The sequence below is a fragment of the Streptomyces sp. NPDC093018 genome (assembly GCF_040684035.1).
Lineage (GTDB): Bacteria > Actinomycetota > Actinomycetes > Streptomycetales > Streptomycetaceae > Streptomyces > Streptomyces murinus.
Window position 1 is genome coordinate 111,992 of the sequence record NZ_JBFBFF010000003.1, and the last position, 57,256, is coordinate 169,247.

The 57,256-nt window shown below is 71.0% G+C and carries 50 protein-coding genes (2 of these 50 cut by a window edge); 30 read left to right on the top strand and 20 right to left on the bottom strand.

Features of this window, described 5'->3' with window-relative positions:
- The 7 genes from AB0N90_RS07785 to AB0N90_RS07815 form a co-directional block, all read left to right on the top strand.
- Positions 1 to 579: the final stretch of an RNase A-like domain-containing protein gene (locus AB0N90_RS07785; protein WP_365193806.1), read on the top strand. It extends 1,101 nt beyond the left edge of the window; the window shows 579 of its 1,680 coding nt (coding positions 1,102–1,680); its start codon lies beyond the left edge, outside the window; it ends in the stop codon at positions 577 to 579.
- Positions 580 to 646: 67 nt separating this feature from the next.
- A complete protein-coding gene (locus tag AB0N90_RS07790) occupies positions 647 to 1,174 on the top strand; it encodes a hypothetical protein (protein WP_365193808.1) in 528 nt (175 codons plus the stop codon).
- Between the two features lie 8 nt (positions 1,175 to 1,182).
- Positions 1,183 to 1,482 (top strand): RNase A-like domain-containing protein, encoded by a 300-nt coding sequence (locus AB0N90_RS07795; RefSeq protein ID WP_093676766.1) that lies wholly within the window; start codon positions 1,183 to 1,185, stop codon positions 1,480 to 1,482.
- Between the two features lie 52 nt (positions 1,483 to 1,534).
- Positions 1,535 to 2,203, top strand: a complete 669-nt coding sequence (locus AB0N90_RS07800; RefSeq protein WP_365193811.1) for a contact-dependent growth inhibition system immunity protein — start codon at positions 1,535 to 1,537, stop codon at positions 2,201 to 2,203.
- Positions 2,204 to 2,402: 199 nt separating this feature from the next.
- Positions 2,403 to 3,134 (top strand): hypothetical protein, encoded by a 732-nt coding sequence (locus AB0N90_RS07805; RefSeq protein WP_365193813.1) that lies wholly within the window; start codon positions 2,403 to 2,405, stop codon positions 3,132 to 3,134.
- Positions 3,124 to 3,780, top strand: a complete 657-nt coding sequence (locus tag AB0N90_RS07810; RefSeq protein ID WP_365193816.1) for a Fic family protein — start codon at positions 3,124 to 3,126, stop codon at positions 3,778 to 3,780. The genes AB0N90_RS07805 and AB0N90_RS07810 overlap by 11 nt, the downstream gene beginning before the upstream one ends.
- Positions 3,777 to 4,265 (top strand): hypothetical protein, encoded by a 489-nt coding sequence (locus AB0N90_RS07815; RefSeq protein WP_365193817.1) that lies wholly within the window; start codon positions 3,777 to 3,779, stop codon positions 4,263 to 4,265. Before AB0N90_RS07810 ends, AB0N90_RS07815 begins: the two co-directional genes overlap by 4 nt.
- A gap of 14 nt (positions 4,266 to 4,279) precedes the next feature.
- Here AB0N90_RS07815 and AB0N90_RS07820 read toward each other — a convergent pair whose 3' ends face one another.
- On the bottom strand, positions 4,280 to 4,624 hold the full coding sequence (locus tag AB0N90_RS07820) for a MazG-like family protein (RefSeq protein ID WP_365193819.1): 345 nt from the start codon (positions 4,622 to 4,624) through the stop codon (positions 4,280 to 4,282).
- A 52-nt stretch (positions 4,625 to 4,676) separates the two neighbouring features.
- Positions 4,677 to 5,225: a DoxX family protein gene (locus AB0N90_RS07825; protein WP_365193821.1), complete on the bottom strand. Its 549-nt coding sequence runs from the start codon at positions 5,223 to 5,225 to the stop codon at positions 4,677 to 4,679.
- A gap of 126 nt (positions 5,226 to 5,351) precedes the next feature.
- Here AB0N90_RS07825 and AB0N90_RS07830 point away from each other — a divergent pair, with 126 nt between their 5' ends.
- Positions 5,352 to 5,678 (top strand): nuclear transport factor 2 family protein, encoded by a 327-nt coding sequence (locus tag AB0N90_RS07830; protein ID WP_365193824.1) that lies wholly within the window; start codon positions 5,352 to 5,354, stop codon positions 5,676 to 5,678.
- A gap of 119 nt (positions 5,679 to 5,797) precedes the next feature.
- On the top strand, positions 5,798 to 7,081 hold the full coding sequence (locus AB0N90_RS07835; RefSeq protein WP_365193825.1) for a serine hydrolase: 1,284 nt from the start codon (positions 5,798 to 5,800) through the stop codon (positions 7,079 to 7,081).
- A 210-nt stretch (positions 7,082 to 7,291) separates the two neighbouring features.
- Here AB0N90_RS07835 and AB0N90_RS07840 read toward each other — a convergent pair whose 3' ends face one another.
- Positions 7,292 to 8,050, bottom strand: coding sequence for an SDR family oxidoreductase (locus AB0N90_RS07840; protein ID WP_361671408.1), 759 nt, complete (start codon positions 8,048 to 8,050; stop codon positions 7,292 to 7,294).
- Between the two features lie 139 nt (positions 8,051 to 8,189).
- On the opposite strand from AB0N90_RS07840, the gene AB0N90_RS07845 reads away from it, so the two are divergent.
- The 4 genes from AB0N90_RS07845 (at position 8,190) to AB0N90_RS07860 (ending at position 12,867) form a co-directional block, all read left to right on the top strand.
- Positions 8,190 to 9,506, top strand: a complete 1,317-nt coding sequence (locus AB0N90_RS07845) for a multidrug effflux MFS transporter (RefSeq protein WP_365193826.1) — start codon at positions 8,190 to 8,192, stop codon at positions 9,504 to 9,506.
- On the top strand, positions 9,446 to 10,627 hold the full coding sequence (locus AB0N90_RS07850) for a serine hydrolase domain-containing protein (protein ID WP_365193829.1): 1,182 nt from the start codon (positions 9,446 to 9,448) through the stop codon (positions 10,625 to 10,627). Before AB0N90_RS07845 ends, AB0N90_RS07850 begins: the two co-directional genes overlap by 61 nt.
- Before the next feature lie 394 nt (positions 10,628 to 11,021).
- The gene (locus AB0N90_RS07855) at positions 11,022 to 12,014 is read left to right on the top strand and encodes a small ribosomal subunit Rsm22 family protein (RefSeq protein ID WP_365193831.1); all 993 of its coding nucleotides are present in this window, start codon (positions 11,022 to 11,024) and stop codon (positions 12,012 to 12,014) included.
- A 106-nt stretch (positions 12,015 to 12,120) separates the two neighbouring features.
- Positions 12,121 to 12,867 (top strand): bifunctional DNA primase/polymerase, encoded by a 747-nt coding sequence (locus AB0N90_RS07860; protein ID WP_361671400.1) that lies wholly within the window; start codon positions 12,121 to 12,123, stop codon positions 12,865 to 12,867.
- 39 nt (positions 12,868 to 12,906) lie between these two features.
- On the opposite strand, the gene AB0N90_RS07865 is transcribed toward AB0N90_RS07860, so the two are convergent.
- The 7 genes from AB0N90_RS07865 to AB0N90_RS07895 all read right to left on the bottom strand — a co-directional run bounded on the left by AB0N90_RS07865 (position 12,907) and on the right by AB0N90_RS07895 (position 20,125).
- Positions 12,907 to 13,899 carry a hypothetical protein gene (locus tag AB0N90_RS07865; protein ID WP_365193834.1) on the bottom strand — a complete coding sequence of 331 codons (993 nt, stop codon included), beginning with the start codon at positions 13,897 to 13,899 and terminating at the stop codon, positions 12,907 to 12,909.
- Positions 13,859 to 14,731 carry an iron uptake transporter permease EfeU gene (gene efeU, locus AB0N90_RS07870; protein ID WP_086808340.1) on the bottom strand — a complete coding sequence of 291 codons (873 nt, stop codon included), beginning with the start codon at positions 14,729 to 14,731 and terminating at the stop codon, positions 13,859 to 13,861. The genes AB0N90_RS07865 and efeU overlap by 41 nt, the downstream gene beginning before the upstream one ends.
- A gap of 2 nt (positions 14,732 to 14,733) precedes the next feature.
- A complete protein-coding gene (gene efeB / locus AB0N90_RS07875) occupies positions 14,734 to 15,984 on the bottom strand; it encodes an iron uptake transporter deferrochelatase/peroxidase subunit (protein WP_365193838.1) in 1,251 nt (416 codons plus the stop codon).
- A gap of 15 nt (positions 15,985 to 15,999) precedes the next feature.
- Entirely contained in the window at positions 16,000 to 17,136 is a 1,137-nt protein-coding gene (gene efeO, locus AB0N90_RS07880) for an iron uptake system protein EfeO (RefSeq protein WP_365193840.1), read from the bottom strand.
- A gap of 90 nt (positions 17,137 to 17,226) precedes the next feature.
- A complete protein-coding gene (locus tag AB0N90_RS07885; RefSeq protein ID WP_365193842.1) occupies positions 17,227 to 18,069 on the bottom strand; it encodes a heme ABC transporter ATP-binding protein in 843 nt (280 codons plus the stop codon).
- Positions 18,066 to 19,151, bottom strand: coding sequence for an iron ABC transporter permease (locus AB0N90_RS07890; protein ID WP_365193844.1), 1,086 nt, complete (start codon positions 19,149 to 19,151; stop codon positions 18,066 to 18,068). Before AB0N90_RS07890 ends, AB0N90_RS07885 begins: the two co-directional genes overlap by 4 nt.
- A complete protein-coding gene (locus AB0N90_RS07895) occupies positions 19,148 to 20,125 on the bottom strand; it encodes an ABC transporter substrate-binding protein (protein ID WP_361671384.1) in 978 nt (325 codons plus the stop codon). Before AB0N90_RS07895 ends, AB0N90_RS07890 begins: the two co-directional genes overlap by 4 nt.
- A 138-nt stretch (positions 20,126 to 20,263) precedes the next feature.
- On the opposite strand from AB0N90_RS07895, the gene AB0N90_RS07900 reads away from it, so the two are divergent.
- The 4 genes from AB0N90_RS07900 (at position 20,264) to AB0N90_RS07915 (ending at position 24,902) form a co-directional block, all read left to right on the top strand.
- Positions 20,264 to 21,652 (top strand): HtaA domain-containing protein, encoded by a 1,389-nt coding sequence (locus AB0N90_RS07900; RefSeq protein ID WP_365193847.1) that lies wholly within the window; start codon positions 20,264 to 20,266, stop codon positions 21,650 to 21,652.
- A gap of 57 nt (positions 21,653 to 21,709) precedes the next feature.
- The gene (locus AB0N90_RS07905; protein ID WP_365193849.1) at positions 21,710 to 23,221 is read left to right on the top strand and encodes an HtaA domain-containing protein; all 1,512 of its coding nucleotides are present in this window, start codon (positions 21,710 to 21,712) and stop codon (positions 23,219 to 23,221) included.
- Positions 23,222 to 23,386: 165 nt separating this feature from the next.
- The gene (locus tag AB0N90_RS07910; protein WP_365193850.1) at positions 23,387 to 24,265 is read left to right on the top strand and encodes a hypothetical protein; all 879 of its coding nucleotides are present in this window, start codon (positions 23,387 to 23,389) and stop codon (positions 24,263 to 24,265) included.
- A complete protein-coding gene (locus AB0N90_RS07915) occupies positions 24,258 to 24,902 on the top strand; it encodes a PhzF family phenazine biosynthesis protein (protein WP_365193852.1) in 645 nt (214 codons plus the stop codon). The genes AB0N90_RS07910 and AB0N90_RS07915 overlap by 8 nt, the downstream gene beginning before the upstream one ends.
- A gap of 27 nt (positions 24,903 to 24,929) precedes the next feature.
- On the opposite strand, the gene AB0N90_RS07920 is transcribed toward AB0N90_RS07915, so the two are convergent.
- Together AB0N90_RS07920 and map are read right to left on the bottom strand one after the other, a co-directional pair.
- Positions 24,930 to 25,577, bottom strand: a complete 648-nt coding sequence (locus tag AB0N90_RS07920) for a biliverdin-producing heme oxygenase (protein WP_361671372.1) — start codon at positions 25,575 to 25,577, stop codon at positions 24,930 to 24,932.
- 154 nt (positions 25,578 to 25,731) lie between these two features.
- Positions 25,732 to 26,589: a type I methionyl aminopeptidase gene (gene map, locus AB0N90_RS07925; RefSeq protein WP_361671369.1), complete on the bottom strand. Its 858-nt coding sequence runs from the start codon at positions 26,587 to 26,589 to the stop codon at positions 25,732 to 25,734.
- Between the two features lie 62 nt (positions 26,590 to 26,651).
- Between map and AB0N90_RS07930 the strand changes: the two genes are divergently transcribed.
- Complete coding sequence (locus AB0N90_RS07930) at positions 26,652 to 26,891, top strand: hypothetical protein (RefSeq protein ID WP_136101526.1); 240 nt, start codon at positions 26,652 to 26,654, stop codon at positions 26,889 to 26,891.
- Here AB0N90_RS07930 and AB0N90_RS07935 read toward each other — a convergent pair whose 3' ends face one another.
- Positions 26,892 to 28,169 carry an MFS transporter gene (locus AB0N90_RS07935; protein WP_365193855.1) on the bottom strand — a complete coding sequence of 426 codons (1,278 nt, stop codon included), beginning with the start codon at positions 28,167 to 28,169 and terminating at the stop codon, positions 26,892 to 26,894.
- Between the two features lie 760 nt (positions 28,170 to 28,929).
- Between AB0N90_RS07935 and AB0N90_RS07940 the strand changes: the two genes are divergently transcribed.
- From AB0N90_RS07940 to AB0N90_RS07960, 5 genes are all read left to right on the top strand, one after another.
- On the top strand, positions 28,930 to 32,709 hold the full coding sequence (locus tag AB0N90_RS07940) for a LamG-like jellyroll fold domain-containing protein (RefSeq protein ID WP_365193857.1): 3,780 nt from the start codon (positions 28,930 to 28,932) through the stop codon (positions 32,707 to 32,709).
- A 197-nt stretch (positions 32,710 to 32,906) separates the two neighbouring features.
- A complete protein-coding gene (locus AB0N90_RS07945; RefSeq protein ID WP_365193860.1) occupies positions 32,907 to 39,239 on the top strand; it encodes an RHS repeat-associated core domain-containing protein in 6,333 nt (2,110 codons plus the stop codon).
- Positions 39,240 to 39,366: 127 nt separating this feature from the next.
- On the top strand, positions 39,367 to 39,822 hold the full coding sequence (locus AB0N90_RS07950; RefSeq protein ID WP_162134252.1) for a hypothetical protein: 456 nt from the start codon (positions 39,367 to 39,369) through the stop codon (positions 39,820 to 39,822).
- A 128-nt stretch (positions 39,823 to 39,950) separates the two neighbouring features.
- Positions 39,951 to 40,655: an NADPH-dependent F420 reductase gene (npdG, locus tag AB0N90_RS07955; protein ID WP_365193863.1), complete on the top strand. Its 705-nt coding sequence runs from the start codon at positions 39,951 to 39,953 to the stop codon at positions 40,653 to 40,655.
- A 101-nt stretch (positions 40,656 to 40,756) separates the two neighbouring features.
- Positions 40,757 to 40,963: a hypothetical protein gene (locus AB0N90_RS07960; protein WP_365193866.1), complete on the top strand. Its 207-nt coding sequence runs from the start codon at positions 40,757 to 40,759 to the stop codon at positions 40,961 to 40,963.
- Here the strand turns inward: AB0N90_RS07960 and AB0N90_RS07965 are convergent.
- Positions 40,953 to 41,759, bottom strand: coding sequence for a site-2 protease family protein (locus AB0N90_RS07965; RefSeq protein WP_365193868.1), 807 nt, complete (start codon positions 41,757 to 41,759; stop codon positions 40,953 to 40,955). The two genes, AB0N90_RS07960 and AB0N90_RS07965, sit on opposite strands and share 11 nt — an antisense overlap.
- 320 nt (positions 41,760 to 42,079) lie before the next feature.
- On the opposite strand from AB0N90_RS07965, the gene AB0N90_RS07970 reads away from it, so the two are divergent.
- Entirely contained in the window at positions 42,080 to 42,214 is a 135-nt protein-coding gene (locus tag AB0N90_RS07970) for a hypothetical protein (protein ID WP_365193869.1), read from the top strand.
- 35 nt (positions 42,215 to 42,249) lie between these two features.
- Positions 42,250 to 45,759: a BTAD domain-containing putative transcriptional regulator gene (locus AB0N90_RS07975; protein ID WP_365193871.1), complete on the top strand. Its 3,510-nt coding sequence runs from the start codon at positions 42,250 to 42,252 to the stop codon at positions 45,757 to 45,759.
- Between the two features lie 15 nt (positions 45,760 to 45,774).
- Here AB0N90_RS07975 and AB0N90_RS07980 read toward each other — a convergent pair whose 3' ends face one another.
- On the bottom strand, positions 45,775 to 46,596 hold the full coding sequence (locus AB0N90_RS07980) for an ABC transporter permease (protein WP_085564437.1): 822 nt from the start codon (positions 46,594 to 46,596) through the stop codon (positions 45,775 to 45,777).
- Complete coding sequence (locus tag AB0N90_RS07985) at positions 46,593 to 47,618, bottom strand: ATP-binding cassette domain-containing protein (RefSeq protein ID WP_365193873.1); 1,026 nt, start codon at positions 47,616 to 47,618, stop codon at positions 46,593 to 46,595. Before AB0N90_RS07985 ends, AB0N90_RS07980 begins: the two co-directional genes overlap by 4 nt.
- 103 nt (positions 47,619 to 47,721) lie before the next feature.
- On the opposite strand from AB0N90_RS07985, the gene AB0N90_RS07990 reads away from it, so the two are divergent.
- A complete protein-coding gene (locus AB0N90_RS07990; protein WP_365193874.1) occupies positions 47,722 to 48,600 on the top strand; it encodes a class I SAM-dependent methyltransferase in 879 nt (292 codons plus the stop codon).
- Positions 48,601 to 48,703: 103 nt separating this feature from the next.
- Here AB0N90_RS07990 and panB read toward each other — a convergent pair whose 3' ends face one another.
- Positions 48,704 to 49,570 (bottom strand): 3-methyl-2-oxobutanoate hydroxymethyltransferase, encoded by an 867-nt coding sequence (gene panB / locus AB0N90_RS07995; protein WP_365193877.1) that lies wholly within the window; start codon positions 49,568 to 49,570, stop codon positions 48,704 to 48,706.
- Between the two features lie 227 nt (positions 49,571 to 49,797).
- On the opposite strand from panB, the gene AB0N90_RS08000 reads away from it, so the two are divergent.
- The 4 genes from AB0N90_RS08000 (at position 49,798) to AB0N90_RS08015 (ending at position 54,859) form a co-directional block, all read left to right on the top strand.
- Positions 49,798 to 51,384 (top strand): MFS transporter, encoded by a 1,587-nt coding sequence (locus tag AB0N90_RS08000; protein ID WP_361671348.1) that lies wholly within the window; start codon positions 49,798 to 49,800, stop codon positions 51,382 to 51,384.
- 227 nt (positions 51,385 to 51,611) lie between these two features.
- Positions 51,612 to 52,241: a TetR/AcrR family transcriptional regulator gene (locus AB0N90_RS08005; protein WP_365193880.1), complete on the top strand. Its 630-nt coding sequence runs from the start codon at positions 51,612 to 51,614 to the stop codon at positions 52,239 to 52,241.
- A 183-nt stretch (positions 52,242 to 52,424) separates the two neighbouring features.
- On the top strand, positions 52,425 to 53,474 hold the full coding sequence (locus AB0N90_RS08010; protein WP_361671342.1) for an endonuclease/exonuclease/phosphatase family protein: 1,050 nt from the start codon (positions 52,425 to 52,427) through the stop codon (positions 53,472 to 53,474).
- Positions 53,475 to 53,644: 170 nt separating this feature from the next.
- On the top strand, positions 53,645 to 54,859 hold the full coding sequence (locus AB0N90_RS08015; RefSeq protein ID WP_365193882.1) for an MFS transporter: 1,215 nt from the start codon (positions 53,645 to 53,647) through the stop codon (positions 54,857 to 54,859).
- Positions 54,860 to 55,111: 252 nt separating this feature from the next.
- Here the strand turns inward: AB0N90_RS08015 and AB0N90_RS08020 are convergent, their stop codons facing one another.
- From AB0N90_RS08020 to AB0N90_RS08030, 3 genes are all read right to left on the bottom strand, one after another.
- The gene (locus tag AB0N90_RS08020) at positions 55,112 to 55,576 is read right to left on the bottom strand and encodes a hypothetical protein (protein ID WP_365193883.1); all 465 of its coding nucleotides are present in this window, start codon (positions 55,574 to 55,576) and stop codon (positions 55,112 to 55,114) included.
- A 111-nt stretch (positions 55,577 to 55,687) separates the two neighbouring features.
- Complete coding sequence (locus AB0N90_RS08025; RefSeq protein ID WP_365193886.1) at positions 55,688 to 56,692, bottom strand: helix-turn-helix domain-containing protein; 1,005 nt, start codon at positions 56,690 to 56,692, stop codon at positions 55,688 to 55,690.
- 229 nt (positions 56,693 to 56,921) lie between these two features.
- Positions 56,922 to 57,256, bottom strand: the 3' portion of a protein-coding gene (locus tag AB0N90_RS08030) for an ATP-binding protein (protein WP_365193889.1). The gene runs 139 nt beyond the window's last position; the window shows 335 of its 474 coding nt (coding positions 140–474); its start codon lies off the right edge, out of view — the gene reads right to left on this strand; it ends in the stop codon at positions 56,922 to 56,924.

Genomic DNA, 57,256 nt, shown 5'->3' on the forward strand with positions numbered 1-57,256 from the left:
GCGGCGCTGGACGAGGCGTACACCAGTGCGCCGACCTTCAATGCTGAAACGGCGAGGGCCGAGGCATTCGGCGCGCGCGCCCTGACGGAATTCAAGGGGGATCCGCTCTACACAGTTCCCGGCGACGACGAGTCCCACCACCGCTTCCCCGTCGATCTCGCGAACCAGGAAGGCGTCTCGGGCTCGCACGTCATCGACAAACACGTGGGCAAGACGGACGCCCAGCTGGAACAGCGGCTTCGCGATCAGGCGCGCCTCTATCCGGATGGAGTGGTGAGGCCGATCGCCGTATCGACATTCACGGATCTGAACAACGCGCAGCGGTTCACCCAGGCCGTACTCGATGACCCGGACAACCAGAAGAAGATTGAGAAATGGCTCAACAACAATAAGCCGAACAAGGGCAACAGGACCGTCGGCCTCGATTTCGGTCAGACTACAGGGCGAACCTGGTCCCGGGGAGATTCCCAGCCCCATGACTCCGATAAGGTGCAGGTGACGTTGCGGTATCGCGCTGGAGGTCACCCGCCCTATGTTGTGCTCACCTCGACACCTAGCGACGATCTCCCGAACTCATGAACGAATGTGCGAATGTATAGTGGAACGGTGAATTATCGTGGTTGATGCTGCGTCGTGGGATTCCGCCGTGTTCGACCTGTACGGGGGCGGCTGGACCTTCGCATGGGTAGGGCCGAGGCAGCACGAGGACTGGCGACGGGATGTGGCGGCGGTGATGGCCCTCAAGGTCACCGACCCGCGTCGCTGGAAGTCGGTCAACTACGCGCCGGAGATCAACGAGAACCGAAGCGGCACCGGGTCCCCCTTCATGCCGTGGTCCCCCGAGCAACTGGGGGAAAGCCTCTACGAAATCGGCAGGAGGTCGGCCGCCCAGCTCTTGGTGGCACTCAAGGGGGAATTCTTCCAAGCGGCCGGTATTCGCGATTTCGAAAGCCGCAAGGAAAGCTTGTTCAAGAGTTCCGAGGAGATCCTCTCCAGGTTCGACCCGGACTCGCTCTTCTTCACCAACGCGTCAGAAGCCTACGGAAATCGAGATGCCGACCTGCTGAACCCGGACACCGAGTGGTCCTGTCTCTCCGTGTACGCCACAGACTGCGGCCTCGTCGTCGTTTCCGACGCTGAGGTCGGAGTCTTCTGGGCCTTCTTCGAGGACTGAAATCCATCATGCGCACCCGATCCGCCACCTACCCCGACCGCGAGACCGCCCAATGGGCCACCCAGCAGGTCGTCACCGCCAATGAGCAGCTCATCCACCGCTGGCTCGCGCAGTCCACGCGGGCGCGGTTGAGCATCGAGGCGGCCTGGCCCGCGCGGGAGGAGCCGGTCGGGCGGGTGCTGTTGCAGGCGATGATGCTGGCCGGCCGGGAGCCCGTCGAGGTGCGGGCCGCCCGGGTGGTCCTCCGGCGGGACCCCGCCCGCCCGCACGGCTTCACCGTGCACTCCACGTTCCCGATCTATCTGTAGCCCCATATCCCCATAGACCCATAGCCCCGTAGACCCGTAGAGGCTGACCACCGTGCCCCTGAGCCCCCTCGAACACGACCGCCGCTACGGCGAGCTCGACCAGGTCATGCGCGCCTACCTCGGGCAACCCGCGGACGACACCTCGGAACAGCCCGGCCCGGCCCTGACCGCCTACCTCCGGCACACCTGGCACACCCGGCCGTGGGCCCTCGCCGTCGCCGAACGGCAGCTGAGGGAGTACGCCGACAATCCGCCGGGACGACTCCGGCTGCGGCTCGGCGAGTTCTACGCCATCCCTGATGTCGGCCTGCCCCAGGGCGAGATCCAGTCCTGGATGCGCTGCCTCGCCGACCACATCAAGCACAGCATCGAGACGGGGGAGGTGCCGCCGCCCACGGTCCCGGCCACCCACTGGGAGTGGCACGCCCGCTTCCCGGAGCTCGGGCAGTTCCTCGGGGGATGGTTCTCCCAGGACATGCCGGACGAGTTCGACGACCATCACGCCGCCGTCGAGGACTACCGCGACTCCACCGACCGCCAACTCGTGGCCCGCCTGGTCGGGGAGTTGCAGGAACTGCTCGCGCTGGACTTGGACGAGCCCGACTGTGCCCTCGCCGTCGCCGAACTCGGCATGGAGGTCGACCCTCCCGCGCCCTACTCGCCCAGCGGCTGGCTGGCGGTCGTCGCCGGACAGCTCGCCGTACCGACCGGTGAGGGCTGAGCCGGGCAGGCCCCGCACCTTGCGGGGCCTGAATTCAGGGTGAGCACATGACGGCGGCCGCAATCTGCGGGAGATCGCCGGGCAACTGGAGAACGGGAGTTGGTGGTGCTCCGAAGACGTTCCGCTGGGAACGGGTGAGCTGCTTCTGCGCTTCCCGCAGTTCTCCCAGATCCTTCCGATCTACTGCGGCCAGGACGGGGTGACGATCAGCGACGACATGCAGGACTCCACAGTGGAGGACGGAATCCGCCTTTTCAGTCGACCACTCGAAGGAAGCCCACTCACCGCTCTGGACCCCGAGCCGATGACGTGGGCGGACATGGATCCGGCCACGCACCCGTTCGATCCCGGGCGAGCGCTCGCCGTCGTACGCGAAGTGGTGTCCTCGTCGGATCCGGCGACAGGCAGGCCACGAGGGCTGGTGTCGTCCCATTCGGTGGCCCGTGGCTTGGCCGAACGCTACGGCTCCTGGGCTTTCGGCTGGTACGGGAATGTGGATCAGAACCCCCACTCGGGCGCCCTCATCAGGAAACCTCTCGGTGACACCGGCGGTGACCTGGATGCTCAAGTGCATTGGCATACAGCGGTTTTGCTGGAGTGGCGCTCATGGCTGGAGGAGCTGGCCGCGCTCTTCGCCGAGTCCGCTCCCCACGATGACGCCGACGTCGGCGAGGAAGAAAAGCGCCGCTCCCGCGAGCGCGGAGTGGCCCCAGTGGTGGCCCTCGTGGTGGAGCGCACCGGTGCGGGTGAGCTCTGGCGTGCCGCGTGCGCGCGGACACTGACCTGGTACCTCGAATCGACAGGTATGTCCTCCGAGGACGCGGAGGAACTGGCGGACGACGTCGTCGACGGGGAGTTCGAGAGCTGGGTCGCGCCGGACGCCGAGACAGTGGAAAAGGCGCGCGACATCATCGGGGAACATGGTGCGTGACGATCTGCGGACCTGGCTTCGCGTTCGTCAGGAGGTGGACTGGGGTGACGTCCGGGACGTGACCGGTCCGATCCGCGGGCACCGCGACGGAATCATGGCCGCGGCCGCGTTGCGGGACAAGCCGGGGGAGACCACGAGAGGTGACGGCCTGCGGGCCGCCTGGCAGCGGGCGCGCACCGACGCGACGGCCGGAGAGGCCCTCGGATTCCGTCTGCTCCAGGAGTGGCAGAAGCTCGTACTGGGCCTGCCCGAGGCCCCTTTCCGCACGTTGCCCGCCTTTGCCAAGGAGGGACGAGAACGGTACGGCCTCAGCGCCGAGACACCCCTGCTCTTCGAAGCTTGTCTGGCCGAGAGCGGGGACCCGGACGTCCCCCTGACCGCACGCGCCGCCCGCCTGTATCTCGACGTCTGCTTCTTCCACCCGTTCCACGACGGCAATGGCCGCGCCGCCCTGCTGGCACTGGGCTTCGTGCTGGCACAAGAGGACATCCTGCTGGACGAAGTAGGCCCCATCCAGATCCGCAGGTACACGGACGACCCCGTTGGCGCGGCCTCGCTGGCCGGGATCATTCACACCTTGGCCATGGCGACCGAGCGGCGGGGGCAGCTCTCGGTCTGCGGCCCAGGAGAACGGAAGGAGCTGTGACGGAAAGCAGGACAGACCTGCCCGCCCGCGCGCGAGCGCGCTTCGACGAGCGTCAGTCCTTTGTCGCGCTCACCGCCCGCGGGGAACCGGACTGGCACGACACGGTGATGGACACGATCCGTGGACATCCCGTACTCCGGCATGTCGATTCCGGGGAATTGCGGGACAGCCTCCTGGGGATCTCCGATGCCCAGGCCCTGGAGCTGGCCGGGCTGATCTCGGTCGGATCTCTTCTGTACGGCCCTCATCCGTCCCTTCGCGTGCCGAACGCGGAACGCGACATCGGTCTGCGGGAAGTCCTCGGGGGCGTCGGGGACAGCGCGCGCTTCTTCACCAACCACGGGCACGCGGAGGACGGTGCGGAGGCCGATTTTCTGGCCTCGTCGTACCACGCCAACGTCCTCGCGGGCCTCACCATCGACATCTGCCTCATCGGGGTGTCGGACGAGAAGGTCCTGGTGCTCTGGCGTTTCGAGGACGACTGAAACAAGAGGCCCCCCTACACCGACGGCCTCAGCGGACGCTCCCGTACCCCCTGCAGATGCCGTTCGAACACAACCCTTGGCTCCGGGGTCAGGGTGCGCAGGGCGACCAGGGCCGTGATGACGACGTCGCACAGTTCGGCCTGGACGTCGTCCCAGGTGTGGGTGACGCCCTTGCGGGGGTTCTGGCCGGTCGCGCCGATCACCGCCTCCGCGACCTCGCCGGCCTCCTCCGACAACTTGAGGATGCGCAACAGCAGGGCCTCCCGGCCGGGTTGGGCCGTCTGAGTGGCCTCCAGACGGGAGAAGAGTTCGTCGATGGCGGGCCAGAGGGCGAGGGGAGCGGGGTGCTGGTCGGTCATGCGGGGCAGCCTGCCACGGGCGGGCGTCCGGCACGCCGTACGACCGCGCGGCTCACTCCTCCTCGAACAGTGCCTCCTGCTTGCCCTCCCGCTTCGCCCGGACCCGGCACGTCCGCGCCCCCACCACCGCCGCCGTGCCCGCCGCCGTCGCCGCGAGGGCGGCGGGGACCATCCAGCCGCGGTTGAAGACGTGGCCGAGGGCATGGTCCAGGGAGAGGCGGCCGGGGCCGGTGATCGCGAGGCCGGCCGCGGTGAGGCCCAGGGTCGCCGCGTACTCGTAGCCGCCCGCCTGGGCGAAGAAGCCGTTCGGGGCGTGGACCGCCGCCGCTCCCGCCATCGCGCCCGCGGCCGCCGCGCCCGCCGCCGGGGTGGCCAGGCCCAGGGCGAGCAGGATGCCGCCGCCGGTCTCCGCGAGCCCCGCGGCCGTGGCGCTCGCCTTGCCGGGGGCGTAGCCGACGGACTCCATGAACTGGCCGGTGCCCTCCAGGCCATGGCCGCCGAACCAGCCGAACAGCTTCTGCGCGCCGTGCGCCGCCAGTACCCCGCCCGTCCCCAGCCGGAGCAGCAGCAGGCCCAGATCACGTCGGTCGTAACAGGTCATGGTGACTCCCAAGCCCAGGTGACAAAGCCCCTCCTGTGTTACCACCGTCACACCGGTCACACCATCGGATGCATCCCACCGCGCGCTCCGGTGGCGGTGCCGGTGACCCGGTGTGAGCCTGGCGCCATGACGATTCAGCCAGCCAAACTCAGCGATCCGGCCGTCCGGGCCTTCGTCAGTGCCGTCAACGCCCATGATCGCGAGGGCTTTCTGGCGCTGCTCACACCTGACGCGACCATGTCGGACGACGGCTCCGACCGCGATCTCACCGACTGGATCGACCGGGAGATCTTCTCGTCCCACGGTCATATGGACGTCGACAACGAGTCCCGCGGCGGCCGTGCCCTGGTCGCCCGCTACAGCAACGACACCTGGGGCGAGATGAACACCAGGTGGAGCTTCACCGTCGACGAGGACGGACGGATCTCGCGCTTCGAGACCGGTCAGGCGTGAGGCTGCTCACGTCGGCCACGTCACGTTATCCGGTCAGATTTTCATAACGTGGCAAATTCCCTGGCCGTCACCACCCTTCGGTGCCGAATCCGCTGCTCGGCGCGGTGTACCGTCCCGGGGTGCGCGAATCCACCCGGCTCAGCCGGCGTGCCGTCCTCGGGCTGACGGCCGCCGCCCTTCCCACGTCCGCTGTCCTTCCACTGGCCACGGCCGCCCCGGCCCTCGCCGCGTCCCCGGCCACCGCCATCGGCGGCGAACGGCTGGCCCGCGGCGGGCTCCAGGTGGACGGCGCGGCGGCGGTGCCCACGAAGCTGCTCACCGCGCGCGCCTGGCTGGTCGCCGACGCCACGACCGGTGAGGTGCTCGCCTCCTTCAACGCCCATCAGCGCCTCGCGCCCGCGTCCACGCTGAAGATGCTCTTCGCGGACACCGTGCTGAAGAAGTTCGACCGCACCGAGAAGTACACGGTCAAGGACTCCGACATCTCCGACGTCCCGGCCGGCTCCAGCCTCGTCGGGATCAAGGCGGGCATCACCTACACCGTCGAGCAGCTGTGGCAGGGCGTGTTCCTGCGCTCCGGCAACGACGCCGTGCACGTCCTCGCGCACATGAACGGCGGCATCGCCAAGACCGTCGCCGAGATGCAGGCCAGGGCGCAGGACCTCCAGGCCCTCGACACCCATGTGGTCAGCCCCGACGGCTTCGACCATCCCGGCCAGCTGTCCTCGGCGTACGACCTCACGCTCTTCGCCCGGCACGGGCTCGCGGACCCCGACTTCCGGGGCTACTGCGGCACCCGCATCGCGAACTTCCCCGCGGGCGGCAAGAAGACCTTCCAGATCCAGAACACCGACCGCCTGCTCACCGGGGCATGGGGTCTGAAGACGTACGACGGCCTGATCGGTGTGAAGAACGGTTACACCAGCCATGCCGGCAACACCTTCACCGGCGCCGCCACCCGCGACGGCCGCACCCTGCTGGTCACGGTCATGCACCCGGCCACCGGCAGCAACGCCGTCTACGAGCAGACCGCCGCCCTCCTCGACTGGGGCTTCACCCACGGTCGTACGGCCCGGCCGGTGGGCGCGCTGGTCAAGCCGCTCAGCGAGGGCGGCGCGGCCGCGTCCCCCGCGCCGGCGCACGCGGGCGGCCAGGCGGCGGCCGGCGCGGCGGGCGCACCGGCCAAGGGTCCCTCCGCGGCCCGCCTCGTGGAGGGCGCGGCGGGCACCGCGGCCCTGCTCGCGGCGGCCGGCGGCTTTCTGCTGCGGCGCCGCCGTCGGGCCGTCGAGGCCCGGGAGGCGCCCGGCGCTCACCGACCTCCCGCGCCCCGCGCGGCGGAGCCGGACCCCCAGGAGCCCCCCGCCCCCACCGACCCGTCGGGCGGCGGCCGGCACCGGCGCTGACGTCGTACGGCGGTCGTCCCGCCGCCGGTGAGATGGCCGGTGCGGTGGGACGACCGCCGTATCCCCCCTCGCGATGGTCTCGGAATACGTCTGCCCAAGTGTGAAGCTCTTGTGGAGAAGAGTTGACCACGGGGGATCAACTTGCCGCAATACCCGGGCTGTTGGAATTCCGGTTGAACGTATGTGCGTACGGGCGGCGGGAGTTGGGGATCAGCCGCGCCCGACGTACGGCATCGCCGTCGCCAGCACCGTCGCGAACTGCACGTTCGCCTCCAGCGGTAGTTCCGCCATGTGCCGTACGGTGCGCGCCACTTCGGCCACGTCCATCATCGGCTCGGGCGCCGTCTCGCCGTTCGCCTGGAGCACGCCGGTGCTCATCCGCCGGGTCATCTCCGTCGCCGCGTTGCCGATGTCGATCTGCCCGACCGCGATCCGGTACGGACGCCCGTCCAGGGAGAGGGACTTGGTGAGGCCGGTCAGTGCGTGCTTGGTGGCGGTGTAGGCGACCGAGTGCGGGCGGGGCGCGTGCGCGGAGATCGAGCCGTTGTTGATGATCCGGCCGCCCTGCGGGCTCTGCTCCTTCATCGTCCGGTACGCCGTCTGCGCGCACAGGAACGCCCCGTTGAGGTTGGTGTCCACCACATGCCGCCAGGCGTCGTAGGGGAGTTCCTCGACCGGGACCCCGCCGGGCCCGAAGGTGCCCGCGTTGTTGAACAGCAGATCCAGCCGCCCGAACCGGTCCACGGTCGCCCCGAACAGCGCCGCCACGTCCTCGGGCCGCGCCACATCGGTGCGTACGGCGATCGAGGGCGCCCCGGGCGCGAGCGCCGCCGTCTCCTCCAGCGTCTCGACGTGCCGTCCGGCCAGCGCCACCGACCAGCCGGTGCGCAGCAGCTCCACCGCGACCGCCCGGCCGATCCCGGAACCGGCGCCGGTCACCACCGCGATCTTCGCTTGCGTGTCAGTCATGGCACGGAGCGTAGGCGGACCGATCGTCGCTCGTATGTTCCTCGGCAGTTTGTCCGAGCTGCGAACATGGGAGTCGCGTTTCAGTGGAAGTTTCAAGCAAGGCGTCCGGCCGGGACGCCTCGACCCAGGGAGGGGACCCATGCCCGAGCACGCGGCGGCACCGACACCGCGGACGGACAACGGCAGCGACGACAATACGGAGACCATCACCGCGTCCCCCGCCGCCCGCCGCACCGGCCTCCTCGTCACCTTCGTCCTCGGCGGCCTCACCGCGACGCCCCCGCTCGCCATGGACATGTACCTCCCGTCGCTGCCGGAGGTCACCCGGTCCCTGCACGCGCCCGCCGCCACCGTCCAGCTCACCCTCACCGCGTGCCTGCTGGGCATGGCCCTCGGGCAGCTGGTCGTCGGGCCGATGAGCGACCGCTGGGGCCGGCGCCGGCCGCTGCTGATCGGCCTCGCCGTGAACCTCGTCGCGACCGCCCTGTGCGCCCTCGCCCCGAACGTCGAGACGCTGGTCGCCTTCCGGCTCATCCAGGGCCTCGCGGGCGCGGCCGGCATCGTCATCGCGCGAGCCGTCGTACGCGACCTCTACGACGGTGTCGCCATGGCCCGCTTCTTCTCCACCCTGATGCTGATCTCCGGGGTCGCGCCGGTCGTGGCGCCGCTGATCGGCGGGCAGATCCTGCGGGTGACCGACTGGCGCGGGGTGTTCCTGGTGCTCACTGTGATCGGGGCGCTGCTCGGCGCGCTGGTCTGGCTGCGGCTGCCCGAGACGCTGCCGCCCACCGAACGCCACGGCGGGGGAGTGCGGCACGCGCTGTCCTCGATGCGGGCGCTCCTCGCCGATCTGCCCTTCACCGGCTACATGCTGGCCGGCGGCTTCGCCTTCGCCGCGCTGTTCGCCTACATATCCGCCTCGCCCTTCGTCATCCAGGAGATCTACGGCGCCTCCCCGCAGACCTTCAGCCTGCTGTTCGGCCTCAACTCGGTCGGCCTGGTGGTCGCCGGGCAGATCAACGGCAAGGTGCTGGTCGGCCGGGTCAGCCTGGACAAGGTGCTGGCCGCCGGGCTCGCGGTGATCACCCTCGCCGCGACCGCGCTGCTGCTGATGTCCACCGGCGTCTTCGGCGAGGTGGGGCTCGCGCCCATCGCCGCCGCGCTGTTCGTCCTGATGTCCGCGATGGGCCTGGCCATGCCCAACGCCCAGACCCTCGCCCTGCTGCGCACCAAGCACGCCGCCGGATCCGCGTCCGCGCTGCTCGGCACCTCCTCCTTCCTCGTCGGCGCGGTCGCCTCGCCGCTCGTCGGGATCGCCGGTGAGCACACCGCCGTCCCGATGGCCGTCGTCCAACTGGCGGCCGCACTGGTCGCGGGGGCCTGCTTCGTGGGAATGTGCCGTCCCTGGAACACGCGGGAGAACGCCCGTGCGGGGTCGGAAGGAGACGAGAGCTGAGCGCACCGAGACTGCGCGCCGACACACCACAGCGGGCCGGGCTGGCCCCGGGCGCGCTCGGGCACCTGGTCGCCGAGGTGCGCGCCCGCACCGCCGGGCCGCGGCCCTGGGCGCCCGGCGCGGTCGTGCTGGCCGGGCGCGGACCCGTGATCGCCGTGGCCGAGGCGGCGGGCTGGGCCGTCCGCTACTCCTCCTACGACCCGCGCACCGACACCGGCGTCGAACTGCGGCCCGAGGACCGGGTGCCGGTCACCGTCGACACCCCCTTCGACCTGGCCTCCCTGACCAAGCTGTTCACCTCGGTCGCGGCCGTGCAGCAGATCGAGCGCGGCACGCTGGGCATGGACGCCCCAGTGGGCCACTATCTGCCGGAGTTCCGGACCCTGTCCGAACATCGGGTCACGGTACGGCAGTTGCTCACTCACACCTCCGGGCTGCGCCCCGAACTCCCTTTGTACGACTGCCCGGACCGCGCCGCCCGGCTGACGATGCTGCGTGCCGAGGCGCCGTCCGGGCCGCCCGGCACCTACCGCTACTCGGACCTGAACATGCTGCTCCTCCAGTTCGTCCTGGAGCGCGTCACCGGCCGGACCCTCGATGTCCTCGTGCGCAACGGCATCACCCGGCCGCTCGGCATGACCGCGACCGGGTTCGGGCCCTGTCCGGGGGCGGCGGCGACAGAGGACCAGTGGCGGCCGTGGGCCAAGGCCGACCGGGGGATGCTGCGGGGGGTCGTGCACGACGAGAACGCCTGGGCCCTCGGCGGCGTCGCGGGGCACGCGGGCCTCTTCTCCACCGCCCGCGACCTCGCCGTCTTCTGCCGCACCCTGCTCGCCGGCGGCTCCTACGGCCCCGCCCGCATCCTCGCCCCCGACTTCACCGACCTCCTCCTCACCCGGCCCGGCCTCGGCTTCGCCCTCGACCAGCCCTGGTTCATGGGCGCCCTCTCCGGCCGCGGCGCCGCGGGCCACACCGGCTTCACCGGCACGTCCCTGGTCCTCGACCGGGCGACGGACACGTTCGTGGTCCTGCTGGCGAACACGGTCCACCCACGCCGCCGCCCGGCGGACAGCGCCCCGAGGGCGGCGATCGCGACATGGCTGGCGCGGGCGGTGGTGTGAGGGAGCGGCCGCTACCGGCGGATGCCGTGCGGTACCGGCCCGGATGCCGTGCGGTACCGGTTCGGATGGCGGGCGACAGCGGCCCGGAAGCCGGGCGGCAGCGGTCCGGGCGCCGAACGCTACCGATTCGGGTGCCGGGTGCCGAGCGGTACCGGTCCAGGGGACGAGCGACGGCGGTTTGGGCGCCGGGCGATGCCGGATCGGGTGCCGGGCGACAGCGGTCCGGGTGCCGAGGGTCGGCCGGTTCGGGTGTCGGGGGGCGGTCGCTCCTGGAGTCCGGGGTCGGCCGGTTCGGGTGTCGGGGGGCGGCGGGTTCTGGAGCCCGGGGGCGGCCGGTTCTGGAGACCGGCGTCGGCCGGTCCGTCGTTCCCGGTGCGCGCCATAGAATCTCCAGGTGACCGCCCCCGTACCACCGGCCGAAGTTCTCCGCCGGAGCCTCGCCGAGATGCTCGACGGAGTTCCGCCCAGTCAGGCCGCCGGCGCCGTCGAGCGGCTCATCGCCGCCTATCGCGGCGACACCCCGACCCACGCGCCGATCCTCCGCGACCGCGCCGATGTCGCCGCCTACGCCGCCTACCGGATGCCGGCCACCTTCGAGGCCGTGCGCTCGGCCCTCGGGGCGTTCGCCGATGCCGTGCCCGGGTGGGTTCCCGGCAGCCATGTGGACATCGGCGGCGGCACCGGCGCCGCGACCTGGGCGGTCACCGACACCTGGGCCGGTACCCGCCCGGTGACCGTCCTCGACTGGGCCGAGCCCGCGCTCGCCCTCGGCCGGGAGCTGGCCGCCGCCAACCCGGCCCTGGCCGGCGCCCGCTGGCAGCGCGCCCGCATCGGCTCCGGGCTCGACCTGGAACCCGCCGACCTGCTCACGGTGTCGTACGTCCTCAACGAGCTGACCGAGTCCGACCGCACCGCGCTCGTCGACGCCGCCGCGGCCGCCGCGCGGAGCGTGGTGATCGTGGAGGCCGGCACGCCCGCCGGGTACGCCCGGGTCATCGAGGCCCGCGACCGGCTGATCCGCGCCGGGTTCGAGATCGCCGCGCCCTGCCCGCACAGCGCCGCCTGCCCGATCGCCCCCGGCACCGACTGGTGCCACTTCTCCGCCCGCGTCCCCCGCTCCTCCCTGCACCGCAGGGTCAAGGGCGGCTCCCTGGCCTACGAGGACGAGAAGTTCTCCTACGTCGCCGCCACCCGCGTGCCCGCCGAGCCCGCCCCCGCCCGCGTCGTACGCCGCCCCCAGATCCGCAAGGGCCAGGTCCTCCTCGACCTGTGCGAAGCGGACGAGGAACTGCGCCGTACGACGATCACCAAACGCCACGGCGACCTGTACAAGGCGGCCCGCGACACGGACTGGGGCTCCGCCTGGCCCCCGGAATCCGCGCTGTGAGGTACGTCTCGTCCGATTCCCCCCGTATCCACCTGCCGCCCCCCGAAGCGCACGAAGGTGGGACCATGAGGCATGCTGTCCGCACACCAGCGAGGCAAGGGGATAGATGAGCGGCACGTTCGGCGGCCGGAGCGACCGGCAGGGCAAACTCTCCCGATGGCTGCGCGGACGCCGCCCGAAGGAAGCCGCCGCCGTCGACGACGGCGGGCGTGAGGCCCTGCTGCTCGCCGCCGCCGAGGCCGGGCTTCCGCTCGCGCCGGCCGCGTACCCCGCGCCCGGCTACCGATGTTCCTGCGACCGCGTGGGCTGCCCCACCCCGGCCCGGCACCCCGTGTCGTTCGCCTGGCAGACGCAGTCCACGATCGACCGCCCCCAGATCGAGCGCTGGGCCCGGCACCAGCCGCAGGCCAACTTCATCACCGCGACCGGCATGGTCCACGACGTCCTGGACGTGCCCGCGCAGGCCGGCCGGGAGGCGCTGGACCGGCTGCTCGGCCAGGGCGTCGAGGTGGGGCCGGTCGCCGAGAGCGACGACGGCCGGATGCTGTTCTTCACCCTCACCCGGGGCACCCCCGAGGACGAGGACGAATGGTGGCCCTGCGAGCTGGACTGCCACCCCGAGACGATGGCCGAGCACCCCGGTCTGCGCTGGCACTGCCGGGGCTCCTACGTCCTCGTCCCCCCGGCCCGGCTGCCCGGCGACGACGACCGGCAGGTCCGCTGGCTGCGCGGCCCGGAGCATCCGCTGCCCGAGCCGCTGACCCTGCTGGAATCCCTCACCGACGCCTGCGCCCGGCACGCCGCCGGGGAATCCGCCCCCGACCTGGGCCGGCCCTGGCCGCTGCACAACTGAGGTCCCGGGCCAAGGGCCTCCTGATCCGGGAGAAAGGCCCTACTCGCCCTTCGCCCCCGTCACCCCGTTCACCTTCGCCACGATCGACACCGCCCCCTTGCCCGCCGGGTCGAGGGCGGCCTGCCCGGCCACCGACTCCAGCGTGAGGGACTGGTGGATCTCGCCCGTCGTGAGGGCCTGTACGGCCTTGCTGGGCGTCGGCACCGAGGTGTTCGCGGCGGCGGTCTCCTTCTCGTAGTGGTGCGTGCTGAAGAAGACCAGCGCACCGCCGTCCGCCGTGCGCAGCGCCAGCGGGGCGTAGTCGCCACGGATCAGCGGCTGGTCGATGTACTGGCGCACCAGCCCCGGCTTACGGGTCTGGCCCTGGCGGTAGGCGCGCAGCTCACTGGTGTTCGGCCCGTCGGCGAACGCCGTGCCGCCCTTTTTCAGGTAGTTGACGTACGAGCGGCTCAAGTCGTCCGGTGCCACGGCCAGTTGGGCCGAGGAGGCGGGCACCGCCTCGCCCCACCCGTCCTTGTCCTTCTTGAACTGCGGTACGGCGCCCGGCGCCGCCAGCGTCAGATACGCCACCCGCCACCGCTCACCCAGGTCCGCCCGGGTGAACACCAGCAACCAGCGGTAGTTACCGGCCTTGTTGCCCCGCGCGTCCGCGAGGAACCAGCGGGGCCAGCCCGCCTTCTTCGGGATCGTGATCTTCACGTCCGACAGCTTCAGCGGTACGTGACTCGCGTTGCCGGACGGGCTGTTGACGTGCCCCGCCTTCAGCCGGGCGGCGTCGATGTCGGCGAGCGGCCCGGTGACATAGGGCGCGTCGAGCGAACTGTCGTACGCCTTGTCGGCCTTGTTGTACGCGTCGGTGAAAGCGGCCACCGCCTTCGCGGCCTCCGCCCGGGTGGCGCCGGGCAGCACCGTACGCTCCCCGTGCACCACCACGCACCCGCTCGCCGTGCAGGACAAGGCGGTCAGTGCGGCCGCTATCAGTGCGTTCCGCTCACGCCGGCGAAGCCGTCGAGGGCTGCGTTCCCTGGTCATCGGGCTCCTTCACCTTCCCCTTCCCGGAGGCGAACCCTACCGGGGCGAGGAACACCGTGAGCACCGGGACCAAGTACAGGGCCCAGACCGTGACCTGGACGACCGTCGGGTCCGGCTGGAAGTTGAACACGCCCTTCAGGAGCGTGCCGTACCAGCTGTCCGGCTCGACGGTGTCGCTGATGTCGAAGGCCAGGTGGGTGAGGCCGGGGACCCAGCCGGCCTCCTGGAGGTCGTGGAAGCCGTACGCCAGCACGCCCGCCGCGACCACGACCAGCATGCCGCCGGTCCAGGTGAAGAACTTCGCCAGGTTGATGCGCAGCGCGCCCCGGTAGAACAGCCAGCCCAGTACCACCGCCGTGGCGAGACCGAGGGCGACGCCGATCAGCGGGCGCGGGGTGCCGTCCCCGGCCGCGTGCACCGAGGCCCACACGAACAGCGCGGTCTCCAGGCCCTCCCGGCCGACCGCGAGGAACGCCGTGGCGACCAGCGCGCCGGTGCCCATCGCGAGCGCCGCGTCCAGCTTGCCGTGCAGCTCGGACTTCAGATGCCGGGCGGTGCGCCGCATCCAGAACACCATCCAGGTCACCAGGCCCACCGCGAGGATCGACAGCGAGCCGCCGAGCGCCTCCTGCGCCTGGAACGTCATCTCCTGGGAGCCGAATTCGAGCGCGCAGCCGAAGCCGAGGGCCAGCGCGATCGCGACGGCGATGCCGGTCCAGATGGGCCGCAGGGCGTCCCGGCGGCCGGTCTTGACCAGATACGCGATCAGGATGCAGACGACGAGCGACGCCTCAAGACCTTCCCGCAGGCCGATCAGGTAGTTGGAGAACACGGCTACGCCTCCTTCGAGAACAGTGAACGGCCCCACCAGTCGGCGGCGTCCCGGACGCCCGGCGGGACGGCGAAGACCGCGGAACCCACATGCTGGATGTACTCGCCCAGCGCGTCGTGCGCGGACAGCTTGCGCTGGAGCGGGATGAAGCCGTGGCGCACATCGCGCTGGTAGGCCAGGAAGAACAGGCCCGCGTCCAGCCGGCCGAGGCCGTCGGTGCCGTCGGTGAAGGAGTAGCCGCGGCGCAGGATGGTGATCCCGGAGTTGGCGTCCGGGTGCGCGAGCCGTACGTGCGCGGTGGGCTTCATCGCCTTCAGGAACGGCGCGTCGTGCTCACCCGCCCTGCCGACCGGCGCGCCCTCGCGCTTGTCCCGCCCGAACACGTCCTCCTGCTCCTGGAGCGAGGTGCGGTCCCAGGTCTCGATGTTCATCCGGATGCGCCGGGCGACCAGGTACGAGCCGCCGCTCATCCAGTCCGGGCCGTCGCCGTCGCCGACCCACACATGCTTCGTCAGCCGGTCGGTCTCGGTGCCCGCGATGTTGCGGGTGCCGTCCTTGAAGCCGAACAGGTTGCGCGGGGTCTGCGCGTCCGGGGTGGTCGAGGAGGTCTTGCCGAAGCCGAGCTGGGACCAGCGCACGGCGACCTTGCCGAAGCCGATCCGGGCGAGGTTGCGGATGGCGTGCACGGCGACCTGGGGGTCGTCCGCACAGGCCTGGACGCACAGATCGCCGCCGGTGCGGGTCTTCTCCAGGTTGTCGCCGGGGAACTCGGGCAGGTCGACGAGGGCTTCGGGCCGCTTGCCGCGCAGCCCGAACCGGTCGAAGAGGGAGGGGCCGAAGCCGATGGTCAGGGTCAGCCGGCAGGGGGTGAGGCCCAGCGCCTCGCCGGTGTCGTCCGGCGGGGCCTCGGGGAGCCCGCCGTAGGCGCCCTCGCCGACCGGCCTGCCCGCGGTCATCCGGCGGGCCGCGGCCGTCCAGTCCTTCAGCAGCTGGACGAACTCCTCGCGGTCGTCCGTCTTCACATCGAACGCGGCGAAGTGCAGCCGGTCCTGGACGGGTGTCGCGATGCCCGCCTGGTGGGCGCCGTGGAACTCCACCGCGCCCCCGGACCCGGCCGCGTCCGCCGTGCCGGACCCCGCGTCGGTCAGCGCCACCGCGCCCCCGGCCGCCACGGCCCCGAGCGCGATCCCGGCGCCGCCCCAGCCGATCAGCGCACGGCGCGAGGGGCGGCGGCTCTCCTCAACCTCCGTCATCTGCCCGGCCCTTGCTTACTTCACGACCGCGGCGGCGAGCTTCGACAGCGGCTCGGCGAGCGCGTTCACCGCGTCCGACAGCTCCTTGCGCTGGGTCTCGGTGACCTTGTCGTAGGAGACGAAGTCGTACGACGCCTGGTCCGAGCGGTAGCCGTCCAGCACCTTGTCCAGCGCGGTGAACTGCTTGTCCAGCTCCTTGGTGAGCGCCGGGTCGTTCTTGACGGCGACCGGCTTCAGCAGCTCGTACGACTTCTGCGCGCCCTCGACGTTGCCCTTGAAGTCGGCCAGGTCGGTGTGCGAGTAGCGGTCCTCCTCACCGGTGACCTTGCCGGTGGCGACCTCGTCCAGCAGCTCCTTGGCGCCGTTGGCCATGGACGTCGGGGTGATCTCGGCCTTGCCGACCCGCCGCTGCCAGTCCTTGAGGTCGCTCACCAGCTGGTCGGCGAGGGTCTTCTCCTCGGCGCCGATCTTCTTGTCGGCCCACAGGGCCTTCTCAAGGCGGTGCCAGCCGGTCCACTTCTGGCCCTTCTCCAGGCCGTCGGCGCGGGTGTCGGTCTTCGGGTCGATGTCACCGAAGGACTCCGCGACCGGCTCGGTGCGCTCCCAGCCCAGACGCGAGGGGGCGTACGCCTTCTTGGCGGCGTCGAGGTCGCCGGCCTTGATCGCGTCGGCGAACTTCTGGGCGAGCGGCACCGTGGCGTCGGCCTGGTCCTGCGCGTACTGCCGGTACTCGGCGACCGCCTGGTCCAGCTTCGGGTCCCGCTTCGCCGCCGCCGAGCCGCCGGTGACGGTGAGCTTCTGCCGGACGCCGTGGCCCTTCATGCCGGGGCGGCAGGCTATCTCGTACGACCCCGCCTTCACCTCGGCGGTCAGCGTGTACTTGGTGCCCGGGCCGATGTTCTCCTTCTCGGAGACGATCCGGTCGTCCGGGAAGAGGATCTCCACCTCGGTGGCCTTGGCGCCCTTGTTCTCTATCTTCAGGGTGACCTGTCCGGCCGGGACCGACGTGGCGGAGGTGTCGCACGTCGAGTCCGCGGCGGTGACCTGGATGGCGTCGCCGTCCTTGGCCTCGCTCTTGGCGGTGCAGGCCGAGAGGGCGGTCAGTGCGGCCGCGGTGACGGCGGCGATGACGGTCGGACGGACGGCACGCATGCGGACTCCCTGACGATCCAGTGTGGTGAGGCTGCCCTAACTTACCTGAGCCTTACCCTTCTCATACCCTCCGGGTGCGTGATCCGGATCTCACGGCGTACGGCGCGGGCCGACGACGACGCCCGTGCCGCGGGGATGGGGGAACACCTCCACCGGGTGCTCGTACACCTCGGACAACAGCGGCTCGGTGAACACCTCCGCCGGTGGGCCCGCCGCCGCGATCCGGCCGCCGCGCAGGACGACCACCCGGTGCGCGTAGGCCGCCGCGAGCGCCAGATCGTGCAGCACGACCACCACCGCGTCCCCGGCCCGCGCCCGCTCCCGGCACAGCCGCAGCACCGCCTCCTGGTGCTTGAGGTCGAGCGCGGCGGTCGGCTCGTCGAGCAGCAGCAGCGGGGCGCGCTGGGCCAGCACCCGGGCCAGCGCGACCCGGGCCCGCTCGCCGCCGCTGAGCGCGCCGAACGGCCGCCTGGCGAACCCGGTGACCTCGGTCGCCGCCATCGCCTCCGCGACGGCGAGGTCGTCCTCGGCGGGCGAGGCCGCGTGCGGCGCCCGGCCCATCCGCACGACCTCCGCCACACTGAACGGGAAGGCCAGCGCCGCCGACTGCGGCAACACCGCCCGGCGCAGCGCGAGTTCGGCCGCCGTCCACCCGGCGACCGGGCGGCCGTGCAGTCGTACGACACCCCCGGCGGCCGGGACGTCCCCCGCGAGGGCGCCCAACAGGGTGGACTTTCCGGCCCCGTTGGGCCCGACGAGCGCCAGCACCTCACCGGCGCGGGCGTGCACGTCGACCCCCTTGAGCACCGGCCCGGCGCCCAGTCGTACCTGAAGGCCCTCGGTCTCGGCGAGCACCGCACCAGGGGCGGTGGGAGCGGGCGGGGCGGGACGGCGGCGCAGCCGGGTCCGGGCCCGGTCGAACAGGGCGCTCATGCCCAACCCCCTTGCCTGCGCCGGGTCCTGCGCAGCAGCAGGAAGAAGAACGGGCTGCCGATCAGGGCGGTCAGCACGCCGAGGGGCAGCTCGGCCGGGGCGGCGGCGGTGCGCGCGACCAGATCGGCGGCGAGCAGTACCAGTGCGCCGAGCAGGGCGCTGCCCGGCACCAGGAAGCGATGGCCGGGACCCGCCATCATCCGCAGCAGATGCGGGACGACCAGGCCGACGAAGCCGATGATCCCCGCGACACTGACCGCCGCCGCCGTCAGCAGCGCGATCACCAGGACCAGGACGAGGCGCAGCCGCTCCACGTCCACGCCCAGATGCCGGGCCGGGCGTTCGCCCAGCGCCAGCAGGTCCAGCCGGCGCGCGTACAGCGGCGCGACGCCGAGGCCGAGCAGTGCGCAGGGCAGCACCGCGAGCACCTTCGGCCAGGTCGCCTGGGACAGCGAGCCGAGCTGCCAGAAGGTGATCTGGTTCACGGCGGCGGTGTCCGCGAAGAAGAGGAACAGACCGATCAGCGCGCCCCCGAAGGCGTTCACCGCGATCCCGGTGAGGATCAGCGTCACCACCTCGGTACGGCCGCCGGAGCGGGACATGGCGTAGACGAGCAGCACCGTGCCGAGACCGGAGCAGAAGGCGAGGACCGGCACGGTCCACATCCCGAGGAAGTCCAGGCCGAACGCGATCGCGGCGACCGCGCCCACCGCGGCTCCCGAGGAGACGCCGATGACGCCCGGTTCGGCGAGCGGATTGCCGAACACGCCCTGCATCAGCGCCCCCGCGCAGCCCAGCGAGGCGCCGACCAGCAGCGCCAGTACGATCCTCGGGAACCGCACGTTCCACAGCACCGATTCGGCGACCTGGTCCAGTGCCGTCCCGCCCAGGTGCGCTCGGTGCAGCACCGAGCCGAGCACGTCGGCGACCGGGATCGGGTAGGCGCCGAGGCCCGCGGCCAGGGGCACCAGGACCAGCAGGGCGAGGATCAGGGCGGCGGTCAGCAGCCAGGCGGTGCCGCGCCGCCGGGCGGGGGCCGGGGCGGGCGCCGTACGCCCGGCCGGTTTGTCGAGCACGGTCACTTGTCCCCGCCCCCGTAGAGCTGGCGCACCACGGTCGCCAGCACCTGGTCGGTGCGCGGCCCGTAGTTCAGCAGCACCCCGTCCTCGACGGAGACGACCCTGCGGTGCATCCCGGCCGGCGTCTCGGCGACTCCCGGGATCTTCACCAGCCCGTCGACGCCGCCCACGGACTCAAGTCCCTTGGTCATCACCAGGATCGCGTCCGGCGCGGCCTTGGCGAGCGCCTCGGCGGTGATGGCGGTGAAGTCCTTGGTCAGCCCGGACGCGGCCCCGGCGTCCACCGCTCCGGCGGCTTCGAGCAGCGAGGTCGCGCCGGAGTCCTTGCCGCCGATGAGATAGACGGAGGCCGAGCCGCGCAGATAGAGGAACGCGACCCGGGGCTTGTCCTTGTGCGCCGGAATCTCCTTGCGCACGGCGGCGATCCGCGCCTCCGAGCGCTGGGCCAGTTCCTTCCCGGCGGCCGGGACGCCCAGGGCGCGGGCCACGGTCTCGATGCGCGGGCTCACATCGGACAGGCCCTTGGCCGGGGCGACGACGAGCACCGGGACCCCGGCCGCGCGGATCTGGCCGACGGCCTCGGCGGGCCCGGACGTGGTCTCGGCGATGACCAGATCGGGCTTCAGGGACAGCACGCTCTCGGCGGAGACATCGTGGTTGCGGGTGACGACCGGGAGCTTCGCCGCCTGCTGGAAGGTGGCGGTGATGTCCCGCGCGACGACCCGCTCACCCAGCCCGAGGGTGAACACGATCTCGCTGAGGCTGCCGGACAGCGGCACGATCCGGCGCGCCTCGCGCACGGTCACCTTCCGCCCGTCGGCCGAGTCGACGGTGACCGGCAGCCGCGGCACCGGGGTGTCCTTCAGCGGCTCCACCCGGTCGGCCGCGGCGGCCGCGGAGTTCGCCGGGGCCCCCGTGGCGGCCTTCGGGGAGCCTCCGCATCCGGTGGCGCCCGCGAGGAGTACGGCCAAGGACATCAGTGTCCCCGCCAGTTGTGTGCGGAACCGTCTCACGGCCTCGTCCCGTTCCCTTCGGTCGACATCTTGATCCCCCGGGCGAAGTTTAGGTTAGCCTTACCTTAGTTCGCTACCGGCCGTCGTTTCCGGAGGATTCCCATGCCCGCGCGCCTTCGTGCCCTGGTCACCGTGGTGTGCACGGCCGTCCTGGGAGCCCTGCTGCTCCCGGCCGGTACCGCGCACGCCGCGAGCCGTACCGTGCAAGGGGGACGGCTCGACTGGGGAGTGAAATCCTCCTTCCAGAGCTATGTCACCGGGCCCATAGCCAATGGCGGTTACTCCCTCAGCGGGGGCGCGGGCACCGTGGGCAGCAGCCAGTTCCGCTTCCCCTCGGCGACCGGCAGCTACGACGGCGACACCGGGAGACTCGGCGCCTCCTTCGCCGGCGGGGTCCGCTTCGTCGGCCACCGGGCGAGCGGCGGCGGCTATCAGCTCGACCTCACCCTCAGCCGCCCCACCGTCCGGATCTCCGGTACCACCGGCACGCTCTATCTGGACGTCACCGGCAAGGCGAAGGGCACCGGGGCGGTCACGGCGTCCACACAGGTGCCCTTCGCCTCCCTCTCGCTGCGCGGTGTCGACATGCGCGGCGCGGGCGGCCAGGTCGTCCTGAACAATGTGCCCGCCACCCTCACCGCGCAGGGCGCCACGTCCTTCGCCGGGTACTACACCGCCGGGACCGCGCTGGACCCGGTGAGCCTCGCGGTCGACGTCGAGCCCGCGGGTTCACCCTCGCCCACCCCGTCCAAGACCGCCGAGCACAAGAAGCCCGCCGCGCCCGGCGCCCTCGTGGACGGCGCCGTCGACTGGGGCGTGCGCCGCACCTTCCGCGAGTACGTCACCGGCGACATCGCCGAGGGCGCGTGGAAGCTCACCGACGGCGCCCGCGACGGCGGTGCCCTCTTCCGCTTCACGGACGGTCAGGGCACCTACTCCAAGGGCGAGTTGACCGCCCGCTTCCGGGGCGCGATCCGCTTCACCGGCAAGCACGGTCTCGACCTGCGCTTCAGCGCGGTCCAGGTCGCCGTCCACGACGGCAGGGGCACCCTCTACGCCGATGTCAGCACGGCGGACGCCACCAGCAAGAAGGTTCCTCTGGTGACCTTCACCGCCAAGGACTTCACCCCCGTCAAGGGCCTCGCCGAGCTGACGGAGGCCCCGGCGAAGCTCACCGCCGAGGGCGCCAAGGCCTTCGGCGGGATGTACCAGCCGGGCACCGCGATGGACCCCGTGTCCCTCGCCGTCGCCCTCGACGCCAAGGCCGAGCTGCCCGCCCTGCCGGACCCGGGCCGCATCACCGCCACCCCGTCGTCGCCCGCGCCCGCCGCGGCGGCCCCGGCCCGCACGAAGGCCGCCGCCACCACCGACGACGGCACCTCTGCCCTGCCCCTCACCCTCGGCGCCGCGGCCGGCGCGCTGCTGCTCGCCGCGGCCGGTGTCTACGCCCTGCGCAGGCACCGCGCCCGCCGCGCCACCGACGGCGACTGACCCCCGTCCACCGTCATTTCGACGCCCACCCCCCTTCCAAGGAGACGGAAACCACCCATGCCCGCCATCACCCCCAGACGACTCGCCCTCACCGCCGCCGTCGCCGTCACCCTCGGCTGCGGCACCCTCACCGCGACCGCCGCCTCGGCCGCCGACGTCCCCCTGACCGGCTACCAGCTGACCTGGGGCATCAAGCAGTCGTACCGCTCCTACGTCACCGGCTTCGCCCAGGGCACCTTCACCGCCACCGACGGCGCCTCGCAGGCCGCGGACAACGGCGTCTTCACCTTCACCGACGGCAAGGGGACCTACGACAGCGCCAAGCACACCGTGCACCTGGCCTTCCAGGGCACCCTCACCATCAAGTCCACGCTGCACGGGTTCACCCGGGAGATCTCCGACGTCCAGTACGACAGCGGCACCGGCGCCCTCACCGCCGACCTGGTCTCCGACGGCGGCGCCAAGCAGCAGGACGTACCGCTCGCCCAGGTCGCGGCGCCGACCGGCCCGGACATGAGCGGCCTGGCGACGACGCTCACCACCGAGGCGGGCGGCTTCCTCGGCAGCTCCTCCTACGCGGGCGCGGCCGGCGACCCGCTGACGGTGGCCGCGCCGAAGCAGACCCCGGAGCCGGAACCGACGAAGACCACGAGCCCGTCCCCGGAGCCCACGAAGACGGCGAGCCCGCAGCCGACGAAGACCACGACGCCCAAGCCCACCGACTCCCCCTCCAAGAGCCCGAGCCCGTCCGCCTCGACGGCTCCCACCAAGGGCGCCATAGCCGACGGCACGCTCGGCTGGGGCGTCAAGGAGACCTTCCGCACCTACGTCGTCAGCGGCCCGGCCCAGGGGAAGATCACCACCTCGGGCGGCGCCAAGCAGGCCTCCGGCAACGGCGCGTTCACCTTCCCGGGCGCCACCGGCAGCTACGACACCAAGGCCGGCAGCCTCTCCGCCGCCTTCAAGGGCGCGGTGAACTTCAAGGGCCACGAGGACAACGGCACGTACGGCCTCGACCTCACCCTCAGCGATCTGCACGCCGAGCTGAACCACGGCACCGGCACGCTGACCGCCGATGTCACCAGCCTCGGCAAGAAGTCCGAGGACGTGGTGCTGGCCGACCTGAAGGCCAAGTCCACCGGCCTCACCGCGAAGAACGACGTCATCACCGTGAACGACGTCACCGCCACGCTCACCGACGCGGGTGCCAAGGCGTTCAGCGGCTACTACACCAAGGGCACCGTGCTCGACCCGGTCGCCCTGTCCGTGGCCCTGACCGACGACGCCGACCTGCCCTCCGGCGACGGCGGCACGGGCACGGGCACGGGCGGGAGCACCGGCGGCTCCGGCACGGCGGGCGGCGCGGGCACGGCGGGCGGCTCCGGCACGACCGGTGAGGCCATGGGGTCCACCGTCGGCGGCGGTGGCGTGGCCGGCGGCAGCCTGGCCTCCACCGGCTCCGACGCCCCGGTCGGCGCCCTGGGCGCGGCGGCCGCGGTCGCCGTCGCGGCGGGCGCGGGCGTGGTGATCGCGGTCCGCAGGCGGCGCCCGGCGAGCGCCGAGGCGTAAGAACCCCGGCGCTAGAACCCCGGCACGAGAACCTCGGCACTAGAACCGAGGCACAAGACCGGCGGCCCGGTCCTGGACGCTCAGGACCGGGCCGTCTCGTACCCTCGGGACATCTCAAGTGCCCCGGAATCGCGGGGTGTTCCACGGCGGGGGAGGGGAGTGGGCGTGGCGGAAGCGCGCAGGGAACCGCTGGGGCCGGGGCGCCTGGTGCTGGACATCACGGACCGCCCGGACCCGCCGCCCCTGCGCTTCGAGACCGCCGCCGACGGCCGGCTGCTGCTGCGCCAGGGCGAACGGCCGCTGCTGCTCGGGCGTTCGGTCACCGGGAGCGCGCCCTGCTGCCCCGACCTGCACCTCCACCGCACCGACGGCTACCGCTCCCCGCTGCCGCCCCCGACCGCCGCCCGGCTGCGCGCCCCCGGCAACTGGCCGCACGCGTACGCCCGTCGGCTCCAGCAGGCCCCCGGCACCCCGCTCGCCGACGGCCGCTGGGAACTGGCCCTGCGCACCCGCTTCCAGCCCGGCATCTGGACCGAGGACCTGGTGCGCGAGTGGCCCGGCGGGAGCCTCGGCCTCTACTGCGGCGGCGGCTGGCACGGCGTCGTACCGCTGCGGCGGCTGTCCGCGCCGGACGCGGCCCGGGTGAAGGCGTACCGCAAGCACGCCCGCGCGGGCACGCTCGCACCCGTCCTGCTGTGGTGGGTGCCCTTCCTCGACGGCTGGCTGATCCTCGACGGCCACGACCGCGCGGTCGCCGCGCTCGCCGAGGGCGGCCCACCGGAGTGCGTGGTGCTCACCCGGCTGCCGGAGGAGGACCGGTGGCGCGCGGCGGCCGAGGAACTGGCCGAGGGCCACCGGCGGCACGAGGCGCGGCTCACCGCTGTCCCCGCACACCGGCGGACGGCCATGGAGCAGGGGTACGGCGACCTCCTGGCCGGGCTGCCCTACGAGCCCGCGGGACTCCCCACCTGGCCGCTGCCCGGCGGCGCCCGCGCCTGGGACGCGCTCGCGGCGCGCGCGGTGTTTCAATGCCCCGGTGACTGACTACGACGTACTGCGCGTCTTCTGCGCACCGCACGGCGGCTACGGCAATGAGCTGGGCGTCGTCCGCGACGGCTCCACGCTGCCCGAGCCCGCCGACCGGCAGGCGCTCGCCGCCAAACTCGGCTTCAGCGAGACCGTGTTCGTGGACGACCCCGAGCGCGGCGTGATCGACATCTACACGCCCTCCACGCGGCTGCGGTTCGCCGGATACCCGTGCGTCGGCGCCGCCTGGCTGCTGGACGTGCCCGAACTCGTCGTCCCGGCCGGGACGGTGGGCGCCCGGCAGGACGGTGAGTTCTGCTGGATCGAGGCCCGCCCGGAGTGGGCGGCGCCGCGCACCCTGCGCCGGTACGCGATCCCCGCGGAGGTCGACGCGCTCGAAGTACCTCCGCCCGGCGACTGGTTGTACGCGTGGGCCTGGGAGGACGAGGCGGCCGGGCGGATCCGCGCCCGGGGCTTCCCCGGCCGCGGCGACGGCATCGAGGAGGACGAGGCCACCGGCGCCGCCGCGCTCCAGCTCACCGGCCGCCTCGACCGCGCCCTCAACATCACCCAGGGCAAGGGATCCCAACTCCTCACCGCACCACAGCCGGCGGGCTGGGTGGAACTGGGCGGCCGGGTGTTCCTGGAGCGCTGACCCCCGGCCGGGTGCGCGCCGCGGGGCTCAGGCCGAGAGCGGGAACTCCTCGCCCAGGGCCCGGAAGACGGCCGTGTTCAGGGCGAACGCCCGCTTGCACTCGGCCGTGACGCGCTGCTTCTCCAGGTCGTCCGCCCGTATCCCGTCCAGCAGTTCCCGGTACTCGCGCTTGAAGGCGGCCGGGTTGGAGATCTCCTCGAAGACGTAGAAGCGCACCCCGGCGCCCTTCCTGGCGAAGCCCCAGGTCTTCTCCGCACGGTCGCGGATGATCTGACCGCCCGACAGGTCGCCCAGGTAGCGGGTGTAGTGGTGGGCGACGTAGCCGCCGGGCCACTCCTCGGCGCACTCGCGCACCCGGTCGGCGTACGCCCGGGTCGCGGGCAGGGCGTCCAGGCCCGCCCGCCAGTCGGCGCCCCGCAGATGCGCCAGGTCCTGCTCCAGGGCGGCGAGCCGCAGCAGTTCCGGCCGGATGAACGGACCGGCCACCGGGTCACCGGCCAGCCGCTCGGCCGCACTCTCCAGTGCCTCGTAGACGAACCACAGCTGTTCGGTGTAGCGGGCGTAGGCGTCCACGCCGAGCCGGCCGCCGAGCAGATCGCTCATGAAGGTCGAGGTCTCCGCCTCCGTGTGCTGTTCGTGGGACGCGGTGCGGATGAGGCACGAGAAAGAGTCCATGAAGCACATCCTCTAAGGTAAGCCTTACCTAAGTCAATGGCTTTGCCGACCTCATGTCGGCAACTTTCCCGACAGCGTGTCGGTAAAATCGTACAAGAGAAAACCCGCCCTCGCAGGGGCGGGTTCTCCTCGGAGCGAGTGGTGGCCGGGGCGGTCAGGGCAGGGTCAGGATGTCCGCGCCGTCGTCGGTGACCACCAGGGTGTGCTCGAACTGCGCGGTGCGCCTGCGGTCCTTGGTCACGACCGTCCAGCCGTCCTCCCACATGTCGTACTCGTGGGTGCCCAGCGTCAGCATCGGCTCGATGGTGAAGGTCATGCCCGGCTGCATCACCGTGGTCGCGTGCGGGCTGTCGTAGTGCGGGATGATCAGCCCGGAGTGGAACGACGAGTTGATGCCGTGCCCGGTGAAGTCCCGCACCACGCCGTAGCCGAACCGCTTGGCGTACGACTCGATGACCCGGCCGATGATGTTGATCTGGCGGCCCGGCTTGACCGCCTTGATCGCCCGGCTGAGGGACTCCCGGGTGCGCTCCACCAGCAGCCGCGACTCCTCGTCCACGTCCCCGACCAGGTACGTGGCGTTGTTGTCGCCGTGCACCCCGCCGATGTACGCGGTCACGTCCAGGTTGACGATGTCGCCGTCCTGGAGGACCGTCGAGTCCGGGATGCCATGGCAGATGACCTCGTTGACCGAGGTGCACAGGGACTTGGGGAAACCGCGGTAGCCGAGCGTGGACGGGTAGGCGCCGTGGTCGCACATGTACTCATGGGCCACCTTGTCCAACTGGTCCGTGGTGACCCCGGGCGCGATGATCCTCGCGGCCTCCTCCATCGCCTGGGCGGCGATCCGCCCGGCGACCCGCATCGCCTCGACGGTCTCCGGGGTCTGCACCTCGGGCCCGGTGTACGGCGTCGGAGCGGGCTTGCCGACGTACTCGGGGCGACGGATGTTCCCCGGGACGGAGCGAATGGGGGACTGTTCCCCCGGTACGAGCAGCGACTGGCCAGACATGTCGGCGAGTCTATCCAGCGGGCATGGGGGAACATGTCGTTGGTCGGTGAGAGGAGCAGTCCATGGCCCTGTTCAAGAAGCGAACCGTGGGCAAGCCGGGTGAGTGGTACTACTGCCTGGAGCACAAGAAGGTCGAGGAGGGTCCCGACTGTCCGGGCAAGGACCGGTTCGGGCCGTACGCCTCCCCGCAAGAGGCCCAGCACGCGATGGAGTTGGCGGCCGAGCGGAATCTGGAGTGGGAGAACGATCCGCGGTGGCACGACGCCTCCAAGACGGACTCCGGGGACGCCGAGGAGGACTGATCACGCCTTCGCGGGGGCGGCCCCGGCGCGGCGCTCCCGCATCCGTACCGCGTGCGCGTTCGTCCGCGCGTCGTACGTCATGAGGCCCGGCAGGCACAGCGCGAGCAGGCCCACCACGCCCGCGCAGGCCAGTCCGCCGCACGCGATGGACGTGCGCAGACCCGTCCACGCGGCGAGGCCGCCCGCGCGGACCTGGCCCAGCTGGGGCCCCACGGAGTAGGACAGCAGTTCGATCCCGGCGAGTCGGCCGCGCAGCTCGTCGGGGATCGTCTGGTTCCACATGGCGGACCGGAAGATGCCGCTGACCATGTCGAACCCGCCGGCGACGGTGAGCAGGAGCAGCACCAGCCAGACCTGGCGGGTCAGCCCCGCCGCCGCGATCGACAGGCCCCAGCCGGCCGCCGCCAGCACCACCATCAGGCCGTGCCGGTGCACCCGCGAGGCCCAGCCGCTGGTCAGGCTCACCAGCAGGGCCCCCGCCGGGATGCTCGCGTACATCAGCCCGAGCGCCCAGTCGGCGCCCAGTTCGTCGGCGAGGAACGGCAGCACCGCGAGCGGCATCGCCAGGGACATCGCGGCGAGGTCCACGACATAGGTGCCGAGGAGTTCCTTGCGGCTCCACGCGTACCGGGCGCCCTCCGCGATCGCCCGCAGCGAGGGCTTCGCGGCCTCGTGGGCGGCGGGGGAGGCCGCGATCCGCACGATGTACGCCAGCGAGACGGCGAAGGTCAGCGCATCGACGGCGTACGCCCAGCCCAGGCCCGCGTACGCCACCACCACACCGGCGAGCGCCGGGCCCGCGACGCCGCCCACGGTCCAGCGCAGCGAGTTCAGGGAGGCCGCGGCGGGCATGTCGTCATGCGCGATGATCCGCGGCCACAGCGAGTCCAGGGCCGGGCGCTGCACCGCGCCGAGCGCGGAGGAGAGCGCGGCGACGGCGTACAGCGGCCAGATGGCGGGGCTCGGGAGCAGGGCGTTGAGCAGCAGCAACGCGCTGAGCAGCCCCTGCCCGGCCTCCGTCCACAGGATCAGGCCCCGCTTGTCCAACGCGTCGGCCAGCGCACCGCCGTACAGCCCGCACACGATCAGCGGCAGCAGCTCCACCGCGCCGATCGCCCCGACGGCCGCGGTGGACTCCGTCAGGTCCTTCAACTGCACGGGCAGCGCGACCAGCGTCAGAAAACTGCCGAAGCCGCTGATCAGCCCCGACTTCCACAACCGCCGGAAGTCGACGGAGGCCCGCCAGGGAGCAAGATCGGGAAGCAGCGCGGAAGTCACCTGGGAATGCTCGGCCGTGGGAGGTGCGGGGGCAACTGCTTTTGTCGATGGGCAGTGGCAGTGAGCCACGCCACGTGGCATGGCGGGCCCGCACAGGAATGTCTGATTCGCCACAAAGTTCCTGTGGATCTTCATCCATTCCTTACGTAACATCCCGCGGGTTGACCATTTTCTCAGTGTTTTCTCACTGATTTCTCATCAAGGGGCTTTGATGCGGGGGCATGTATGGACGCGAAGACACAGTCGAGTGGTGGCCTTCACTCTGACTTTGGTGACGGCCGCGGGGACCGCCTCGGCCTCGGCGGTCGGCGGCCTCGGAGCGATCCCGCTCCGGGCAGGCGCGGCCGCCGGAACCAGCGGTGATCCGGCGTCGTCGGCGACCACTGACGAGGCCCTGACCCGCGCCAGGCGGACGGGGGATAGCGTCGAGGTCGGTTCGCTCCGTTCGGAGAGTGGGGACGTCTACGCCACGCCTGACGGGAACCTTGAAGCTCGAGAGTACCTGCGCCCCGTCCGGGCCCGGGTCGATGGCAGGTGGAAGCCGGTCGACACCAACCTGGTCAGGACGCCGCAAGGGGTGGTGGCTCCCGGCGCCACCACGGTCGGGCTTGAGTTCTCTGCCGGCGGAGACGCCCCATTGGTACGCCTGGAGAAAACGGGGCGTGAGCTGGCGCTGTCCTGGCCGAGCAAGCTGCCCGCTCCGGTCCTCGACGGTCCGACGGCTACCTACCAGAACGTCCTCCCGGATGTGGATCTGCGAATGAGCGCGCAGGAGGACGGGTTCACCCAGTTGCTCGTCGTCAAGTCCGCCGAGGCTGCGGCAAACGAGGAACTGAACGAACTACGGTTGCGCCTGTCGGCCGACGGCATGGACGTGCGGGAGAACACCCAGGGCGGTCTGGAGGCGGTGGACCAGGGTGCCAAGAACGCGGTGTTCGAGGCACCCCGACCCATGATGTGGGACTCCAGCCCCGGCGCCGGGCCCGCCAAGGACGCCATGACGCGGTCTGCTACCGCTGAGCCGTCGGCGGCGAAGCCCGCGTTTGTGAAGGCTGCGTCGGCGAGCACCACTTCGCACACTGCCTCCCTGGTGGCCGAGCCCAAGGCCGAGCCCGCGGCGGGGGAGTCAGCGAAGCTCGCCCCGGTCGCCGTGGACGTCCCCGCCGGGGACAAGGAACTGGTGCTGACCCCGGACGCGGATGTGCTGAAGGGCAAGGACACCGTCTACCCGGTCTTCATTGACCCTCAGTGGTACTCGCCGCGCGCCTCGGCGTGGACCATGGTCTCCAAGTACTGGGCCTCCTCGCCGCAATACAAGTTCAACGGCGAGAACAACGCGGGCCTCGGCTACTGCGGCTGGTACTACTGCAAGCCGTACGACACCAAGCGGCTCTTCTACCGCATCCCGGTGTCGAAGTTCGCCGACAAGACCATCCTCGAAGCCGAGTTCGTAGTGCGCAACGTCTGGTCGGCTTCCTGCAGCGCACGCAGCGTGGAGCTGTGGCGGACCAAGGACATCTCCTCGTCGACCACCTGGAACTCCCAGACGGCGAGCGGCTTCTGGATCGACAAGCTGAAGACGGACTCCTTCGCGTACGGCTTCGAGGGCTGTTCGGCCAAGGACGCGGAGTTCGATGTCAAGTCAGCCGTGCAGTCGGCCGCCAACGCCAGGTCGTCGACGATGACGTTCGGTATGCAGGCCGCCAGTGAGAGCGACATCTACGGCTGGAAGCGCTTCTCGGACAAGGCCTATTTGCGGGTGAAATACAACCGCCCGCCCACACAGGTCAAGATGTCGCAGCTGACCATGGAGTACGGCGGCACCTGCAAGAAGCCGGCCGACGCCGCCCGTGTGCGCACTCTCGGCAAGATCTACGCCAACAACATCGCCGACCCCGACGGCGACAACATCGCTGTGGAGTTCCAGGCAGCCTGGGACACGGGAGACGGCAAGGGTTCCATCGGACGCTGGAAGCCGGCGCGTACCGGCTACAAGAAGTCCGGCTCGGACTTCGTGATCAGCCTGCCCTCCTCCATACCGGAGAACAAGCAGATCAACTGGTATGTGCGCAGCTACGACGGCGCACAGTACTCGCCGTGGTCCTATACGGGTGACCCGACCTCCTGCTACTTCACCTACGACACGAAGGTGCCGAAGGCCCCCTCGATCACCTCCGGCGAGTACCCGGCCTCCGATCCGGAGGACCCGGACGACCCGTGGTACGACGGAGTGGGTCAGTACGGGTCGTTCACCCTGAAAGCCGCCGACACCGACGTGACGAAGTACTGGTTCGGCATCAACGGTGACCCCACCTCCAGGAACACGATCGCCACGTCCGGCGGCGCGGCAAAGATCGCCCGGATGCTGCCGGCCAAGCCAGGCCTGAACTTCTTCACGGCCCGTGCGCTGGACACGGCGGGCAACGCTGGTGAGATCCGCACCTATCAGTTCCGCGTCAAGTCCGGACAGCCCGAACGCGCGGCCTGGCAGCTCGACGACGCCGCCGGATCCAGCGCGGCCAAGGGCGAGGCTCCCACACGTACCGCCGAACTGCGCGGCGGCCCTACCCCGCACGTCGAGGGTGCCAAGGGCACCGCGGTGTCCTTCGACGGGGTCGACGACTACGCGGCCACCGACATCGCCACCGTGGACACTTCCACCGGCTTCTCGGTCTCGGCGTGGGCGAAGCTTTCCACCTTGCCGGACCATGCCGCGATCATCGCCGCCCAGCCCGGGAACCACTCGCCGGGCTTCGAGCTGTACTACTCCAGCGGACTCGACCGCTGGGCGTTCAACCAGTACACCTCCGACAGCCCGGACGCGGGCATCGTCCGGGCCATGCCATCTGCCGCAGGCGGGGCCAAGGCCGGGCAGTGGACCCACCTGGTGGGTACCTTCAGCTCCAGTAGCGATCAGTTGAACCTGTACGTCAACGGCACGCTCGCGGGCACCACGAAGTACGACTCGCCATGGAACGCGCGACGCGGCCTCCAGATCGGCGCTGGCTCCTACAACGGCAAGCCCGGCTCCTTCTTCCCCGGAGCCATCGACGAGCTTCAGATTTTCGACAAGCCGCTCTCCAGCGGCGAGGTGACCCGGCTCTACGGCAAGGAGTCGCTCATCTCCGGCCGGGCCGCACGAGCCGTGTTCCCGATGGACGAAGCCGTCGACGCCACCTACCTCACCGGCGTCGCCGAGGTCCCGGACGCCAAGTTCTACGGCGGCCTGACCGCAGGCACCCCCGGAATCGCCGGCAAGGCCTTGGCCCTGGACGGCGCCGACGACTACGCGAGCACCGGGCGGCCGCTGCTCAACAACCAGCGTGGCTTCGCCGTTTCGGCCTGGGCGAAACTGCCCAAGACCAAGCCGGACCACGCCGCGATCATCGCGACACAAGCCGGTGAGCACCGGCCGGGCATGGAGCTGTACTACTCCAGCGGCTATAACCGCTGGGCGTTCAACCAGTACTCGTCCGATGCCTCGGACGCTACGCCGGTCCGTGCACTTCAGGCCGAAGGCCAGACCGCATACGCCGACACCTGGACCCATCTGGTGGGCGTGCATGACACCGTCGCCAACAAGCTCATCCTCTACGTCAACGGCGTCGAGGCGGGGGCGACGGACCTCCAGGCCAATTGGTACGCGGGTGGTGCGGTGCAGATCGGGGCCGGCAACTATGACGGTGCCCCCGGTTCCTTCTTTCCCGGGCAGATCGATGATGTCCGCCTCTTCGACCGGCCCGTTTCGGCCGACGAGGTACGCCAGCTGTTCCAGCAGCGCCCGCTGCTCAACGCGCGCTGGAAGCTGGACAGCGACAGCGGCTCCGCCTCACCGGACGACACCGGCCGCGCAACCGCCCTCGCCCTTCAAGGCGGCGCACGGATCGGGACCGGTTTCATGGACGGTGGCCTGGAGCTCGATGGCGTGGCGGGCTACGCCGGCGCTCCCGCCGTGCCGGTGGACACCAGCGCCAGCTTTACCGTCACTGCCTGGGCCCAGGCGGCCTCGACCCCCGCGCAGAACGCAACGGTGGTCAGCGCGGAAGGAACGAGCCAGAGTCCCTTCGCCGTACGTTTCGTTCCGGACCCGGCACACCCCGATGGGCTGGGGAACTGGGAGGTCGCTCTGCCGAACAAGGACGGCACCGACGCGTCGACCGTGCGCCTGGCCAGCACGGAGTTCAGCAGCGTGACCGACTGGAACCACTTGGCGCTGGTGTACGACGGCTTCTCCAAGCAAGCCCGCCTGTATGTCAACGGCATCCTCCAAGAGGTGCCGTGCGACGACGCCGACGGTGACGGCCAGGCGGACAACGCCTCCTGCCAGGACCTGATCGCCTGGGGCGAGAACGTCCTGACCACGAAGGCCGGCAAGTCGCTCCAGGTGGGGCGGACGAAGACCGGCAGCACGGGAGCTGAGTACTTCCCCGGCATGATCGACGACGTCTGGTTCTTCCAGGGCGCGCTCAACGACAGCCAGGTACAGGAACTCGCCGGCTCCTGGTTCGACGTACCCACCGAGGTCCCGGCCGGCAGCTGACACCGCCGCAGGGTGGGGCACGCGCCACGCGCGCCCCACCCGCCACCGGCCTTTTCCCACCGCCCTTACCTCACGGCGTCACCGGTGCACCGGCACACGCGCACCGGCACGCCACTCAGCCATGGACGGCATCACGCATGAGACGCACACCACCACGCCTTTCCTCCAGAGCGCTGTACCGGCCGGTCTCCCTGGTCATGTCCGCACTCATGGTCGGCGGACTGATCCAGGCCGCCGCCTCACCCGCTGCGGCCGCCACCGGCCACCCACTGCCGGGTGCGCCCAGGACCGACAAGCCCGTGGCCGGCGCCAACGGTCTCAAGGCCCGGCCCCGAAAGCTCACCAGGGGCCCGCGGACACCGGCCGAACCGCCCCGGCGCTCCTGGCCGAAGCCCGGTAACGCCACCGTGGAGATACCCGGGCACGGCTCCGGCCGGGCCGGCGACCTCCCGCTGCACATAGCCCCGCCGAAGACACCGAAGGACGCTGCCCGAGGCACCGTCGAGGCCCGCCTGCACAGCCGCGGCCAGGCCGAACGCGCCGGCGTCGACGGACTGCTGTTCACGCTCGAAGCCAAGGACCGTCCGAAGAGGGCCGCCGTGGCCGGCTCCGTGAAGGCGACCGCCCCGGTCGGCGCGGGCAAGGTCGCCGTCACCGTCGACTACGCCGGTTTCGCCCAGGCCTACGGCGGCGGCTACGCGTCCCGGCTGCGCCTGGTCGAACTGCCCGCCTGCGCCCTGACCACCCCCGCCAAGGACGCCTGCCGCAAGAGCACCCCGCTCGCCACGCGCAACGACACCGACCGCCACACCCTGACGGCGAACACGGTGAGCCTGCGCTCCGGCGCGGCCACCGTCCTTGCCGCCGCGCCGGAAACCGGCGGTGAGAAGGGCGACTTCAAGGCCACCTCCCTGTCGTCGTCGGCGACTTGGAGCACCGAACTGAACACCGGTGACTTCACGTGGTCCTACGACATGCCGGTGCCGGACGTTCCCGGCGACCTCGCTCCGGAGGTGGGCCTGGACTACTCCTCGGGCTCGATCGACGGCCGCACCGGCTCCACCAACAACCAGGGCTCCTGGGCGGGCGACGGTTTCGAGCTGTCACCCGGCTTCATCGAGCGCCGCTACAAGCCGTGCGCCGAGGACGGGGAGAAGAACGCCGACGGCAACAAGCCGGGCGACCTGTGCTGGTCGTACGACAACGCCTACCTGACCTTCAACGGCAAGGGCGGCGAACTGGTCCCCGTCGGCAACGACGAGTTCAAGCTCCAGCAGGACGACGGCACCCGGATCGCCCACCTGTCCAGCACCGAGCGTGGCAACGGTGACAACGACGGCGAGTACTGGCGGCTCACCACCCCCGACGGTACCCGCTACTACTTCGGCTACCACCGCCTGCCCGGCTGGGCGGACGGCAAGGAGACGACGGACTCGACGTGGACCGTGCCGGTGTTCGGTAACAACACGGGCGAGCCGTGCCACGACTCGGACTTCGCCGGATCCTGGTGCCAGCAGGCGTGGCGGTGGAACCTCGACTACGTGGTGGACACCCACGGCAACGCCATGGGGTACCACTACGCCAAGGAGACCAACTCCTACGGCCGCAACCTGAAGGCCGACGCCGACACCCCCTACGTCCGCGGCGGCTACCTCCAGCGCATCGACTACGGCCTGCGCTCCTCACGTATGTTCGCCGACAAGCCGCCGGCCCAGGTGGTCTTCGACAGCGCCGAGCGCTGCCTGCCCCAGGACGGCGTCACCTGCGCGGCCGACACCATCGACAGCAAGTCGTTCTACTGGTACGACACGCCGTGGGACCTGAACTGCAAGCCTGGCACCAAGTGTGACAACGGCCGGATGACCCCGTCGTTCTGGACCCGCAAGCGGCTGACCGCGGTCACCACGCAGCTCCTGAAATCCGACGGCTCCTACCGCAAGGTCGACTCCTGGCAGCTCAGTCACCGCTGGGGCATGGCGGACACCGACTACCAACTGCTCCTGGACAGCGTGCAGCACTCCGGTCACACCGCCACCCCGTCGATCACGCTGCCGAAGACCACCTTCGCCTACACCCAGCTCGCCAACCGGCTGGACCGCACCGGCGACGGCTACGCCCCGTTCATCAAGGCGCGGCTGTCCACCGTCGCGGACGAGTCCGGCGGCCAGATCGACGTCAACTACTCCGCACCGGCGTGTGACGCCGACGCGCTGCCGACCCCCGAGACCAACACCACCCGCTGCTTCCCGCAGTACATCGGCGGTGACAGCAGCGACGCCCCGGACCGCGAGTGGTTCAACAAGTACGTGGTCACGTCCGTGACGTCCACCGACCGTACCGGCGGCGCGCCGGACCAGGTCACCGCCTACGACTACCTCGACGGCGCCGCCTGGCACTTCGACGAGGACGGTCTGACCAAGGAGAAGTACAGGACGTGGTCCCAGTGGCGCGGCTACGGCCGCGTGCGGGTCCAGAGCGGCGGCCAGGGCGGTGCAGCCGCCATGAAGTCGCAGGAGGAGCACTACTTCCTGCGCGGTATGGACGGCGACCGCAAGACACCGTCGGGCGGCACCAAGTCCGTCACCGTCGCGCTCGGCGCCGGTGAGGGCGACGCGATCACCGACGACGGGGCGACCGCAGGCTTCGAGTACCGCACGGTGACCTTCGACCGGCCCGGCGGCAAGATCCTCCAGAAGACCGTGAACCGGCCCTGGCACCACGAGACGGCAAGGAAGGTCCGCGACTGGGGCACCGTCACCGCCGACTTCATCGGTACCGCCGAGAGCAAGGACTTCACGTCCCTGGACGACGGCGCCGGTGCGAAGTGGCGCACCGTCGCCACCTCCACCAGCTACGACTCCGTCGCCGGACGGCCCACCCAGCAGGAGGACCTCGGGAACGTCTCCACGGCGGACGACGACCAGTGCACCCGCACGACCTACGCCACCAACACCGACAAGAACATCCTCCTGCTGCCCGCACGGGTGGAGACCGTCGCCAAGGCATGTGACGCCACGGTCGACCGGACCAAGGACGTCATCGACGACGTCCGCACCGCCTACGACGGCGGCGCCTACGGCGCGGCACCGACCAAGGGCGACGTGACGGGCACCGCTCCGCTCAAGAGCAACAACGGCACCAAGGCCACCTACCTGGAGGCCGGCGCCACCTACGACGACTACGGGCGCGAACTCACCGTCAGCGACCTGACGGCCGACGTGACCGTGACCGGCAGCGCCGATCCAGTGCGCACGCCCCGCGCCGACGGCCGTACCACCACCACGGTCTACGTCCCGGCCACCGGCCTGCCCACGCAGACCAGGACCACCACACCGCCGGCCGACGCCGGCGCCCCCACGAGCGCCCAGACCACCGTCAAGGACCTCGACCCGCTGCGCGGACTGCTGCTCAGGCAGACCGACACCAACAACAACAGCACCAACTACGCCTACGACGCGCTCGGCCGCTCCACCAAGGTGTGGCTCGCCGACCGCACCACGAGCGGTGTGCCGACGTACGAGTACGCCTACTCGGTCACCGAGGGCAAGCCCGTCACCGTGGCCACCAAGCTGCTCGACAACGACGGCGGCCAGATCACGTCGTACAAGCTGTACGACGGGTTTCTGCGCGAGCGCCAGTCCCAGGCACCCGGTCCCGACGGCGGCCGGATCATCTCCGACATCTTCTACGACGAGCGCGGTCTGACCAGCAAGACCTTCGCCCCCTACTTCGCCACCGGCAGCCCCGTACCCGAACTGTTCAAGCCGGCCGACGCGCTGGGCGTGGAGAGCCAGACCCGCACCTTCTACGACGGCCTGGGCCGCCAGGTCGAGGAGCGGCAGATCGCCGGCAACGGTGACGGCGGCACCGTCCTGTCCACCAAGAAGACGATCTACGGCGGTGACCGCACCACCCTGATCCCGCCGGTGGGCGACACCATCGTCACCTCCCTGGTCGACGCGCGGGGCAACATCACTGAACTGCGCCAGCACCACACCCGCGACCCCGAGTCGGCCTACGACACGACCACCTACGACCACACTCCCTCGGGCGACCTGCTGAAGGTCACCGACCCGGCCGGCAACAGCTGGAGCTACGCCTACGACCAGCTCGGCCACCAGACGTCCTTCAGCGACCCCGACCGGGGCCGCACCGACACCCGGTACGACGACCACGGTCAGGTGATCTCCAGCACCGACCAGCGCGGCACCACCCTGTTCAACACCTACGACGGACTGGGCCGCAAGACGGAGCTGCGCGAGGGCTCCGCCACCGGCAAGCTGCGGGTCAAGTGGACGTACGACACCGTCTCCGGTGCCAAGGGCCAGCTCGCCGAGTCGATCCGCTACGTGGGCGGCCAGGCGTACACCACCGCGGTGACCGCCTACGACAGGCTGTACCGGCCCACGAAGACGGCGACCGTGATCCCGGCGTCTGAGGGCGCGCTGGCCGGCACCTACCAGTCCGGTACCGCCTACAAGCCCTCCGGCCTGGTCGCCTCGCTCAGCTACTCCGCCGCCGGCTCGCTGCCGGGCGGATCGATCAACTACACCTACGAGGACCGGACCCTTCGGCCGATCTCCGTCTACGGCCAGGGCATGACCTCGACCGCCACCTACAGCCAGACCGGCAAGCCGTTGGTGTACAACTTCGGTCTGACCGGCGGTGGGAAGAAGACGCAGGTCACCAACACCTACGAGTTCGGCACCCAGCGGCTGGCGACCACACGCGTCGACCGCGAGGGACAGGCGGGAGTCGACCAGAACGTCACCTTCCGCTACGACGAGGCCGGCAACGTCCTCTCCCTGCGGGACGTCTCCCGCACTGGCACCGACAATCAGTGCTTCGCGTACGACTACCTGCGCCGACTGACGGAGGCGTGGGCCCAGAGCGGCCAGACCTGCGCGGACTCCCCGTCCGCGGACAAGCTCGGTGGTCCGGCTCCGTACTGGCAGTCGTACTCCTACGACAGGGCCGGCAACCGGCTGACCGACACCCTGCACGACATCGGAGGCGCCACCGCCAAGGACGTCAAGCACACCTACGAGTACCCTCCCGCAGGCAAGCCCAAGGCCCATCAGCTGTCTGCGCTCACCACACAGGGACCTGCGGGTAGCAGCCGGACCGACTACGTGTACGACGAGACCGGCAACACCACCGACCGCGGCAGGCAGCACCTGGACTGGGACGCCGAGGGGCTCCTGACCAAGGTCACCCAGCCCGTCGACGGCAAACCGGCCGAGGTCACCGAGTACCTGTACGACGCCAACGGCAACCGGCTCATCGACCGCACGGGCGACCGGACCACGCTGCACCTCGGGCACACCGACGTCAGCCTCGACAAGGGGGCGACCAAGGCGAAGGCGACGCGCTACATCGATCTCGGCAGCGGCCACCAGGCCGTCCGTGCCGATGACGGCAGCTTCTCCTTCACCCTCGCCGACCACCACGGCACCGGCCTGCTGGCCGTCGCCGCCACCGACCTGGCCCTCACCCAGCGCCGGGTCATGCCCTTCGGCGAGTCCCGCGGCACGGCACCGGCCGCGTGGCCCGGAACCAAGGGCTTCGTCGGCGGCATTGACGAGACCAAGAACACCGGCCTCACCCACCTGGGCGCCCGTGAGTACGACGCCCAGACCGGCCGGTTCCTCTCTGTCGACCCGGTGATGGACCTGGCCGACCCGCAGCAGATGAACGGCTACACCTACGGCAACAACAACCCGCTGGTGTACGCGGATCCGGACGGGAAGTTCTTCGGCCTCCTGGAGATGTTCAAGCTTCTACAGAAGACGGTCGAGTACTTCCTCAACAAGGTGCCGAATAAGAACCCGGGCTTTATGCAGCGCCGGGCGCAGGCACCGGCGGTAAGTAACGGCAAGCTGCGCGGAGCGCTTCAGCAGATCTATCCGAAGGCACAGGCCAAGCAGGTCTTTGGCAACGGGAAGTTGTCCACAGCGGTTATTCATGAATTCAACAAGGGTGAGCCTCTGCCGGGCAAGACTCAGCTGCATCTGCAGAAGGGCTGGGAAACCATGAACGCCCTCTCGGAGATTCTGGAGAACGACCGCAAGGCCAGAGAGACAGGCAAGAACACCAAGAAGACTCCGTTGCTGTCCGACAGCGATCAGAAGGTGGCCAAGGCCGAGGCCCAGGAACTGTGGGATGCACTGAACTCACGCGATGTCACCGGCAACATCAGGAAGCGGATGAACGGCGACGTCGATATGAAGACCGTCGTCAAGAAGAACTTTGACGCCGTGGCGAAGACACCTGCTGTGAAGGACCTCACGGGAACGGAGTTCAAGCCGGTCCAGTACAAGGGCCCCCAGCCGGTGGGACAGCCGACCCGGCTGCGTGGATTCTCCAGAACCCTCGGTGTTGTCGGCGGTATCGCGACGATCGCGCAAGCTCCTTCCTACGTACGCCAGTACGGCCTGAAGGAAGGCGCGTGGGAGATGTTCAAGGACACCGTCGACCCCTTCGGGTTCCACGATGCGCTGGAACCGTCCACGACCGAGAACTGGGCCTGATGAAGAACCGGGCAAGCTGCGCGCGACAATGAGTTCCGACAGCCGTACTCAACCATGAGGACGGGGCCCGTCGTGCATCTCGCACGGCGGGCCCACGTCCATGACCACCCCTATTCGACAGGAACACATGAGCGACGTACCAGCCGGCGAGAGCCGGGCCGAGGGGATCAGCACCAAGGAGATTCCCTCGCTGCTGCTGTGCATGATCCCGGAATCCGCCGATTCCATCGCCGAGATGTACGAGGAGCCTGCGGAGACGGCCGTTCTGGCCGAGGACGCGTGGACGCGGCTCTACCGGCTGCTGGCTGACTGTTTCACGACGCCTGTGCTGATGCCCGAGCTGGAGAGCCGCAGCCCCGACGCCGAACTGCTCCACCGGTGCTGGGACTTCGTGGAGCGCATCGTCGCCCACCCAAGTGAACTCGTCAGCGGAGCGGTCTACTTTCAGGTGCTGGAACAGCTTCTGAACGCCGAGGGGCTGGTGGAGGCCGCCTGGCCCTATATGAAAGACCGGACCCGGACTGTGACCTTGCGCATGCTGGACGGCTACGGCGTGTATCTGTCGGGCATCAACCGACGCTGAGGGCCGACCTTCCGGCCGGCCGGTGTACTGGCAGGTGGTGTGCTTCCCGGGCAGCGCGCAGTCCGGTCCAGGACCGGTCTTGCAAGATGTCCGCCTGGTCGTCGCTCGTCCGGACGTAGAGTCGCCCCATGACCTCTACCGACAGCGCACAGAAGGCCCCCGCCAAGGATCCCTGGGATCTGCCCGATGTCTCCGGGTACGTCGTCGGCGTGCTCGGTGGTACCGGGCCGCAGGGCAAGGGGCTCGCCTACCGGCTCGCCAGGGCCGGGCAGAAGGTGATCATCGGGTCCCGGTCCGCCGACCGCGCCCGGGCCGCCGCGGACGAGCTCGGCCATGGCGTCGAGGGCGCCGACAACGCCGAGGCCGCGCGCCGCAGCGACATCGTGATCGTCGCCGTACCGTGGGACGGGCACGGCGACACACTGAAGTCGCTCGCCGCCGACCTGGCCGGCAAGCTCGTCGTGGACTGCGTCAACCCGCTCGGCTTCGACAAGAAGGGCGCCTACGCGCTCAAGCCCGAGGAGGGCAGCGCCGCCGAGCAGGCCGCCGCGCTGCTGCCGGACTGCCGGGTCGCCGCCGCCTTCCACCATCTGTCGGCCGTCCTGCTCCAGGACCCCGAGATCGAGCAGATCGACACCGACGTCATGGTGCTCGGCGAGGACCGCGCCGACGTGGAGATCGTGCAGGCGCTCGCCGGACGCATCCCCGGCATGCGCGGCATCTTCGCGGGCCGGCTGCGCAACGCCCACCAGGTCGAGTCCCTGGTCGCCAACCTGATCTCGGTCAACCGCCGCTACAAGGCGCACGCGGGGCTCCGTCTCACCGACGTGTGAGCCGTTCTCCGGCGAGCCCGGGCCGACCTTCCTATGAGCCGGCCATGGCGATGGGGGACACTGTTCGCCGTAGCAGTGTCCCCCGACAGGAGCCACCCGTCATGCCCCGCATCGCCCTCTACACCCTCGTCGTCTGCGTCCTCTCGCTGGCCGCGGCCGTCGTCTCCTTCGTACAGGGCAGCTGGCTGGGGATCGTCTGGGTGCTGCTCGCGGGCCTGTCGTCCAACATGACCTGGTACTACGTCAGGCGCGCCCGCGCCGCCGCGCAGGACCAAGCCGCCCTTCAGGACGGGCCGGTCACGAACTGACCGTGCACACCTCCGGCGTCCCGTTCCAGAAGCGGTAGAGCCAGTACCCGCAGTCCGAGTAGGCCGAGTCCACCCCGAGCCCGCGCAGGATGTCGTGGATCAGGCCGAAGAACGCGATGTTCAGCGACGGGATCCACAGCAGCGCGAACACGATCAGCAGCCCGAACATCGGGAACGCCTCGACCTGCCGCTTCACGCTGTACGGCAGCCACGGCTCCAGCACGCCGTACCCGTCCAGACCCGGCACCGGCAGCAGGTTCAGCAGCGCCGCCGTCACCTGGAGCAGCGCGAGGAACGCCAGCGCGAAGCGGAACACCAGCGGCACCCCGTCGAGCGCGTGCAGCCAGAACGGCGCCGTGCACACCACCGCGAACAGCGCGTTCGTCAGCGGGCCTGCCGCCGAGATCAGGCTCAGCCGCCCGCGGCCCCTGATCCGGCCCCGCTCGATGAACACCGCGCCGCCCGGCAGACCGATCCCGCCCATGATCACGAACAGCACCGGCAGCACGATGCTCAGCAGCGCGTGCGTGTACTTCAGCGGGTTCAGCGTGAGATAGCCCTTCGCGCCGATCGTGATGTCGCCGCTGTGCAGGGCGGTGCGCGCGTGCGCGTACTCGTGCAGGCACAGGGAGACGACCCAGGCGGCGGTCACGAACAGGAACACCGCGATGCCCGGCCGCTGCGCGTACCCGGTCCAGGTGGCCCAGCCGGCCACTGCCGCGACGGCCAGGATCCCGAGGAACACCGGGCTGATCCGCCGGTCGCCGCCGGATCGTCGGGTGGTGGCGGTGGTCATGAGCGGCTCCTGTGCTGGGCGGAAGGGCTGGGCGGGGGGTTGGTCGGGCGGGCTGGGCGGGCGGGTGGGCTGGACGGACGGAGCGGCGCGCGGGACGACTCCGGCCTCCGGCCGACACGCGGAAAACGTCTCGCACGCGCCGTCCGGTTCCTGGAGAGTGGGTGAATGCCACGGAAGAGTGTGCTCCACGCGGACCGGCGGCGGGCTGCCGCGGGACGCCGTTCGCGGGGGACACCGGGCCGGAGACAGGGTCCGGGCCGGGCGGCCTGGTCCCGCCGCCCGCGGGGCGCCGCCTGGAACCGCTCGCCGGGTCCGTGACAATGGAGTCCGCCCAAGGTTGCCCGAAGCGGTTCGAGGAGACCGGCCTCGGCGCCGCGGACGGCCCGCGCCGGATCCGTCGTACCGTGGGCGTCCTCACCCTGGACCCCACCGGGAGCGCCCGCCGCGTCCGGTGACCACCCCCTGACCGCTTCCCGAGCCCCCGGAGACAATGGACCCCGTGCGCTATCGCCTTCTCGGCCCCACTCAGGCGCTCCGCCCCGACGGTACGGCCGTCCCGGTCGGCGGAGCGCGGCTGCGTGCGCTGCTCAGCGTGCTGGCGCTGCGGGCCGGACGGACCGTGCCCGTGGGCGTGCTGGTGGACGAGGTGTGGGGCGCGGACCCGCCCGCCGACGCCGCCGGTGCGCTCCAGGCGCTCGTGGGCCGGCTGCGGCGCGCGCTCGGCGCGGACGCCGTGGCCTCCGCCGACGGCGGGTACCGGCTCGCCGCCGCCGCCGACGACATCGACCTCACCCGCTTCGACCGGCTGACCGGCGACGGCCTCACCGCCCTCGCCGAGGGCGACCCCGCCAAGGCCGCCGGCCTGCTGGACGACGCCCTCGCGCTGTGGCACGGCCAGGCCCTCGCCGATCTGCCCGACCGCACCGCCGAGGCCGCCCGCTGGGAGACCCGGCGCCTGGACGCGCAGCGCGCCCGGCACACCGCCGCCCTCGCCCTCGGCCAAGCCGAGGGCGCCCTGCCCGAACTGACCGCCCTGTGCGACGCCCACCCGCTGGACGAACCACTCCAGGCTCTGCGGCTGCGCGCCCTGCGCGACCTCGGCCGCCCGGCCCAGGCCCTCGCCGGGTACGAGGACGTACGACGCCTCCTCGCCGACCGGCTGGGCTCCGACCCCGGCGCCGAACTGCGCGCGCTGCACGCGGAGTTGCTGGGCGCGGACGGCGGGTCCGGGCGGGACTCCGGGGCGGCGCGGGGCAGTCGGGGCGGCCGTGGTGCCGGACCTGGCGACGGTGACGGTGCGCGCGGCGGCGTGGGCCTCATTCCCGGCGGCCGGGGCGGCGATGTCGTCCAGGGTGTCCACCCCGACCGACGTACCCCCGACGGCCGGTCCCACGCGCCGCACGAGTCCCATGAGTCCTACGCGTCCCATGAGTCCTACGTGTCCCAAGGGTCCTACACGTCCCACCCGTCCGACCGGTCCCACGCCCCCGACCGGCCCGCGCAGGGCAACCTTCCCGCCCGTCTCACCTCCTTCGTCGGCCGTGAAGCCGACCTCGCGGCCCTGGGCGCCGACCTGGAGACCGCCCGTCTCGTCACCCTGCTCGGGCCCGGCGGCGCGGGCAAGACCCGGCTGTCCCAGGAGGCCGCCGCGGCGGTACGGCACTGGGCGCGCGACGGGGTGTGGCTCGCCGAACTCGCGCCCGTGGACGACCCCGAAGCCGTACCCCAGGCCGTACTCACCGCGATCGGCGCCCGCGAGACCGTGCTGCACGGCGCCGGCGCCGAGAGCATGCGCGCGGTGGTCGACGGGCACGACCCGCTGGACCGGCTGGTGGAGCACTGCGCCCGGCGCCGGATGCTGATCGTCCTCGACAACTGCGAGCACGTCATCGAGGCCGCCGCCCGCCTCACCGAACGGCTGCTGGCCCGCTGCCCCGAGCTGACCGTCCTCGCCACCAGCCGCGAACCCCTCGGTGTGCCGGGGGAGTTGGTGCGTCCGGTGGAGCCGCTGCCGGAACCCGTCGCGCTGCGGCTGTTCGCCGAGCGCGGTGCGGCGGCGCGGCCCGGGTTCCGTGTCGCGGACGACCCGGAGGCCTGCGCCGAGATCTGCCGCCGCCTCGACGGACTGCCCCTCGCCATCGAACTGGCCGCGGCCCGGCTGCGGATGCTCACGCCCCGGCAGATCGCGGACCGCCTCGACGACCGGTTCCGGCTGCTCACCTCCGGCAGTCGCACCGTCCTGCCCCGCCAGCAGACCCTGCGCGCCGTCGTGGACTGGTCCTGGGACCTGCTGGACGCCGACGAACGCGAGGTGCTCGCCCGGCTGTCCGTCTTCGCGGGCGGCTGCGATCTGGGCGCCGCCGAGGCCGTGTGCGGATCCGTCGCCCTGGACGCCCTCGGCTCCCTGGTCGACAAGTCCCTGGTGGTGGCCGCCCCTTCGGCCGCCGGGACCATGCGCTACCGGCTCCTGGAGACCGTCGCCGAGTACGCCGGTGAGCGGCTCGCGGAGACCGGCCACCGCGCCGAGGCCGAGCGCGCCCATCTGACGTACTACCGCGAACTCGCCCGCACCACCGACGCGTTGCTGCGCGGCCCCGGCCAGCGCGCCGCCATCGAACGGTTCCAGGCGGAGTACGAGAACGTGCGCACCGCCCTCCGGCACGCCGTCGCCGCCCGCGACGAGCAGGAGGGGCTGTGCCTGGTGCTGTCCCTGGTGTGGTTCTGGCAGATGCGGGACCAGCGCCTGGAGACCCGCACCTGGTGCCGTGAGGTCATGGCGCTCGGCCCGGACCCCTTCGCCGAACCGCTGCGCCGCGCCGAACCGGTGTGGCAGCGCTGCAACGACGCCCCGCCGCCCTACACCGGCGAGGTCCTCCTGGAGGCCCGGCGCGGCGTCCACCTCGCCCATCTCTCCTGCATGGACGCCGAGTTGGATGCCTGGCAGACCCCCGCGGCGCAGGCCAAGCTGCGCGCCGTGGCCCAGGTCTACGAGGAGGGCATGCCGCAGACCTGCCGCTCGCCCGGCATGGTGTGGTTCTTCGCGGTGATGCTCACGGGCGGGGCTGAGCGGATACGGACGATCGCCGACGCCAACGTGGAGACCTGCCGCGACACCCCCGGCTTCGAGTGGGAGCTGGCTGGCTCCCTCCAGATGCGCGCCAACTTCCTCGCCAACCGCACCGCCTGGGCCGGCGACGCCACCCGCGACGCCGACGAGGCGCTCGCCATCTACCGCCGCCTCGGCGACGACTGGGGCACCGCCGAGGCGCTGTCCGCCCGCGGCGAGTCCCATGAACGCAAGGGACTGTACGCCGAGGCCGCCGCCGACTACCGCGCCGCCATCGAGCACGCCGAACTCCTCGGCGCCCGCGCCCAGACCGCCGTGCTCGGCGCCCGCCTCGGCAGTGTGCTCATCGAGTCGGGCGAGGTGGCGGAGGGCGAACGGATGCTGCGGGAGGTGGTGGAGAGCCAGGACGCCATGCACAGCGAGGCGATGCCCGCCGCGCGGCTCTTCCTGGCCTGCTGGCTGGGCCTGACCGAACGCACCGCCGAGGCCCGGGAGCAACTCCAGCTGCTGCGCGAGGAATTCAGGATCGCGAACTTCGTCGTCTTCGACGCGCTGCTGCTCTGTCAGGAGGCCTGGGTGGACGCGGCGGACGACCGCAACGAGGAGGCGCTGGAGAAGATCCGCACGGCACTCGGGCACACCGCCGACCCGCTCGCCGAAGCCGTCATCCCCCAACTTCCCTCCACCGCCCTCACCGTGGGCGCCATGGCGCTCGTCCGCATCGACTCAGGCGCCCGCGCCGCCGACGCCGCCCGGGTGCTGGCCGCCGCCGACCACCTGCTGCCCGTCGGCCATGTCTCCTCCGGTGTGGAGCGGCGGGGCCGCGACCTCACCGAGGTCCGGATTCGCGAGGTGCTGGACGAGGAGTCGTACGAGCGGGCGTACGCCGAAGGCGGTGGCCTCTCCCTCGTGGAGGCCACCGCCCTGATGTGACGTACGGCGTGAACGTCAGCTCTTCGTACGGAACTTGTGGATCGCGACCGGTGCCATCACCGCGGTGATCGCCACCGACCAGCCCACGGTCACCCAGAGATCGTGTGTCACCGGGCCGCCGATCATCAGCCCACGGGCCGCGTCCGCGAGCGTGGACAGCGGGTTGTAGTCGGTGAAGGCCTGGAGCCAGCCCGGCATCGACGCGGTCGGCGCGAAGATCGAGGAGCCGAACTGGAGCGGGAACAGCACCAGGAAGCCCACGCCCTGCACGGACTGCGCGCTCTTCAGGATCACGCCGAGGGTGAGGAACACCCACATGATCGAGGAGGCGAACAGCGCCGACAGACCCACCGTGGCGAACAGACCGGGCCAGTTGGTGATGTGGAAGCCGACCAGCACGGCGACGACCATCAGAATGGCGGTCGCGAACAGCATCCGGCCCAGCTCCACCGCGATCTTCGCGAACAGCACCGAGCCGCGCCCGATCGGCAGCGACCGGAACCGGTCCATCACACCGCTGTTGAAGTCCTGGCTGAAGCCGGTGCCGACGCCCTGGGACAGGGTCATGCTCATCATCGCGAGCATGCCCGGGATGACGTACTGGACGTATCTCTCCTGGCCGCCGCCGAGCGCCTGGCCGATCGAGCCGCCGAAGACGTACACGAACAGCAGCGTGAAGACGATCGGCATCAGCAGCGCATCGAACATGGACTCCGGGTCCTGCCGGATCCACAGCAGATTGCGCCGGATCAGCGCGCCGGTGTGCCGCAGGTGCCCGCGCAGCGGGATCCGGACGTCGTCGGCGGAGGCGGCGGAAGTGGTGGTGACGGCGCTCATACGGCGACCTCCTGGCGGGCGTCGGCGGGCTTGGCGTCCTGGGTGTCACCGGCACGGTGGCCGGTGAGGGAGAGGAACACCTCGTCCAGGCTGGGCAGTTCGGTGGTGATGGAGGAGAGGGTGATACCGCGCGCGGTGACCGCGCCGACCACGGCGGTCAGCTGCTCGTCGCTGAGGATCGGCACCAGCAGGGTGCCGGTCTCGCTGTCCACGGTGGTGGCCGCGAGGCCGGTGATGCCCAGCTCGTCCAGCATGGAGGCGAGCGGGCGCAGCTCCAGCGGGTCCACCGGGCGGACCCGCAGGGTGCGGCCGCCGACCCGGGCCTTCAGCTCCTCGATGCCACCGGTCGCGATCACCTTGCCGCGGTCCACCACGGTCAGCTCCGAGGCGAGCTGCTCGGCCTCCTCCATGTACTGGGTGGTGAGCAGCACGGTCACGCCCTCGCCGACCATCGCCTGGACCTCGCCCCACACCTCGTTGCGGGTACGGGGGTCGAGGCCGGTCGTCGGCTCGTCCAGGTACAGCACGGCCGGGCGGCCGATCATCGAGGCGGCCAGGTCCAGCCGGCGGCGCATACCGCCGGAGTACGTGCTCGCCGGGCGCTTGGCGGCCTCCGTCAGGGAGAACCGCTCCAGCAGTTCGTCGGCACGGGTGCGGGCGTCCTTGCGGGACAGGTCCAGCAGCCGGCCGATCATGTACAGGTTCTCCCAGCCCGGGAGCTTCTCGTCCACGGAGGCGTACTGGCCGGTCAGGCCTATCACCTTCCGCAGCTGCCGGGGCTGTCGTACGACGTCGTACCCGGCCACCGTCGCCGCTCCGGCGTCCGGGGTGATCAGGGTCGACAGGATCCGCACCAGTGTGGTCTTGCCGGCGCCGTTCGGACCGAGCACGCCCATCACGGTGCCCTCGCGCACATCCAGGTCGACGCCGTCCAGCGCCTTGGTCTCGCCGTAGTGCTTGACCAGTCCCCGCACAGTCACGGCGTTGCGTCCGCCGCCGGGGTTCTCATCGATTCGCGTCATGCCCTTGACAGTGCCAGGTCCCACCGACAAACCACCGACAGCGCCCCGACAGCGCGCCGACAGCCCCGCTCCGGGCGGCGGCGGGTGGTGTTGAATCGGCCTCATGAGCGAGAACGAGCGCGCGGCGAGCCGTACGGCGGTGCTGGTCTGCCAGGGGCGGGCGGTCGCGGACGGCAGGGCGGCGGTGGGCCGGTTCGCCGACCCGGTGGCGGTGCGGCTGCTGCGCGCCGAGGAGCGCACGCGGGTGGACGAGGTACGCGCGGGGACCCCGCCGCAGGGCTGGCAGGCGCGCACGGCGTACGAGAGTGTGCGGGCGTGCGCCGAGGTGGTGGGGCCGCGGACGGTCGCGATCGACGAGGCACTGCGCGCCCACCCGACCGGCCAGCTGGTGATCCTCGGCGCCGGCCTGGACACCCGCGCCTGGCGGCTGCCGGAGCTGGCCGGGACGGATGTCTGGGAGGTCGACCACCCCGCCTCCCAGCGCGACAAGCGCGCCCGCCTGGCCGAGGCCGCCCCCGAACCGCCGACCGTCGCCCGTTCCGTACGGTTCACCCCGGTCGACTTCGCCGTCGACGATCTCGGCGCGGCCCTGGACGCCGCGGGCCACGACCGCGCGGCGCCGACGACCTGGCTGTGGGAGGGCGTCGTGCCCTATCTGACCCGCGACCAGGTCCGCGCCACCCTGACCGCCCTCACCGCCCGCACGGCCCCCGGCAGCACCCTGGTCGTCAACTACCAGACCCCTTCCCCGAAAGCCACCGTCGGCCGGCTGCTGGCCCGTCTCCTCGGCAACTCCGCGACCGCCGGCGAGCCCTGGCTCTCCCTGTGGAAACCGGAGCAGATGGCCGCCCTGCTCATGGAGTACGGCCTGCACGTCAGCTCCGACGACGGCCTCCTCACCCTCGCCCGCTCCCTCGGCATCCCGGCCCGCAACCGGACGTCCCTGGACTCGGGCCGGGTCGCGGTCGCGCAGCGTCGCTGACCTGCGGCCGTGAAGCGCCGCTGACCTGCGGCCGGGAAAGGGGGCAGCCCCGCTGACGGGGGAAGATCAGCGGGGCTGCCGGTGGTGCCGTGGTGGTCCGGGGTCAGTGGACGGAGTGCTCCTCGGCCGGGAACGCGCCGCCGACCACGTCCTGGGCGAAGGACTTCGCCGCGGAGCCCATCACCTCGCGCAGATCGGCGTACTTCTTGACGAACTTGGGGACCCGCCCGGAGGTCAGGCCCAGCATGTCCGTCCAGACCAGGACCTGCGCGTCGGTGTCGGGACCCGCGCCGATGCCGACCGTGGGGATCTGGAGCGAGCGCGTCACCTCGGCGGCGAGCTCGGCCGGGACCAGTTCGAGGACGACCGCGAAGGCGCCCGCGTCCTGCACGGCCTTGGCGTCCTGGAGCATCCGCGCGGCCGCCTCCTCGCCGCGCCCCTGTACGCGGTAGCCCATCGCGTTGACGGACTGCGGGGTCAGCCCGATGTGGGCCATGACCGGGATGCCGGCCTCGACCAGCAGCCGGATCTGCTCGTGCGAGCGCTGGCCGCCCTCCAGCTTGACCGCGCCGACCCCGGCCTCCTTGACCAGCCGGGTGGCCGAGCGCAGCGCCTGCGTCGCGCCCTCCTGGTACGTCCCGAAGGGCAGGTCGGCGACGATCAGGGCGCGGCTGGTGCCCCGCACGACCGCGGACGAGAGCATCGTCATCTCGTCGAGGGTGACGGGCACCGTGGTGTCGTAACCGAGGTGACAGTTGCCCGCCGAGTCGCCGACCAGCAGGACCGGGATGCCGGCCTCGTCGAAGACGGACGCGGTCATCGCGTCGTAGGCGGTGAGCATGGGCCACTTCTCGCCGCGTTCCTTGGCGAGAGCGATGTCGCGGACCGTGATGCGGCGAGTGCCCTTACCCCCGTACAGCGCCTTGCTGCCGTCGGAGGGCTTGTTCTGGGCAGCCGAAAGCTGCGTCATGGCAACGGCTCCTTCAATTCATCTCGAGGCGCCCTGACGGCGTCCCCGGATCCCCTCCATGGTGGCACCTCGTGCCAACCAGGGCCAGAGGGGTCCCTGTGATCCTCCCCGTGGCCGAACCCACCGCTCCACTTCGGGCAATGCCATGCCCCCAAGCGAGTAAGGGTTCGGTAAATAGATTCCGATACGAGACGGTTCCGTATCGGAATACCCCTACGCTCGAACACATGACAACTTCCGTCCCTGCCTCCCGCATACCGGAGGCGGTGCACCGCCGCCGTTGGGCGATCCTCGGCGTGTTGATGTTGAGCCTGCTCATCGTGGTGCTCGACAACTCGATCCTGAACGTCGCCATCAAGACCATCTCCACCCCGGCCCCCGTCGGCCTGGGCGCCACTCAGAGCCAGATCGAGTGGGCGATCAACGCGTACACCCTCGTCTTCGCGGGCCTGCTGTTCACCTCCGGCCTGATCGGTGACCGCCTCGGCCGCAAGAAGGTGCTGCTGGGCGGCATCGCCGTCTTCGGCATCGGCTCCGCCCTCGCCGCCGAATCCGGCTCCCCGGGCCAGCTGATCGCCTACCGCGCGCTGATGGCGCTCGGCGCCGCGTTCGTCATGCCGGCCACGCTGGCCGTCCTGATGAACGTCTTCGAGCGCGAGGAGCAGCCGAAGGCCATCGGCATCTGGGCCGGCGGCGTCGGCCTCGCCATCGCCATCGGCCCGATCACCGGCGGCGCCCTCCTCGACCACTTCTGGTGGGGCTCGGTCTTCTTCATCAACGTGCCGATCGTGATCATCGCGCTCGTGCTGATGGTCTGGCTCGTCCCCGACTCCCGCGACCCGAAGCCGGGCCGTCTCGACCCGATCGGCGTCGTCCTGTCCGTCGTCGGTCTCGTCCTGCTCGTCTACGGCATCATCAAGGGCGGCCAGCTGGCCGACTTCACCGACCCGACCGTGCTCGCCACGATCGGCGCGGGCGTCGTCGTACTCGCCGCGTTCGTGGTGTTCGAGAAGCGCAGCAGCCACCCGTCGCTGGACGTGAGCTACTTCAAGAACAAGGTGTTCTCCAGCGCCATGGCCGCCATCGCGCTGGTCTTCTTCGCGCTGATGGGCGTCACCTTCTTCTCGGTCTTCTACACCCAGAGCGTGCGGGGCTACTCGCCGCTCCAGTCCGGCCTGCTGATGCTGCCGCTGGCCGCCGCGCAGATGATCTTCGCGCCGCGGGCCCGCCTGGTGGTCCAGCGGTTCGGCAACAAGGCCACCACGACCGCCGGTCTGGTGGTGATCGCCGGCACCCTGGCGACCTTCGCCACCTTCGACGCCGACACGCCGATCTGGCTGCTTGAGGTCATCTTCTTCCTGATGGGCACCGGCATGGCCCACATCATGACGCCGACCTCCGTCGTCATCATGCAGGCGCTGCCCCGCGAGAAGGCCGGTTCGGCCTCCGCGCTGAGCAACACCTTCCGCCAGGTCGGCGGCGCCCTCGGCATCGCCGTCCTCGGCTCGGTGCTCGCCACCGCCTACCGCAACGGCATCGAGGACAAGCTCACCGTGCTGCCCGCCGGGCTGCGCGACCAGGCCGGCGACTCCATCGAGGCCACCCTCGGCATCGCCCAGAAGCTCGGCCCGCAGGGCAAGCTCCTGGTCGGCCCGGCCGACGACGCCTTCCTGCACGCCATGCATGTCACCGCCTTCTGGGGCGCGGGCGTGGCGCTGATCGGCGCCGTGATCACGGCCCTGTACCTGCCGGGCCGGACCCGGGCGAACGAGCAGGAGAACGAGGAAGAGGAACTGGTCGCCGCCCTGGACTGAGGCCGCCCTGGGCTGAAGCCGGCTGGTCCGAGGCCGGCTGGACCGAGGCCAGGGAGCGGGGCACCGGCCCCGCGCCCGGCCCGGTGCGCCGACCGGACGGACGGCGCACCGGGCCCGCGGCCATGAGCGGCCTCGACGGCGGCTCGACGGCGGCTCGATGGCGGCTCCACGGGGGGAGGAGGCGGCTGCGGGACAATTCCCGCAGCACAGTGAGAGGACGGATCGACGTGAGCTTTGCCGACAACCGGTCCTGCCCGGCCGGACCCGCCCGGGGCCGGCCCCGCAGCGAGGCCGTGGAACAGGCCATCCTGGAGGGCGTGATGCAGCTCCTGGAGGACGGCGTACCCCTCGCCGAACTCTCCATCGAGCGCATCGCCCGCACCGCCGGGGTCGGCAAGGCCACCATCTACCGCCGCTGGAGCGGCAAGGAAGAGCTGTTCGTCGACGTCCTGCGCACCGCCGAACCGCCCGACCCCGAACTCCCCGGCACCTCCATGCGCGACGACCTGATCGCCATCCTGGAGTCCCTGCGCCAACGCGGCCTGGTCAGCCGCTCCTCGGCGATCCTGCACAACGTGTACGTGCAGATGAAGACCAGCCCCCGCATCTGGGCCGCGTACCACGCGGACGTTGTCGCCCCCCGGCGCCTCCTCATGCTCGACGTGCTGCGGCGCGGCCAGCGCGACGGCGAACTGCGCCCCGACATCGACCTCGACCTGGCCAACGACATGTTCGTCGGCGCCATGCTGGTCCGCACCGTCATGCGCCCCGACGGCGACCTGCCCGAGGACCTGGCGGAACACATCGTGGACATCACCCTGGAAGGGCTACGACCCGTCAGCTCCACAGTCTCGTAGCGCTGATGTGCATGTTTTGTCACAGACCACCCGCATCGCACCGCTGACCGGAACTCCCCGCGCCACCCGTTCGTCATCGTCTTCCGTACGGCCGTCATGGGACGGCGAGAACGGAGCCGATCATCCCCTAGGGTCGGAAGCAGGGGGCGAACGGTGTGCACGGCGGGCAGTGAGGCAGACGGCATGGCGCAGCAGGCATACATGACGGAGACGGCGGACGGCGGCTCGGGGCCCGAGCGACCGGGATCCCGGCTCCGACGCCTGCTGCACCGGCTGCTCGCCCCCTGGCGCAACGACTCCGGCATCTGGCGCCGGGGCGCCGTCCTCACCGCGCTCGCGCTGCTGCTCGCGCTGGTGATGCTGCTGCACGCGCATGTGCCCAACACCGTGGGCAACCTCGGCAGCCTCACCGAGACGTTCCTGCCCTGGCTGGGCGTGTTCGTGCCGGTCCTGCTGCTGCTCGGCCTGTGGCGCAAGTCGGCGATCACCCTGATCGCCGTACTCCTGCCGGCGATCGTCTGGCTCAACCTCTTCGGCGGACTGCTCACCGACAAGTCGGGCGGCGGCGGCGAGCTGATGGTGGCCACGCACAATGTCAACGCCGACAACCCCGACCCGGTCGGCACCGCCCGCGCGGTGGCCGGCTCCGGCGCCGACATCCTCGCGCTGGAGGAGATCCCCGCGTCCAAGGTGTCGGTCTACGAGCAGGCGCTCGCGCCGACGTACAAGTACCACGCGGTCGAGGGCACGGTCGGGCTGTGGAGCAAGTACCCGATGACGGGCGTACAGGCCGTGGACATCAAGCTCGGCTGGAAGCGGGCGATGCGCGCGACCGTGACCACGCCCGAGGGGCCGGTCGCGGTGTACGTCGCCCACATGCCCTCGGTGCGGGTGAAGCTGAAGGCCGGTTTCACCGCCCGGCAGCGGGACACCAGCGCCGACGCGCTCGGTGAGGCCGTGGCCGACGAGACCCTGAGCCGGGTCATCCTCCTCGGCGACCTCAACGGCACGATGAACGACCGCTCGCTCAACGGCGTCACCTCCCAGCTGCGCTCCACCCAGGGCGCGGCGGGCAGCGGCTTCGGGTTCAGCTGGCCGGCCGCGTTCCCGATGGCCCGGATCGACCAGATCATGGTCAAGGGCGTCGAGCCGGAGAGCAGCTGGACCCTCCCGCGCACGGGCAGCGACCACCTCCCGGTGGCGGCCCGTGTGAACCTGGACACGCCCTCGTAACCTGGCGGAATAGCGGGCCTGAGAGACTTTGTTCCGTACCTGAACTTTGACATGTTCCAGGGGCGACCTCGTCCCCGTAACAACATGTCCCCGGAACAACATGCCCCTGGAACACCATGTCCCCGGGTACGACGCTCTCCTCCACGCTCCCGAAAGGCACAGGCCCCTCCATGCCCCTGGCCCTGCTCGCGCTGGCCGTCGGCGCCTTCGGTATCGGAACCACCGAATTCGTGATGATGGGGCTGCTCCCCGACGTCGCGTCCGACCTGCACATCTCCATACCCTCGGCCGGGCATCTGGTCTCGGCCTACGCGCTGGGCGTCGTCATCGGCGCCCCGCTGCTGGCTGCCGTCACGGCCCGGATGTCCCGTCGTACGGTCCTGATCGCCCTGATGGCCTTGTTCGTCGTGGGCAACGCGCTCTCCGCGTTCGCCCCCGGCAACGGTTCCCTGCTCGCCGCGCGCTTCCTCAGCGGGCTGCCGCACGGGGCGTTCTTCGGGGTGGGTGCGGTGGTGGCGACCACCATGGTCCCGCCGGAGCGCAAGGCACGCTCGGTCTCCCTGATGTTTCTCGGCCTGACGGTCGCCAACATCGCGGGCGTCCCGGCGGCCACGCTGATGGGCCAGCACCTGGGCTGGCGGGCCACCTTCCTCGGCGTGAGCGCGATCGGCCTCGCCGCGATCGCCTCCCTGGCCCTCCTGATCCCGCACGACCACACCCATGCCTCCGCGACCGGCCTGCGCGGCGAGCTGGCCGCGCTGCGCCCCCTGCCGGTGTGGCTCGCGCTCGGTACGACGGTGGCGGGTTTCGGCGCCCTGTTCGCGGCGTACAGCTATGTGACGCCGATGCTGACGGACGCGGCGGGCTACGCGGAGACGAGCGTGACCCTCCTGCTGGCGTTGTTCGGCGTCGGCGCGACGGCGGGCAACCTCCTGGGCGGCCGCCTGGCCGACCACTCGCTGCGGGGCACCCTGTTCGGCGGCCTGATCTCGCTCGCCGTGGTCCTGGCCCTGTTCCCGCTCCTGATGCGGGCGGAATGGAGCGCGGCGCTGGCGGTCACCCTGCTGGGCACGGCCGCCTTCATCACCGGCTCCCCGCTCCAGCTGATGGTGATGGAGAAGGCCTCGGCCGCCCCCTCCCTGGCCTCCTCCGCCAACCAGGCCGCCTTCAACCTGGCCAACGCGGGCGGCGCGTGGGTCGGCGGCATCGCCCTGGCCGCGGGCTACGGCACGACCTCCCCGGCCCTCGCGGGCGCGGCGCTCGCGGTGCTGGGGGTGGGGGTGGCGTTCGCGGCGTACATGGTGGACCGCCGCCGTACGGTCCCCTCGGCCGGCCGGGTCGTCACGTCCCATGTGCCCGAGGGCTCGGGCGCGCTGCACTCCTGACGGCTCGTGTCGAGAGGCAGGGCTGGTGTCGGCCGGTCGTCGTCATCATGGCGGGCGGCCGGAACCCGCCGGAGGCATGCGGTCGGCCGGCTGCGCCGGTGATGTGAAGCCCGTCGGCGTGGGCGCACGGCACCGCGTGACGGCGCGCCCTACGAGATGAGCCTGCGCCTCCGCCACCGTGCCCCCGCCGATGACGGGGGCACGGTGGCGGCCTGTCGGGCGGCGACTCACACCACCTCGATGAGCTCCGGCTCAGACATTCGGCGACACGCCGAGATTCACGTTGTTGGCCTCCCCCACGGAGTTCACCGAACCGCTCTGGGTGAGGGTCGGTCCGAAGCACACCGACCAGGATGTCGCCCCCACCCCCGATGACGGGCATGTCCAGGCGCCGAGGGAGGCGCTGGAGGTCGCCAGGTCCATGGCAGCCTGCACGCTGTAGAGGCTCGATCGGTTGTTACGCACGATCACCGCCCCCTGTACGGCACCCCCGCCCGACGACCTGATCGCGCAGACCTGCGCGGACACATCGGTGGCCACCGGTACGGTGCCGGCGCAACGCCATGTGCTGGAGCTGGAGGTGATCGGATTGGTGTTGCCGTAAGCGTGCCAGCTGCCACCCCCCGCCGCAGCGGCGGAGCCCGCGGTGGCCAGGCTCAGCCCGAGGGTGGCGGTGACGGCGGCTGTCAGCCCCGCGACCATTCGTGTGACTCGCATGTTGATCCCTTCCGGACCAGACGAAGAACACCGTTTCTGCCGAGCACGAGTTTGCTTGCGATCAGGGGGCATGTCGTTGACGATCAGTGGCACGGTCTTTGACGGTGCGTCTCATCCGAACCCGGGGCTCGGACGAGAAACCCAAGAACGCCGCACCACGGTCGCGGAGTCATGGCGATACTCCGTGGGGGACGCGTCGTAGGCGGAGCGGAAGGCTCTGGTGAAGGTCGGGTGGTCCTTGAAGCCCCAGCGGCTCGCGATGAGGTGGATGGGCACGTCGCGCAGTGCCGGATCGGCGAGGTCGCGGCGGGCGCGCTCCAGACGTTCCCGGCGGATCCAGGCGGCGACAGTGGCCTCGCGGGTCCGGAACAGGCGGTGCAGATGACCGATCGAGATGTGATGGGCGGCCGCGACGGTTTCCGGTGACAGCCCGGGATCGCCGAGATGCTGTCGGACGAACGCCTCGATACTCAGCAGCAACATGCCTCGGCTTGAGCCGGGCGCCTCCGTGTCGTCCGCCCCGAGGTGGTGGGCGACCGTCGAGGTCAGCAACTCCTGGGCCAGCACGGCCACTCGGGGAAGATCGTGGGGGCGGTAGGGGGCGGAACCCGACATCACATCGGCGAGGAGCCGGGCCAGCAGTCCCTCGAATCCCGCGGCCGCCGACAACGGTCCCGGCGGCAACCGCTTCAGCCCGTCGGCGGGCAGCCTCAGCAGCGCCCGCGGTATATGGGCGCGCACCAGCCGGGTCGCCCCGTCCATCGCGGTGAACCGGATACGGAACGGCTGCGAACTGTCGTAGAGGGCCAGTTCACCGGCACCCAGCGCGATGTCGTGCCCGGCCTGGCTGACCGTGAGTGTGCCGCTCAGGGGCACGATGACCGAGCACAGCTCCGGGTCGGCCCGCCGGATCAGCTTCGGCGTGCGCAGCACCTCGCACGGCGAGACCGCCAGCCTCACCACGTTCACCGCTCCGAGGTCCAGCATCCGCACCGTCGCCCGGAAACGCTCGGGAGCGTCACTGACCACCCGCATGGGGTGCGTGTCATTGGCCCAGAGCTCGTCCAGCGCGGCCAGCCGCTCCTGCGCCGGTAGATCCCCGCTGCGAAACACCATGTCGCTCAGCACCCGAAGCCCCCACTTTCGGTCATGGGTTCCCCTGCGGTCACTGCCCCACTGCACGCCAAAGGCGACGACGCCTCGGCGCGAGCGACTGCCGACGCCGTGAACGGTCCGGCCGACGGATTCCAGCCGACGGATTCCGGCGGAAGTTCATCGGCAGCTGCTCATCGGCTGTGCGCGAGTCTCGACCGCCGATCAGAACCCCGATCATCAGATCGGCGCATTACTCTGCCACGGAATCGACCACGACACGGTGAAGATCACCCGGCTCGCCGTCGGGTTCGGCATCCTGGTGACGGTGGGTGCGGGGAACGACCTTGCCGAAGTCGGCTGCCCCCCGCCCCCGCACCACCTCGCACCAGACCGTCTTGCCCCCGGGCCCGCGCTCCACCCCCCACCGCTCCGCCAACGCGGCCACGAGAACGAGCCCCCGCCCGCACTCCGCCGTTTCGGCCGCCGACAGAACGGTGGGCATTCCGCGTGGGTCCGGGTCGGTCACCTCGATACGGGCCCGGTCGGGACCGCTCAGATCAACGATGGCCACGCGCACCGGGGTTC

Coding starts and splice junctions, on each gene's coding strand:
- AB0N90_RS07795 (WP_093676766.1), top strand. CDS start 1,183: ATGCGCACCCGATCCGCCACCTACCCCGACCGCGAGACCGCCCAATGG.
- AB0N90_RS07810 (WP_365193816.1), top strand. CDS start 3,124: ATGGTGCGTGACGATCTGCGGACCTGGCTTCGCGTTCGTCAGGAGGTG.
- AB0N90_RS07820 (WP_365193819.1), bottom strand. CDS start 4,624: ATGACCGACCAGCACCCCGCTCCCCTCGCCCTCTGGCCCGCCATCGAC.
- AB0N90_RS07825 (WP_365193821.1), bottom strand. CDS start 5,225: ATGACCTGTTACGACCGACGTGATCTGGGCCTGCTGCTGCTCCGGCTG.
- AB0N90_RS07830 (WP_365193824.1), top strand. CDS start 5,352: ATGACGATTCAGCCAGCCAAACTCAGCGATCCGGCCGTCCGGGCCTTC.
- AB0N90_RS07840 (WP_361671408.1), bottom strand. CDS start 8,050: ATGACTGACACGCAAGCGAAGATCGCGGTGGTGACCGGCGCCGGTTCC.
- AB0N90_RS07845 (WP_365193826.1), top strand. CDS start 8,190: ATGCCCGAGCACGCGGCGGCACCGACACCGCGGACGGACAACGGCAGC.
- AB0N90_RS07860 (WP_361671400.1), top strand. CDS start 12,121: ATGAGCGGCACGTTCGGCGGCCGGAGCGACCGGCAGGGCAAACTCTCC.
- AB0N90_RS07865 (WP_365193834.1), bottom strand. CDS start 13,899: ATGACCAGGGAACGCAGCCCTCGACGGCTTCGCCGGCGTGAGCGGAAC.
- efeB (WP_365193838.1), bottom strand. CDS start 15,984: ATGACGGAGGTTGAGGAGAGCCGCCGCCCCTCGCGCCGTGCGCTGATC.
- efeO (WP_365193840.1), bottom strand. CDS start 17,136: ATGCGTGCCGTCCGTCCGACCGTCATCGCCGCCGTCACCGCGGCCGCA.
- AB0N90_RS07885 (WP_365193842.1), bottom strand. CDS start 18,069: ATGAGCGCCCTGTTCGACCGGGCCCGGACCCGGCTGCGCCGCCGTCCC.
- AB0N90_RS07895 (WP_361671384.1), bottom strand. CDS start 20,125: ATGTCCTTGGCCGTACTCCTCGCGGGCGCCACCGGATGCGGAGGCTCC.
- AB0N90_RS07900 (WP_365193847.1), top strand. CDS start 20,264: ATGCCCGCGCGCCTTCGTGCCCTGGTCACCGTGGTGTGCACGGCCGTC.
- AB0N90_RS07905 (WP_365193849.1), top strand. CDS start 21,710: ATGCCCGCCATCACCCCCAGACGACTCGCCCTCACCGCCGCCGTCGCC.
- AB0N90_RS07920 (WP_361671372.1), bottom strand. CDS start 25,577: ATGGACTCTTTCTCGTGCCTCATCCGCACCGCGTCCCACGAACAGCAC.
- map (WP_361671369.1), bottom strand. CDS start 26,589: ATGTCTGGCCAGTCGCTGCTCGTACCGGGGGAACAGTCCCCCATTCGC.
- AB0N90_RS07930 (WP_136101526.1), top strand. CDS start 26,652: ATGGCCCTGTTCAAGAAGCGAACCGTGGGCAAGCCGGGTGAGTGGTAC.
- AB0N90_RS07940 (WP_365193857.1), top strand. CDS start 28,930: ATGAGCGCGCAGGAGGACGGGTTCACCCAGTTGCTCGTCGTCAAGTCC.
- AB0N90_RS07945 (WP_365193860.1), top strand. CDS start 32,907: ATGTCCGCACTCATGGTCGGCGGACTGATCCAGGCCGCCGCCTCACCC.
- AB0N90_RS07950 (WP_162134252.1), top strand. CDS start 39,367: ATGAGCGACGTACCAGCCGGCGAGAGCCGGGCCGAGGGGATCAGCACC.
- npdG (WP_365193863.1), top strand. CDS start 39,951: ATGACCTCTACCGACAGCGCACAGAAGGCCCCCGCCAAGGATCCCTGG.
- AB0N90_RS07960 (WP_365193866.1), top strand. CDS start 40,757: ATGCCCCGCATCGCCCTCTACACCCTCGTCGTCTGCGTCCTCTCGCTG.
- AB0N90_RS07965 (WP_365193868.1), bottom strand. CDS start 41,759: ATGACCACCGCCACCACCCGACGATCCGGCGGCGACCGGCGGATCAGC.
- AB0N90_RS07970 (WP_365193869.1), top strand. CDS start 42,080: ATGGAGTCCGCCCAAGGTTGCCCGAAGCGGTTCGAGGAGACCGGCCTC.
- AB0N90_RS07975 (WP_365193871.1), top strand. CDS start 42,250: ATGGACCCCGTGCGCTATCGCCTTCTCGGCCCCACTCAGGCGCTCCGC.
- AB0N90_RS07980 (WP_085564437.1), bottom strand. CDS start 46,596: ATGAGCGCCGTCACCACCACTTCCGCCGCCTCCGCCGACGACGTCCGG.
- AB0N90_RS07985 (WP_365193873.1), bottom strand. CDS start 47,618: ATGACGCGAATCGATGAGAACCCCGGCGGCGGACGCAACGCCGTGACT.
- AB0N90_RS07990 (WP_365193874.1), top strand. CDS start 47,722: ATGAGCGAGAACGAGCGCGCGGCGAGCCGTACGGCGGTGCTGGTCTGC.
- panB (WP_365193877.1), bottom strand. CDS start 49,570: ATGACGCAGCTTTCGGCTGCCCAGAACAAGCCCTCCGACGGCAGCAAG.
- AB0N90_RS08000 (WP_361671348.1), top strand. CDS start 49,798: ATGACAACTTCCGTCCCTGCCTCCCGCATACCGGAGGCGGTGCACCGC.
- AB0N90_RS08010 (WP_361671342.1), top strand. CDS start 52,425: ATGGCGCAGCAGGCATACATGACGGAGACGGCGGACGGCGGCTCGGGG.
- AB0N90_RS08015 (WP_365193882.1), top strand. CDS start 53,645: ATGCCCCTGGCCCTGCTCGCGCTGGCCGTCGGCGCCTTCGGTATCGGA.
- AB0N90_RS08020 (WP_365193883.1), bottom strand. CDS start 55,576: ATGCGAGTCACACGAATGGTCGCGGGGCTGACAGCCGCCGTCACCGCC.
- AB0N90_RS08025 (WP_365193886.1), bottom strand. CDS start 56,692: ATGGTGTTTCGCAGCGGGGATCTACCGGCGCAGGAGCGGCTGGCCGCG.